The sequence below is a fragment of the Halococcus sp. PRR34 genome (genome assembly GCF_028617175.1).
In the GTDB taxonomy this organism is placed as follows: Archaea; Halobacteriota; Halobacteria; order Halobacteriales; family Halococcaceae; genus Halococcus; species Halococcus salifodinae.
Map to the genome: position 1 here is coordinate 1 of NZ_JAQJDA010000026.1, position 42,264 is coordinate 42,264.

Annotated in this window: 41 protein-coding genes and 1 tRNA gene; 21 read left to right on the top strand and 21 right to left on the bottom strand. The window is 65.6% G+C overall.

Annotated elements, in window-relative coordinates; genetic code table 11:
* Window positions 1-95: 95 nt before the first annotated feature.
* Entirely contained in the window at window positions 96-1,136 is a 1,041-nt protein-coding gene (locus PHA81_RS18655; RefSeq protein ID WP_005044863.1) for an NAD(P)-dependent alcohol dehydrogenase, read from the bottom strand.
* 157 nt (window positions 1,137-1,293) lie between these two features.
* On the opposite strand from PHA81_RS18655, the gene PHA81_RS18660 reads away from it, so the two are divergent.
* Window positions 1,294-2,346 (top strand): amidohydrolase family protein, encoded by a 1,053-nt coding sequence (locus PHA81_RS18660; RefSeq protein ID WP_005044861.1) that lies wholly within the window; start codon window positions 1,294-1,296, stop codon window positions 2,344-2,346.
* The gene (locus tag PHA81_RS18665) at window positions 2,346-3,095 is read left to right on the top strand and encodes an iron-sulfur cluster assembly protein (RefSeq protein ID WP_005044859.1); all 750 of its coding nucleotides are present in this window, start codon (window positions 2,346-2,348) and stop codon (window positions 3,093-3,095) included. Before PHA81_RS18660 ends, PHA81_RS18665 begins: the two co-directional genes overlap by 1 nt.
* A 38-nt stretch (window positions 3,096-3,133) precedes the next feature.
* Here PHA81_RS18665 and PHA81_RS18670 read toward each other — a convergent pair whose 3' ends face one another.
* Window positions 3,134-3,301, bottom strand: coding sequence for a hypothetical protein (locus tag PHA81_RS18670; RefSeq protein WP_005044858.1), 168 nt, complete (start codon window positions 3,299-3,301; stop codon window positions 3,134-3,136).
* A 179-nt stretch (window positions 3,302-3,480) separates the two neighbouring features.
* Between PHA81_RS18670 and PHA81_RS18675 the strand changes: the two genes are divergently transcribed.
* The 4 genes from PHA81_RS18675 (at window position 3,481) to PHA81_RS18690 (ending at window position 6,973) form a co-directional block, all read left to right on the top strand.
* On the top strand, window positions 3,481-4,881 hold the full coding sequence (locus tag PHA81_RS18675) for a deoxyribodipyrimidine photo-lyase (protein ID WP_005044855.1): 1,401 nt from the start codon (window positions 3,481-3,483) through the stop codon (window positions 4,879-4,881).
* A 416-nt stretch (window positions 4,882-5,297) separates the two neighbouring features.
* On the top strand, window positions 5,298-5,909 hold the full coding sequence (gene sod, locus PHA81_RS18680) for a superoxide dismutase (protein WP_005044853.1): 612 nt from the start codon (window positions 5,298-5,300) through the stop codon (window positions 5,907-5,909).
* A gap of 141 nt (window positions 5,910-6,050) precedes the next feature.
* The gene (locus PHA81_RS18685) at window positions 6,051-6,317 is read left to right on the top strand and encodes a DUF5827 family protein (protein ID WP_005044851.1); all 267 of its coding nucleotides are present in this window, start codon (window positions 6,051-6,053) and stop codon (window positions 6,315-6,317) included.
* Between the two features lie 62 nt (window positions 6,318-6,379).
* Window positions 6,380-6,973 (top strand): J domain-containing protein, encoded by a 594-nt coding sequence (locus PHA81_RS18690; protein WP_005044850.1) that lies wholly within the window; start codon window positions 6,380-6,382, stop codon window positions 6,971-6,973.
* A 71-nt stretch (window positions 6,974-7,044) separates the two neighbouring features.
* Here PHA81_RS18690 and PHA81_RS18695 read toward each other — a convergent pair whose 3' ends face one another.
* Window positions 7,045-7,752, bottom strand: coding sequence for a hypothetical protein (locus PHA81_RS18695; protein WP_005044848.1), 708 nt, complete (start codon window positions 7,750-7,752; stop codon window positions 7,045-7,047).
* Between the two features lie 106 nt (window positions 7,753-7,858).
* Between PHA81_RS18695 and PHA81_RS18700 the strand changes: the two genes are divergently transcribed.
* Window positions 7,859-8,548 carry a metallophosphoesterase gene (locus PHA81_RS18700; protein WP_005044846.1) on the top strand — a complete coding sequence of 230 codons (690 nt, stop codon included), beginning with the start codon at window positions 7,859-7,861 and terminating at the stop codon, window positions 8,546-8,548.
* Here the strand turns inward: PHA81_RS18700 and PHA81_RS18705 are convergent.
* Window positions 8,540-9,841 (bottom strand): NAD(P)/FAD-dependent oxidoreductase, encoded by a 1,302-nt coding sequence (locus PHA81_RS18705; protein WP_005044843.1) that lies wholly within the window; start codon window positions 9,839-9,841, stop codon window positions 8,540-8,542. The genes PHA81_RS18700 and PHA81_RS18705 overlap by 9 nt on opposite strands.
* Before the next feature lie 416 nt (window positions 9,842-10,257).
* On the opposite strand from PHA81_RS18705, the gene PHA81_RS18710 reads away from it, so the two are divergent.
* Together PHA81_RS18710 and PHA81_RS18715 are read left to right on the top strand one after the other, a co-directional pair.
* A complete protein-coding gene (locus tag PHA81_RS18710; protein ID WP_005044841.1) occupies window positions 10,258-11,460 on the top strand; it encodes a threonine synthase in 1,203 nt (400 codons plus the stop codon).
* 471 nt (window positions 11,461-11,931) lie between these two features.
* The gene (locus tag PHA81_RS18715) at window positions 11,932-12,630 is read left to right on the top strand and encodes a LysE family transporter (RefSeq protein WP_049910283.1); all 699 of its coding nucleotides are present in this window, start codon (window positions 11,932-11,934) and stop codon (window positions 12,628-12,630) included.
* 21 nt (window positions 12,631-12,651) lie between these two features.
* Here the strand turns inward: PHA81_RS18715 and PHA81_RS18720 are convergent, their stop codons facing one another.
* Complete coding sequence (locus PHA81_RS18720) at window positions 12,652-13,338, bottom strand: HD domain-containing protein (protein WP_049910299.1); 687 nt, start codon at window positions 13,336-13,338, stop codon at window positions 12,652-12,654.
* A 183-nt stretch (window positions 13,339-13,521) separates the two neighbouring features.
* Between PHA81_RS18720 and PHA81_RS18725 the strand changes: the two genes are divergently transcribed.
* Complete coding sequence (locus PHA81_RS18725) at window positions 13,522-14,283, top strand: GNAT family N-acetyltransferase (protein ID WP_049910297.1); 762 nt, start codon at window positions 13,522-13,524, stop codon at window positions 14,281-14,283.
* 101 nt (window positions 14,284-14,384) lie between these two features.
* Here the strand turns inward: PHA81_RS18725 and PHA81_RS18730 are convergent, their stop codons facing one another.
* Window positions 14,385-14,909: an SRPBCC family protein gene (locus PHA81_RS18730; protein WP_049910294.1), complete on the bottom strand. Its 525-nt coding sequence runs from the start codon at window positions 14,907-14,909 to the stop codon at window positions 14,385-14,387.
* A gap of 136 nt (window positions 14,910-15,045) precedes the next feature.
* On the opposite strand from PHA81_RS18730, the gene PHA81_RS18735 reads away from it, so the two are divergent.
* Together PHA81_RS18735 and coaBC are read left to right on the top strand one after the other, a co-directional pair.
* Window positions 15,046-16,524, top strand: coding sequence for a right-handed parallel beta-helix repeat-containing protein (locus tag PHA81_RS18735; protein WP_005044829.1), 1,479 nt, complete (start codon window positions 15,046-15,048; stop codon window positions 16,522-16,524).
* A 107-nt stretch (window positions 16,525-16,631) separates the two neighbouring features.
* Window positions 16,632-17,789 carry a bifunctional phosphopantothenoylcysteine decarboxylase/phosphopantothenate--cysteine ligase CoaBC gene (gene coaBC / locus PHA81_RS18740; protein ID WP_005044826.1) on the top strand — a complete coding sequence of 386 codons (1,158 nt, stop codon included), beginning with the start codon at window positions 16,632-16,634 and terminating at the stop codon, window positions 17,787-17,789.
* Window positions 17,790-17,817: 28 nt separating this feature from the next.
* On the opposite strand, the gene PHA81_RS18745 is transcribed toward coaBC, so the two are convergent.
* From PHA81_RS18745 to mbhE, 8 genes are all read right to left on the bottom strand, one after another.
* Window positions 17,818-19,608 (bottom strand): flippase activity-associated protein Agl23, encoded by a 1,791-nt coding sequence (locus tag PHA81_RS18745; RefSeq protein WP_005044823.1) that lies wholly within the window; start codon window positions 19,606-19,608, stop codon window positions 17,818-17,820.
* 86 nt (window positions 19,609-19,694) lie between these two features.
* Window positions 19,695-20,042 carry a monovalent cation/H(+) antiporter subunit G gene (mnhG, locus tag PHA81_RS18750; RefSeq protein ID WP_005044820.1) on the bottom strand — a complete coding sequence of 116 codons (348 nt, stop codon included), beginning with the start codon at window positions 20,040-20,042 and terminating at the stop codon, window positions 19,695-19,697.
* Window positions 20,039-20,335: a monovalent cation/H+ antiporter complex subunit F gene (locus PHA81_RS18755; protein WP_049910291.1), complete on the bottom strand. Its 297-nt coding sequence runs from the start codon at window positions 20,333-20,335 to the stop codon at window positions 20,039-20,041. The genes mnhG and PHA81_RS18755 overlap by 4 nt, the downstream gene beginning before the upstream one ends.
* Complete coding sequence (locus PHA81_RS18760; protein ID WP_005044816.1) at window positions 20,319-20,876, bottom strand: Na+/H+ antiporter subunit E; 558 nt, start codon at window positions 20,874-20,876, stop codon at window positions 20,319-20,321. The genes PHA81_RS18755 and PHA81_RS18760 overlap by 17 nt, the downstream gene beginning before the upstream one ends.
* Window positions 20,873-22,459: a Na+/H+ antiporter subunit D gene (locus PHA81_RS18765; protein WP_005044815.1), complete on the bottom strand. Its 1,587-nt coding sequence runs from the start codon at window positions 22,457-22,459 to the stop codon at window positions 20,873-20,875. Before PHA81_RS18765 ends, PHA81_RS18760 begins: the two co-directional genes overlap by 4 nt.
* Window positions 22,460-22,813, bottom strand: a complete 354-nt coding sequence (locus tag PHA81_RS18770; protein WP_005044813.1) for an NADH-quinone oxidoreductase subunit K — start codon at window positions 22,811-22,813, stop codon at window positions 22,460-22,462.
* A complete protein-coding gene (locus PHA81_RS18775) occupies window positions 22,810-23,289 on the bottom strand; it encodes an MnhB domain-containing protein (RefSeq protein ID WP_005044811.1) in 480 nt (159 codons plus the stop codon). Before PHA81_RS18775 ends, PHA81_RS18770 begins: the two co-directional genes overlap by 4 nt.
* Window positions 23,286-25,751 (bottom strand): hydrogen gas-evolving membrane-bound hydrogenase subunit E, encoded by a 2,466-nt coding sequence (gene mbhE, locus PHA81_RS18780; RefSeq protein WP_005044809.1) that lies wholly within the window; start codon window positions 25,749-25,751, stop codon window positions 23,286-23,288. The genes PHA81_RS18775 and mbhE overlap by 4 nt, the downstream gene beginning before the upstream one ends.
* Window positions 25,752-26,023: 272 nt before the next feature.
* On the opposite strand from mbhE, the gene PHA81_RS18785 reads away from it, so the two are divergent.
* Window positions 26,024-26,446 carry a type IV pilin N-terminal domain-containing protein gene (locus PHA81_RS18785; RefSeq protein ID WP_241430411.1) on the top strand — a complete coding sequence of 141 codons (423 nt, stop codon included), beginning with the start codon at window positions 26,024-26,026 and terminating at the stop codon, window positions 26,444-26,446.
* Window positions 26,447-26,564: 118 nt separating this feature from the next.
* On the opposite strand, the gene PHA81_RS18790 is transcribed toward PHA81_RS18785, so the two are convergent.
* Window positions 26,565-27,008 carry an SHOCT domain-containing protein gene (locus tag PHA81_RS18790; RefSeq protein WP_005044805.1) on the bottom strand — a complete coding sequence of 148 codons (444 nt, stop codon included), beginning with the start codon at window positions 27,006-27,008 and terminating at the stop codon, window positions 26,565-26,567.
* Window positions 27,009-27,145: 137 nt separating this feature from the next.
* On the opposite strand from PHA81_RS18790, the gene hpt reads away from it, so the two are divergent.
* The gene (hpt, locus tag PHA81_RS18795; protein ID WP_005044803.1) at window positions 27,146-27,715 is read left to right on the top strand and encodes a hypoxanthine/guanine phosphoribosyltransferase; all 570 of its coding nucleotides are present in this window, start codon (window positions 27,146-27,148) and stop codon (window positions 27,713-27,715) included.
* Between the two features lie 106 nt (window positions 27,716-27,821).
* Here the strand turns inward: hpt and PHA81_RS18800 are convergent, their stop codons facing one another.
* The 5 genes from PHA81_RS18800 to PHA81_RS18820 form a co-directional block, all read right to left on the bottom strand.
* The gene (locus tag PHA81_RS18800; protein ID WP_005044801.1) at window positions 27,822-29,168 is read right to left on the bottom strand and encodes an oligopeptide/dipeptide ABC transporter ATP-binding protein; all 1,347 of its coding nucleotides are present in this window, start codon (window positions 29,166-29,168) and stop codon (window positions 27,822-27,824) included.
* On the bottom strand, window positions 29,161-30,207 hold the full coding sequence (locus tag PHA81_RS18805) for an ABC transporter ATP-binding protein (RefSeq protein WP_005044799.1): 1,047 nt from the start codon (window positions 30,205-30,207) through the stop codon (window positions 29,161-29,163). Before PHA81_RS18805 ends, PHA81_RS18800 begins: the two co-directional genes overlap by 8 nt.
* Window positions 30,204-31,394 carry an ABC transporter permease gene (locus PHA81_RS18810; RefSeq protein ID WP_005044798.1) on the bottom strand — a complete coding sequence of 397 codons (1,191 nt, stop codon included), beginning with the start codon at window positions 31,392-31,394 and terminating at the stop codon, window positions 30,204-30,206. The genes PHA81_RS18805 and PHA81_RS18810 overlap by 4 nt, the downstream gene beginning before the upstream one ends.
* A complete protein-coding gene (locus PHA81_RS18815; protein WP_005044797.1) occupies window positions 31,394-32,377 on the bottom strand; it encodes an ABC transporter permease in 984 nt (327 codons plus the stop codon). Before PHA81_RS18815 ends, PHA81_RS18810 begins: the two co-directional genes overlap by 1 nt.
* A 66-nt stretch (window positions 32,378-32,443) precedes the next feature.
* Window positions 32,444-34,402, bottom strand: coding sequence for an ABC transporter substrate-binding protein (locus PHA81_RS18820; protein WP_005044795.1), 1,959 nt, complete (start codon window positions 34,400-34,402; stop codon window positions 32,444-32,446).
* Window positions 34,403-34,563: 161 nt separating this feature from the next.
* Here PHA81_RS18820 and PHA81_RS18825 point away from each other — a divergent pair, with 161 nt between their 5' ends.
* The 4 genes from PHA81_RS18825 to PHA81_RS18840 all read left to right on the top strand — a co-directional run bounded on the left by PHA81_RS18825 (window position 34,564) and on the right by PHA81_RS18840 (window position 37,745).
* The gene (locus PHA81_RS18825; RefSeq protein WP_005044793.1) at window positions 34,564-35,256 is read left to right on the top strand and encodes a type 1 glutamine amidotransferase domain-containing protein; all 693 of its coding nucleotides are present in this window, start codon (window positions 34,564-34,566) and stop codon (window positions 35,254-35,256) included.
* 541 nt (window positions 35,257-35,797) lie between these two features.
* Window positions 35,798-36,316: a transcription factor TFIIE subunit alpha gene (locus PHA81_RS18830; RefSeq protein WP_005044788.1), complete on the top strand. Its 519-nt coding sequence runs from the start codon at window positions 35,798-35,800 to the stop codon at window positions 36,314-36,316.
* Window positions 36,316-36,981, top strand: coding sequence for a DUF2110 family protein (locus PHA81_RS18835; RefSeq protein WP_005044786.1), 666 nt, complete (start codon window positions 36,316-36,318; stop codon window positions 36,979-36,981). Before PHA81_RS18830 ends, PHA81_RS18835 begins: the two co-directional genes overlap by 1 nt.
* Window positions 36,978-37,745, top strand: a complete 768-nt coding sequence (locus PHA81_RS18840; protein WP_005044784.1) for a DUF5803 family protein — start codon at window positions 36,978-36,980, stop codon at window positions 37,743-37,745. Before PHA81_RS18835 ends, PHA81_RS18840 begins: the two co-directional genes overlap by 4 nt.
* Window positions 37,746-38,149: 404 nt before the next feature.
* On the opposite strand, the gene PHA81_RS18845 is transcribed toward PHA81_RS18840, so the two are convergent.
* Window positions 38,150-40,531: a DUF2298 domain-containing protein gene (locus tag PHA81_RS18845; RefSeq protein ID WP_005044782.1), complete on the bottom strand. Its 2,382-nt coding sequence runs from the start codon at window positions 40,529-40,531 to the stop codon at window positions 38,150-38,152.
* Window positions 40,532-40,649: 118 nt separating this feature from the next.
* On the opposite strand from PHA81_RS18845, the gene PHA81_RS18850 reads away from it, so the two are divergent.
* The 3 genes from PHA81_RS18850 to PHA81_RS18860 all read left to right on the top strand — a co-directional run bounded on the left by PHA81_RS18850 (window position 40,650) and on the right by PHA81_RS18860 (window position 42,049).
* On the top strand, window positions 40,650-41,426 hold the full coding sequence (locus PHA81_RS18850) for a glycosyltransferase (RefSeq protein ID WP_005044780.1): 777 nt from the start codon (window positions 40,650-40,652) through the stop codon (window positions 41,424-41,426).
* Entirely contained in the window at window positions 41,423-41,935 is a 513-nt protein-coding gene (locus PHA81_RS18855) for a GtrA family protein (protein ID WP_005044778.1), read from the top strand. Before PHA81_RS18850 ends, PHA81_RS18855 begins: the two co-directional genes overlap by 4 nt.
* 39 nt (window positions 41,936-41,974) lie before the next feature.
* Window positions 41,975-42,049, top strand: a tRNA-Met gene (locus PHA81_RS18860).
* Window positions 42,050-42,264 lie beyond the last annotated feature (215 nt).

Here is a 42,264-nt window from a genome sequence, read left to right on the forward strand (position 1 = left end):
GGTGGACATGAAAAGGGCGAGGAGCCGCCGTCAGGCGTCCGGCCGAGCACAGCGAGGCCGGATGCGCGGGCTTGCCCGCGCAGTTCCGAGGGCTTTCAGGGCGTGATAACGGCCCGCCCCTCGATCTCGCCGTGCTCGAGCTTCGCGGCGACGTCGTTGATCTCATCGAGCCCGTACCGCGAGGTCCGGAGATCGACGTCGCCGCGTTCGACCAGCGCAACGAGCTCCTGGAGTTCGGTGTACTGGCCGACGAGCGTGCCGCGATAGCTGAATTCGCCGTTGACGAGCGCCTGGGCGGGTTCATGGACGTGGCCGCCGTAGCCGACGACGTGGTGGTCGCCACCGGCGGCGACGACATCGGGCGCGAGCGCGGTGGTCGCGTCGCTGCCGACGAAGTCGAGCACTTGCTGCGCGCCGACGTCGTCGGTGATCGATTCGATCTCGCCCGCAACGTCCGTCGAGTCGGGGTTCACGGTGTGATGGGCCCCGAGGTCGGTCGCCAGATCGAGCGCGCTGTCTTTGAGATCGACCGCGGTGATGGTAGTGGCGCTCATCGCGTCGAGACACTGGAGCCCGATGTGGCCGAGCCCCCCGATGCCGACGACGACCGCGTGATCGCCCGGGTTCAGTTCACGGGCGGCCTTTTTCACCGCGTGGTAGGCCGTGATACCCGCGTCGGCGTGGGGCGCGATGTCGGTCGTATCGACGCCATCGGGCAGCGGGATGACGGCGCGTTCGTTGGTGAGGAGGGATTCGGCGAACCCACCGTCGGTCGAGAGCCCTGGAAAGGCGACGTTCTCGCAGTACATGTCCTCGCCGAGTCGGCACGGACGGCAGGTCCCGCAGGTCATCACCGGATGACAGATCACCTGGTCGCCCTCCGCGACGACCGAGACGCCGTCGCCGACCGCGACTACTGTGCCGGCGTTCTCGTGGCCGAGCGTCATCGGGAGGTCCTGGGGCATGTACTGCTCCCACATCCCCTCGATGACGTGGTTGTCCGTCTGGCACCAGCCCGCGCCTTCGATGTCGACGACCACGTGATCGGCCTGGTTCACCTGTGGTGCGTCGACGTCGTCGATCGAGAGTGCGTCGTCCATCTCGTCGGTGTACTCGTGGAGTCTGGCTGCCTTCATGGTAGCACACACCAGTACTCCAGTCGTCGGCAAAAGTGTTCGTGACCGCTGTCTGTGACGTCAGCCGGCCACGCAGTCCGTCCGAACGGAGTTGCGGCCAATTATGCCGAAAAATTGGCAAAGATATATTGTTTCGTGTGACCACTCATCATGCGTCATGTACCGGCACGACGGAGAGGACGTGTTCGTTATCGATTCGCACATCCATCACTGGGATGCAAGCGAGGAGAACATCATCCACGAAGGCGGCGAACAGTTCATTCAGTGTTTCTACGACTACCACTCGGCGTTCACGCCGGAGGAGCGCCTCTGGGACATGGACGAGTACCGCAAGTACAGCGCCGATCGGATGATCGAGGACCTCTTTCGGGACGGCCACGCGGACATGGGCATCTTCCAGCCGACCTACCTCAGCGAGTTCTACGAGGACGGGTTCAACACCATCGAGGACAACGCCCACCTCACGGAGGAGTACCCCGAACGGTTCGTGCTCAACGGACGGTTCGACCCGCGCGAGGGCGAGGCAGGGCTCGAAGAACTCGAACGCCAGAAGGACGAACACGACATCCAAGGCGTGAAACTCTACACCGCCGAGTGGAAGGACGGCTCGAAGGGCTGGCGGCTCGATTCCGAGGAATCGTTCGAGTACCTCGAAAAGTGCGCCGAGTTGGGAATCACGAACATCCACGCACACAAGGGACCGACGATTCGGCCGCTGAATCGTGACGCCTTCGACGTGGCCGACGTGGACGACGCCGCGACGTCGTTCCCGGAACTCAACTTCATCGTCGAGCACGTCGGCTTCCCCCGGTTCGACGACTTCGCCCACATCGGGGCCCAGGAGACCAACGTCTATGGCGGGCTGGCGGTCGTCGCGCCGATGGCGCACGCACGCCCGCGGAAGTTCGGCGAGATCATGGGCGAACTCCTCTTTTGGGTCGGCGAGGACAACCTCCTCTTCGGGAGCGACTACGCGCTCTGGGAACCCGAGTGGGTCGTCGAGGCGGTGATGGAGGCCGAACTCACCCAGGACCAGCGCGACGAGTTCGGCGTCGAACTCACTCACGACGTGAAAAAGAAGATCATCGGCGAGAACGCCGCCGAACTCTACGATATCGATATCGAGGAGCGGAAGGCGAAACTCCGCGACGACGAACTCAGCGACGAGTTCGACATGGCCGACCAGTACGGGGAGGCCGCCGCGGACTGATGGCGACGAGCGCCCGCCCGACCCGCGCGACCGTGACCGAGCGCCTCGATCGGGTTGACGATCCCGAACTCGATGAGTCGATCGTCGAACTCGACTACATCCACGACCTCGCCATCGACGAATCGTCCGTGACTGTGGAACTCGTGCTCCCGACGGCATGGTGTTCACCCGCGTTCGCGTGGATGATGGCGACCGGCGCGCGCGACGAGATCGAGGACCTGTCGGGAGTCGAGGAGTGTACGGTTCGTCTCGAAGACCACATGCACGAAGACGAGATCAATCGTGGCGTGAACGAGGGGCTGGCCTTCGAGGACGCCTTCCCCGACGCCGAGGACGGCATCGCGGACGTGCGGCGAACGCTCGACGAGAAGGCACGGATGGGGCGGCAGTACCGCGCAGTCGAGGCGCTGACCGACGCCGGTATCGACCCCGAGCAGGTCGTCGAACTCCGGCGCGCGGACGTTTCGCTCGACGACGAGCAGGCACTCGTCTCGCTCGCCGACGGCGGTCTCGTCGTTCCCGTGCCGGCCGAGCCGATGGCCGAGTACCTCCGGAAAGCCACCGCTGTGGGTCTGGTGACCGATTCGACCGATCGGCTGTTTGCGACGCCCGACGGCGAGACGATTCCGACCGCGGAGTTCGAACCCGTCCAGCGCCGCGCGCGGCTAGCAAAGACGAACGCGACCGGACAGGGAAGCGTCTGTTCGGCACTCAACGAAGCGCGCAACGGTGTCCAAGGGGCGGACTGAGCCGACCGCATCTCAGCGAGTCGCTTTCCGGCCGCTGTTCAGTCCGATCTTGCGAGGCCGTACCGGCCTTCGTCGGTCCACTCAGCTTTCTCCCACCCGCAGTGCGGACACGAGTCCTTGCGCCAGTCGAACTCCTCACTGCAGCGTTGGCAGAGCACCATCCGTGGTGGACTGTCCTCGGCGAGCTGTCGTTCGTCCTCCGACATATCCACGAAACACGTCTCGGAACGGCAAAACCGTTCGGGGGCTGTGCGGCCCGCGCTGCCGTGAACGCTGCGGGCCCGTTGGGGCCCCGCTGATTCCGGACACCGTCGTTCCCCCCACGATCACACATCCGGCGCACCGCTACCCGGTGGTTTAGGGAGCACCCGTTCCTGTCCCGAGTATGCGACTTCACTGGCACCGGCGCGACCTCCGCGCGGCGGACAACCGTGCGCTCGCCGCGGCCGCCGACGATGGTCCCGTTCTCCCGGTGTTCGTCTTCGACCCCAGCGTACTGGAGCACGCCGCCCCACCACGGATGGCGTTTCTGCGCGACGCGCTCGCCTGGCTCCGTGAGTGGTATCGCGAGCGCGACAGCGATCTCGTGATTGCCCGCGGCGACCCCGCCGAGGAACTCCCGAACCTCGCCGAGGAACACGGGGCCAACGGGGTGGTCTGGAACCACGATTACACGGGCCTCGCCCAGGAACGCGACGGGGCGGTCCGTGCGGCGCTTGACGAGGCGGGCGTCGAGCACGAGACGTTCCACGACGCGGTGCATCACGAGCCAGGCACCATCACCACGAACGACGGCGATCCTTACGCGGTGTTCTCCTACTTCGGCGATAAGTGGCTCGACCGCGAGAAAGACGATCCCGTCCCGGCTCCCGACGCCGACGCGCTCGCCGACGTGGTCGGCGACGAACTCCCCAAACTCGACGACTTGGGGTTCGAGGAACCCGACGCGAACCTTCCCTCGGCGGGCACTGGAGCGGCCCGTGAGCGCCTCGATAGGTTCTGTGAATCGCCGATCTTCGAGTACGACGAGGAGCGCGAGTACCCCGCACGCTCGGGCACATCGCGGCTCTCACAGGATCTCAAGTACGGCACCATCGGGATTCGAGAGGTCGTAGAACGCACCGCAGAAGCGCTGGACGAAGCCGAGAGCGAGGCCGAGCACGAGGCGGTCGAGACCTACCGGGAGGAGCTCGCGTGGCGGGAGTTCTACACCCAAGTCACCTACTACAACCCGAACGTCGTCTCACAGAACTACAAGGATTTCACGAACGAGATCGAGTGGCGCGAGGACAACGAGGATCTCGCGGCGTGGAAGGCGGGCGAGACGGGCTACCCCATCGTCGACGCCGGGATGCGCCAGCTCCGCGCGGAGGCGTACATGCACAACCGCGTCCGGATGATCGTCGCCTCCTTCCTCACGAAAGACCTCCGGCTCGACTGGCGTGCGGGCTACGACCACTTCCGGGAGCGACTCGTCGACCACGACACCGCGAACGACAACGGGGGCTGGCAGTGGGCCGCCTCCACCGGAACGGACGCCCAGCCGTACTTTCGCGTGTTCAATCCGATGACCCAGGGCGAGCGCTACGACCCCGACGCCGAGTACATCACGACGCATGTTCCCGAACTCGACGGCGTCGACCCAGAGGCCATCCACTCGTGGCATGAACTCGACGACGAGGAACGTGAGGATCTCGCGCCCGAGTACCCCGCACCGATCTGCGATCACGGCGAGCGCCGCGAGGAGGCCATCGCGATGTTCGAGCGGGCGCGCGGCGACGACTGACCGACGGAAAGCGAACGGGACCGTCGGAAATCAGTAGCGGATGACGCCGGAACAAGGTAGTTTTGTTGACGAGTAGACCCACCACCACGAGTTCCGACTCGAATGAGAACCGCACCGCGACCGCCACACACCTCCCCAACCGATTCCTCCGCTCCGTTCGCTTCGCTCACTCCGCTCCGTCATCCACCGTCAGAGCTTCGCTTTGCCGAGCCTGCACTCGCTTCGTTCACGGGTCGTGCTCGGCTCGCGCCGCCCACCGCTCGCGCAGACCTCGCGCGAGTCGCGCGCCTGCGGCGCACTCCCGCGCGCCACCGCCGTTGTCTGTTTCGACTGGCGGACAATCATGTGGGGTGGTACCACCCGTTCCTCAACCTTTAACAGCTATCGCGGCGATGTACCGAATGGAGGATTTGATCATGTCCGAACACTCGAACGCGGAGCTTCCACCGCTTCCGTACGACTACGACGCTCTCGAGCCGCACATCTCCGAGCAGGTACTGACGTGGCATCACGACACCCACCATCAGGGCTACGTCAACGGGCTCAACAGCGCCGAGGAGACGCTCGCCGAGAACCGTGAGTCGGGCGATTTCTCCTCGTCCGGTGGTGCACTTGGCAACGTGACTCACAACGGCTGTGGGCACTACCTCCACACCATGTTCTGGGAGAACATGAGCCCCAACGGCGGCGGCGAACCCTCGGGAGAGCTCGCCGACCGCATCGAGGAGGACTTCGGCTCCTACGAGGGCTGGAAGGGCGAGTTCGAGGCCGCCGCGTCGGCCGCCTCGGGCTGGGCGCTGCTCGTCTACGATCCGGTTGCCAACCAGCTGCGGAACGTAGCGGTCGACAACCACGACGAGGGCGCGCTCTGGGGAGCCCATCCCGTGCTCGCGCTCGACGTCTGGGAGCACTCGTACTACTACGACTACGGTCCCGACCGTGGCAGCTTCGTCGACGCCTTCTTCGAGGTCGTCGACTGGGACGCCGCCGCGGACAACTTCGCAAAGACCACGTCGAACCACGAGTAGTTCCCGAACTCACGATTTTTGTGCGCTCAACCGCCCAGCCACAGCTCCGGACACGAGGCCGAACCGACCGTCCAGCCATCAGCACCGTTCCGAGCACGACCACACCGCCGAGGATTTAGGCCAGTTCGGCGTAGCGACCGTATGCCCCGACCGAAGTCGTCGTTCGATCGCGTGCGCCCCTTCGAGTTCCGCGCCCCCGACGAAGTGCTCGATTCCGAGACGATGTACACCGTCTACGAGATCGCACGCCTCCTGCAGGGGCTCGATCCCGACGCCGAACTCGATGTCGAGACCGAGGACGTGCTGCTCGACTGGGCGATCCCGTGGATGGTCACGAACGCCGACGCGCTCTGTTTCGCCGAGCCCGCGAGCGGCGACGAACCGGGTCACTACGGGCTGAGCGCATAGATCATACGATTTCGTCCCACGCCGTCGAGTCGCTTATTAGTTGGCGACGCCTACCGCGGCACGTGTTCGAAGAGGTGACCGCCCCGCTGTCCGAGTGGCTGGTTCTCGGCGGTGCCCTCGCGCTCGCCTCCCTCGTGGTCGTCGCAAGCGTGTTCGTCGTCGGTGCGCGACTGTTCCCGACCACAGTACAGAGTTCGACGCGGCTCACCGGGGAGAGGAAGCGCCGGCGCGAGATTCGCGAGTACCTCCGATCGATCGACGAACCGTTTGCCGAGGAGCATCCGGTCTGTGGCCAGTCGGTCGCGTTCTACCTCCCGAAACGTGACGTCGCGATCACGTTCGACGCACGGGCGTACTACCGGATCCAGCGCGCGGCGACGGACGCCGTTCTCGTCGAGCACGAACTCCCCGGTGTTCATCTCGGCTCGCGACTGCCGTTCGACACCCCCGATCTCGCACTCGACGAGGGAACCGGAGTCGACCCTGCGAGCGCCGCCTTCGGGGTACTCGGCCTCCCGGCAGGCGCGAGCGTCGCGGAGGTCAAGACGGCCTACCGCGAGAAAGTGAAGCAGGTCCATCCGGATCACGGCGGCGATCACGAGGAGTTCCGTCGGGTGCGCGAGGCGTACACGACTGCGAAAGAACACGCCGGGTAGTCACGTCAACCCGATCGAGAGCACCGCCTCCGACTCGACAGATGTCGCTATCGGGCGAACCACACCCCGGATCAGGCTTTCGTCAACGCCAGCCGGTAGTAACCGGCGTCGCTTCTGCACTCGACTACTGCCCAGCCAGTACCGACGGCCGCCTCACGGACCCGATCGGGACTGAACAGGCGGAAGTGCAGTGTTTCGCCGACGTCACCGTCGTACTCGAAGTGCAGCACCCGGTGGGCCAACCCCGGTGTCGGGTCGGCGCGGTAGCCGATCAGGTCCTCGCTCTCGTGGCTCGGATCGTACCCATCGAGCACCGCGCTCGCGTCCGGCGTCGTCACGAACGCGAGGTTACCGAGAAACCGTCTCAATCCCTGCATCGATCCCGCGAGCCCCATCTGGGTCCCGATGGCGAGCGCCGACTGAAATCGGTCGCGTTCGAACGACTCGCGGAGGGTGAACATGTCCCCGACACGGGCGTCCCGAACGCCGCGATCGCGCATCGTCTCGACGAGAGACGCCGATGGTTCGATGGCAACTGTCTCGAAGTGCTCCTGGAAGTAGAGCGTATCACGACCCGCACCCGCGCCCATATCGAGCAACGGACCGTCGAGCCAGGACGTGAGCCACGCCCCACTCTCGCTTTCGGGTTCGAACGCGCCGAAATAGAACTCCTCGATCGGATGCTCGCGAGTTTCCGCTCCGTCGCGGTCGACGAGTGCTTCGTCCTGTTCGCCGCGGTGGTAGTCGCGGATGGCGCGACCGAACGGGTCGTGTTCCATCACAGTACGAGACACACCCACAATTATAATAAAAACACAATGAAGGCTGGTGACGAGTCGCGTCCGTTCGGTGCGGCTATCCGTCTCGCGTCCCCAGACGACAGCGATGGAGGCAGCGTTCGCCGACCGGGCGATCTATCTCCCCGAGAGCGATACGCTCGTGCTCGCGGATCTCCACCTTGGGCGCGGGGCGAGCGCGGACATCGAGCTGCCGCTCTCGGAAGAAGACGTTCCGCCCCGCATCGACGGGCTGTGTGATCGATTTTTGCCCACGACGGTCGTCCTCGCCGGCGACGTGCTCCACGCCTTTTCGCACGTTCCGACCGCGGCGCGCGAGGCGTTTCGGGAGGTCGAAGCCGTCGTCGAGAACGCCGGCGCACGGCTGGTCGTCACTCCAGGCAATCACGATACGATGCTCGATGGGGTGTGGGACGGTCCGACCCCGACCGCGTTCTCGGCGGGAGAGACGACGATCCTTCACGGCCACGAGCCACCCGATCGCGAGGCCGAGCGGTACGTCGTCGGTCACGACCACCCGAAGATCACCATCGAGGGTGACGACTGGCCCTGCTATCTCCTCGGCGAGGGTATCTACCACGGTGCGGACGTGCTCGTGCTCCCGGCGTTCACCCGACTCGCGAGCGGTGTCGCTGTCAACGGCGGTCACGGTCACAAAACGCTCGAACGCTCGCCGCTGGTCACCGACATCGAGCGATTTCGACCGGTGGTTCGTGACGAGGATCGGGACGAGACACTCGAATTTCCGTCGCTTGGCGAGTTTCGAGAGCTACTCTGAGTCGAGCACCGCGCGGGCGGCCGCGCGGCCGCTGTCCATCGCGCCGTGGATCGACGACCACCGGGTGTGATCGCCGGCGAGATAGACAGGGCCGGCTGGAGCGTCGACGGCTGGCGCGTCACGGTAGAAGCCGGGCGGCTGGGCGATCTGGGCGAACGGGATCCGGTCCGTGCGGAGATGGGTGAGGTCGTCGAAGCGTCGCTCGGGGTACCACGCCGCGAGCGTCCGCTTGACCTGTCTGGCGAGTTCATCGTCGCTCTCGTCTGGGTCGCCGAGGAAGGTCGCGCTCAGGAGTTCCCGGCCCTCGGGAGCGTACTCGGGGGCCACCGCCGAGAGCGGCGCGACGTGGTTCGGGCCGTCCTCTTCGGCGTTGAGCAGGAGTTTCCGTCCGGTGTCGAGCGCGTCGTGGGTCGGCAGCGAGAAATACTGAGTCACGCAGCCGCGGGCGTCGGTCGGGATCGACGCGACGCCGGTGAGGTCGCGGGCAGACTGCGGATCGGTGGCGACGACGACCGCGTCGGCCTCGTGGGTCTCGCCACCGGTCTCGACCGTCACTTCGTCGGTCGAGGCGGTCGTCGCGTCGATCGCTCCAGCCCCACTTTCGGGCGTTTCGATCGCCTCGGCGGGTGTGTCGAGCGTGATTTCGGCTCCGGCGTCGCGGGCGGCGTCGGCGAGCTGTGCGGGGATCGCACCCATTCCGTCGGCGGGGATCGCGATCGACCCCTCGGCGAGCATCCGGAAGGTGTAGCCGAACACCGCGGCCGAGGTCGAGAGGTCCCGGTCGAGCGTGATCCCGCCGTAGAAGGGGGCGAAAAAGCGCTCGACGAACGGCTCCGAGAACCCACGATCGGCGAGGAGTGCGCGGATCGATCGGTCGTCGCCGGCGAAGAGGTCGGCCTCGTCCCGGTCAGCGAATTCCTGGCGGAGTGAGAGGATTCGGAGCTTGTCGAAGAGCGTGGGATCGCGGTTGAACAGCGTGTTGGTGAGCGAGCCAGGATCGCGGAGTGGGTCGGCGAGTGTGGTTCGATGGCCCGGTCGCGCAAGCGTCGCGCCGGGTGTGAACTCGTGGAGATCGAGGGAAGCGAGGTCGAGTTCGCGCTTCGCCGCCGGGTAGGCCGTGAACAGCACCTGGAACCCCCGATCGAGCACGAACCCGTCCTCGTGACGGCTCCGAACGCGGCCGCCGACCGAACTCCGGCGCTCGAACACCTGGACGTCGATCCCCGCGCGGGCGAGGTGACGGGCCGCGGTCAGCCCTGCGAGCCCGCCGCCGACGACGATGACCCGAGTCATGGATCGGCTCCGATCGCCGGGGACAAAACGCCTCCCATCGGGCTTGACGGCGTGTCACGAACTGGAGAGGCAACCGTGCGGTTGGCGCACGGCTGCGCCGAGCGGGACGGCAGTACCGTCCCGCTGGCCGTGCGAACGGCGCGAAGCGCCGTGAGCAGACGCCGCTCGTCGGCGCGCAACTCGCGTGCGAGGGATGACTGAACGAGCGGTGTGAACGAAGTGAGCGGAGCGAATGAGGGAGTCGGTCGGGGAGGCGTGTGGCTTGCGGTTTTCACTGGCGTCGGCATCAGTGTGGTCTCGGAAGCCGTATCGAGACTGTCGGTCTCGAAGACGATTTCACTGACAACAGTCCAGAATGGCCTCGGTGATTCTAGTCGGACGGGAACCCATTTGTCGCTCCCGACCCGTCTCGATGTATGGAGACGACCGCGGCGTTCGACGGGCTCGAATGTACCGACTGCGGCGAGCAGTTCGACGCCGAGTCGGTGACTCACGAGTGTCCCGAGTGTGGCGGGATCTGCGATCCGACGTACGACTACGCGGAAATCGATCTCACGCGCGCGGAGCTCGAAGATCGGCCGTTCGACGGCCAGTGGCGCTACGAGGAGCTGCTCCCGATCCCGCGTGCGGCGGCGGTGACGATGGACGAGGGCACCACACCGCTGATCGAGTGTCCTGATCTCGCCGACGAGCTCGGCGTCGGGCGCGTCGTGATCAAGGACGAGGGCCGCAATCCGACGGGCTCGTTCAAGGATCGCGGCCACGCGCTCGCGGTGTCGGCCGCGAGCGAGCACGGCGCGAGCGACATCGTACTCACCTCGGCGGGCAACGCCGGCCAGTCGGCCGCGGCGTACGCCGCCCGCGCGGGGCTCGATTCACACGTGTTCGTCCCCTCGCGGGCGAACTTCGTGAACAAGGCGATGATCAACGTCCACGGTGGCGACATGACCGTGGTCGGGGGTCGGTTCGAGGACGCCGCCGCGGCCTGTGCCGACGCGATGGACGATCGGCCTGAGGGCGAGGAGTGGTACTCCACGAGCTCGTTCACCACGCCGTATCGCCACGAGGGCAAGAAGACGATGTACTACGAGATCACAGAACAGCTCGACAGGGAGGTCCCGGACAGAATCGTCTACCCCACCGGCGGCGGTGTCGGCCTCGTCGGGATGCACAAAGGTGCGAAGGAGTTCCGCGACCTCGGGTTCACTGACGACCTCCCCGCGATGTACGCCGCCCAGTCGAGCGGCTGTGCGCCGATCGTCGACGCGTGGAACGAGGGAGACGACCGACACGAGACGTGGGACACGCCCGATACGATCTGTGGCGGGATCGAGATTCCCGATCCCGGTGCGAGCCCGCTGATCCTCGACGCACTCGACGAGTCGGAGGGCGGTGCGGTCGCGACCCCCGACGAGGACATCCTCGACAGCGCGATCACGGTGGCCCAGCACGAGGGGATCGAGATGGGCGCGACCTGTGCGGCGGCCGCCAGCGGCGCGTGGGACCTCGCCGAACAAGGGGAGTTCGAGAGCGACGACACGGTGGTCCTCATGAACACCGCCACCGGAAACAAAGAAGACGACATTCTCCGGAGTCATCTGATGGGCAAGGGTGTCTAGCGACTTTTTTACTTCGTCGGGTGCGCTTGCTCGTTTCACTCGCTCGCCCACCACTCCTCGCAAAAACCTCGACTAAAAACATCCGCTCACTCGCTTCGCTCGTTCGCGGCGAACCCCGCTCGCTTGGCGGCCCTCGCTACGCTCGCGCCGCCCATCGCTCGCGCGGATATTACGCTTTCCGCGACCGCAACCGCCCCGCACAGCACCGCCGAAGCCCTCACCGCGCGCTCCCTGCGGTCGCTACTCACTCGGCCTACGGCCTCGTTCGCGCGCCTCGCCCTTCATCCACCGAGGACCGTACCGCATCCGCCACCGCGCCGCGGCCGCCACGGCCGCCGCGCTAAGCTGCGTTGACACATATCAACACGATGAACAGACTTATTCGCGCCGGTCGCCGCCTGTGAGACGATGACGATGAAGACAGGTCCGTTCGCTGTGTTTACAACTGACACTGGCCGGCGGAAGTGATCGATGGCCGTTCTGGAAGCCGTGACGACGGTTCTCGCCGGCGCGGTGTTCGGCCTCGCGATCGCCGCGCCGCCGGGCCCGATGAACGCGATCATCGCCGAGGAGAGCGTGCTCCGCGGCTGGACAGCGGGCTTCTGGGCGGGGCTTGGCGCGTTGACTGCGGACGCCTGCTTTTTCGTGCTCGCGGTGGTCGGCGCGGTCGCGGTGGTCGAGCGGTTCCCGATCGTGCGCGGTCTCGCGTTCGCGATCGGTGGTGCGTTGATGCTTTATTTCGCCTACACCGCAGCCCGTGACGCCACCGCTTCGGCCGACGAGGCCACTCCAGAGGACTCGCGAGGGTTCCGGAAGGCGTTCGTGCTCGCGCTCACCAACCCCTACCAGATCGTCTTCTGGCTCACTGTCGGCGTCGGACTGCTCGAACCCGGCCGGATCGACGTGCTCGCGGCGCTGCCCTCCGTCGGCGAGACGCTCTCCGGTGTGCTCGTCGTCTCGACCGGGAGCCCGACGCTGCTCGTCGGCTTCTTTGCGGGAATCGTGGTCTGGATCGTGGGGTTCCCGGCGACGCTGGTCGCGGCCGAACGCCGGGCGACCGGTGTCGGACCGACGATCGCCTACGCGAGCGCGCTCGTGCTCGCGGTCTTCGGGCTGCTCTTCCTCGGCGAGGCGACATCGGTGCTTGGTGGGTCGATCCCGCTCGTCTGAGGCTCGGCTGAGCCGATCGGCTCACTCCTCGGGATCGAGATCCACGCCGGCGATCTCGTCGTCGAGCCACTCGCGCAGCCACTTCACGCGCTTCAGCCGCTGGTGGACGAGGCTCACCGCCCGATCGCTCTCGACGCGCGCAGCCACGTCCTCGCCGCGGTCGGCCACCCGCCCGACCATCTCGGCGGCGTCCATGTGGGTGCGTGACTCGTAGCCCATCCGGAGGACCAACAGCACCGCCCCGTTCGCCCCCACCTTGTCGAGCAGGTCGGCCTCGATGAGACACCGCGTTTCGAGCGAGAGCTCCGCGAGCGGGCCCTGGTAGGAGTGGTCGGCGACCGCCGTACACACCTCCTCGACGAACGATTCGGGGTACTCGCCGTGGGAGTGGAGATACTCGCGGGCGACGCGTGCGCCCGCCTCGGCGTGGTGGTCCTGTTCGGCTTCGAGCTTCGAGACGTCGTGGAAGAGCGCGGCGACCCGGACGACATCGACGTTCGCGCCCTCGGCCTCGGCGATCTTCGTCGCGATCGCGACCACGTTTTTGATGTGGTTGAACCGGTACGCCGCGGAGTGCCACGGATACCACCGCATCCGACCGCCGTCGACCTCGTTGTTGACGCTGGCCGCGAGATAATCGCCGACGAAGGTCTCCATTGCCTCGAACGACGCGGCCGAAACCGGCGATTCCCTCACCTCGACGCCCAACGTGATCCCCTCCAAAACACTCGTACGATGGTCATGTTAGTCCACTAGACGAATGTTCGACTCTTTAGCGTTACGACAACGTGTTCGATGGCACCGAACGGTCCGTCGGTCTGGTCCCGAACGGGTAATCGCCAGAGCTCGATCGGCACCGGGGTTTATGCGTTCGAACGTCGAAATAGTGGTATGAAACTGAGAGAAGCCACCCGCGACGACGGCGAAGCGATCAGACGGATCGCGCGGGACTCGATGGAGGCGTCGTACTCGCTCAGTCCCCGAGCGATCGAGAGTGCGATCACCGAATGGTACGACACGGACGGTATCGCAACCAAGATCGACGAGCCCGACGCGCTGCTTCTCGTCGCCGAGGACGAGGGTGAGATCCGCGGGTTCTCCGAGAGCGATCTCGTGACCGACGGGGGCAACGGCGACCTGCTCTGGCTCCACGTCGATCCGGCCTACCGTGGTGAGGGGATCGGGACCGAACTGTTCGAGGCGACCCGGGAAGCGCTGTTCGACATGGGAGCTTCCCAGCTCCGTGCGAAAGTCATTGAAGACAACGCGGAGGGCAACGACTTCTACGAGGACTTCGATTTCGAGATGGTCGACACCGACGAAGTCGAAATCGACGACGAGACCTACGTCGAGAACATCTACATGAAGGCCGGCACTGCGGCGGCCGATTCCGAACCCGACATCGCCGAGGGACCCGTAACGACCCCCGACGGTCAGGAGATGTACGTCAACGAAGAGGAGGTCGAGCGCGGGTCGAAGGGGCCCTTTTTCACGAGCTACACCCAGCCCGACTTCGGCGAGGAGCACAAGTACGGCTACTTCTGTGCGAACTGTGAGACGCTCGACAACGCGATGGACACGATGGGCCGGGTGAAGTGTAACGACTGCGGCAACCTCCGGAAAGCGACCCGCTGGGACGCCACCTACGGGTAGTTCGCGACGTGGCTCGGCGGTCGAACTGCGAGGAAATCAAAGAAAAAGACGAGACTGGACAGTGGCAACCGTGGTGGTCGAGGTCGACGAAGCGAGCGCAATCAGGTGCTGTCGGGCGTCGTGTGAACCGTCAGATCCACCGGCCGCGATTCGCCCTCGATGTCGGCGACGATCCGTTCGACCACGCGCTCGGCCTCGCGTTCGATGAGCGGTTTCACTTTGTCGACCACCCACGACAGCGAGACGAGCCGTGGGAGATCGAACCCGCTCGGATCGACCGAATCGGCGTCGAACTCGATCCGGAGCCGGACCTCGGAAGCGTGTTCGCGGCCTGTCGGCGAGTCGACGGCCGTGACCGTCCAGCGGCCGCGAGCGTCGATATCCTTCGTGACCTGCCAGTCGATCCGGTTCGGGGGGTCGACCGCGGTGACGCGCGAGCGCGCCGTGTAGGTGAGTTTCCACCACGCGAAGCGGAGATCGTACTCCGTGCCGGGCGAGCCGTCGCCGTGGCTCTCGACACCAGTGAGATACTCGGAGTAGTTCGCGTAGCCCGGGAAATCCAGCAGGAACTCGTAGGTCTCCTCGGGGGGCAAGTAGACCACGGTGCTGACTTCGACGCTCTCCACGGCAACGTCTCGTGTCCGTGGCGTGTAAGCGTTGTCTTCTCGACATAGATCGCCCCGATATCCTTCCGAGCGATGGTTTCGCCCGGTCGATACCGGGAGATACATACGCACCGCTTTTGTACGAATTCGACGACTAATGCGAAGACGTCCCGGTTTCGATAGCAATGGAACGGAGAATTGGCGGACGCTGCTCGTCGGCGTCGTGGTGGTGGCGCTGCTCGCGGGCGCAACCGGGTCGCTGGTGGGCCTCGCCGGCGCACAGAGCGCGGGGAACGCGACTGGGGTCGACTCGTGTCGGACGATCAACGCGTCCGGGACGTACGTGCTGACGGAGAACGTCACGGGCGGTGACGGCAACTGTCTCACGATCACGGCGAGCAACGTGACCCTCGACGGCGCGGGCCACAGCCTCCAGGGGAGTGGGTCGGGCCACGCGATCCACGCCAACGGCTCGTCGCGCGCAGTCGAGAACGTGACCATCAGACGCGTCCAGACGAACAACTGGACGGTCGGCGTGTTCTACCTCGGTGTCGATGGCAGCACGATCCGCGGAACGGTCGTGGACAACAACACCCAGGGAATCACGCTCGCGAACGCGAACGACAACCGGATGGTCGACAACACGGCGTACGGCAACGGACTCGGAATCGCGGTCGGCGGCGAGAGTCAGAACAACACCCTTCGGAACAACGTCGCGGTCGAGAACAAGTGGGGAATCCACTTCGAGCGCGAGAGCGAGAACAACACCGTGACCGACAACACCGCACGGAACAACACGCGGTGGGACTACTACTCGCTCCGGAACGACGGCACGAACACCGTCACCGATCTCCGACTGTCCACTACGACCGTCTCGCTGACCGAGCGCAACGTCGGGCTGCGATCGTCGACATCGCCACCTGAAATCCCGCAGGGAACCCAGAGCCTCGGGACGTTCGTCGAGGTGACAGGCACCGGCGGCGGGGGCTCGGAGCTCTCGATGACGACGAGCTACGAGGGGTCGAACGCCTCGTCGGTCACGGTGTTCCGCCACGACGGCGAGTACTGGACCGAGGTCAACGGGGCCGAAACCGACACCGCAGCGAACACGGCGACCGCCACCAATCTCACGCAGTTCGGGACGTTCGCCCCACTCGCCGACGCTGCCGGCGCGGCCGGCGGATCGGTGAACGTGTCGGCCGACGCGTCTCCCCCTATCCAGCAGACGCTGACGCCGGTCGCGTCGCCACCGACGGTGGCGAACGGCACGGCGACGGCAGCGAACAACACGACCGCGAGCAACGTCACAGCGGCCAACGCGACGGCGGCCAACGCAACGGCAGGGAACGCAACGAACGCCACAACAGGCAACGCAACGACGAACGGCACGATCCCGAGCAACGCCACGGCGAACGCATCGGCGAACGGGACAGGGGCCACGACCACCGACGCGCCGTCAACGATCACGCCCGCGGAGAACGTCTCCGCAAACGGCTCGACGACTGTCGCCCCTGCGACGGGTGAGAGCGAGGCCACGAGCGGGTTCGGGATCGGGATCGTCCAGATCGTCTTCGTGCTCCTCGGGGCCGTCGCGCTCGCCACACTCGGCGTGGTTGCGGTGCGACAGTCACGCTGAGAGGGTCACGCCAGCCAGACCCCGCGGAATCGTGACGGCGTCCACTATTTTTCGACACCGAGTGCTTGACGGCGGATTTAAACCGCGAGACAACCCATGCTCAGAGGATGTTGCGCGGAGTGAACGTCGCGCTCGGGATCACGGGATCGATCGCGGCGGTCAAGACCGTCGAGCTCGCTCACGAACTCCGTCGCCAGGGAGCCGCAGTCCGTGGCGTGATGACCGAGAGTGCCCAGGGGATCGTCCATCCCTGGGCCGTGGAGTTCGCCACCGACCAGCCCGTCGTGACCGAGATCACGGGATCGGTGGAGCACGTCGCGCTCTGCGGCCGCGAGGGCTGGGCCGATGTCCTCTTGCTCGCGCCCGCGACCGCGAACACCGTCGGGAAGATCGCGGCAGCGATCGACGACACGCCCGTCACGACGTGTGCGACGACCGCACTCGGGGCGGACGTCCCGGTGGTCGTCGCACCCGCGATGCACGAGCCGATGTACGACCATCCCGGCGTTCTCGACGCGATCGAGCGGGTCGAGTCGTGGGGCGTCGAATTCGTCTCGCCCCGGATCGAGGAGGGAAAGGCGAAGATCGCGACCGAGGAGGCGATCGTCCTCGGAGCCGCGCGCGCCACCGGCGAGACGCCGCTCGCCGGCCGGCACGTGGTGGTCACGAGTGGGCCCACATCCGAGGCGATCGATCCGGTGCGGGTGTTGACCAACCGCTCGTCGGGGAAGACCGGCCGGGCGGTCGCGCGGGCGTGCTACACTCGCGGTGCGGACGTCACGCTCGTCCACGACGGCGGTGACGTTCCCTACGCGACGGTCAAGCGCGTCGAGAGCGCCGCGGAGATGGTGGCGGCAGTCGAGGAGTCCGTCGCGGGGGCTGACGCGCTCGTTTCGGTGGCGGCGATCGGTGATTACACCGTCGAGGGAAGCGACGAGAAAATTCGATCCGGTCAGGACGGGCTGACGCTCAAACTCGAACCGACCCCGAAACTGATCGACACGGTTCGGGACGCCCACCCCGACCTCCCGATCGTCGGATTCAAAACCGAGACGAGCGGCGACGACGAGGCGATGATCGCTGCCGCACGCGAGATCCAGTCACGTGCGGGGCTCGCGTTCGTCGTCGCCAACGACGCGAGCGTGATGGGCGAGACCGACACCCGCGCGCTCGTGGTCCGCGAGGACGAGACGAGCGAGTACGCTAGCAACAAATCCGGGCTCGGTGCGCGCGTCACCGAAGAACTGGCTGACGAACTCGACTGAAAGCCGCTCCGAGAGGCTAATCACGGAGTTACGCCGTCGAGTTTCGGTCTTCGTCGACGTAGACCGCGACGCTGCTGATGGTACAGCCACTGTCGTAGAGGAATCGATCGACTTCGTGGCGTTCGTACCCTTCGAGGAATCGATCGATGTCGGTGGCGTCGTCGTACTCCTTTTCACAGGACGGCACCCGATCGAACGCGATCACGACCGGGGGTCGGTCGCCGCTCGCCACCGCTCGCTGGACCGCCGCTGCGTCGGCCGTACTGTTCGTTTCCGCGCCGTAAGCTTCGAGATACCACGCGAAGGGCAGGCGCTCGAACCACCCGTTCCCAGCGATCGGCGTGTCGTGGGAGGCGGGGTTCGGCGCGTAGAGTTCGTCGCCGTCGAAGTCGGGATCGTCGCCGTAGTAGAGCACGTCGGTACCGTCGTTTTCCGTAACGGTTTCGCGAATCTCGCCGAGCAGCGGCTTCATCTCGCTCGCGGGCTGGGCGTACTGGACGAGTTCGTTGTCCGGACTCTGTGGTTCGGCGAACGAGGTGTCGTAGGCGGTCACGCCGACCTGACCGACGAGCGCGATCACGACGACCGCTGCGGCGACCGCGGCGAGGGTGTCGCCCTCGTCGACGCTTTCGAGGCCAACGCGGCCGATCAGGGCGAACCCGACCGCCGCCGGGATTGCAAGCGGCACGACGACGTGGATCACCTCCCACGGGAACGGGTTGTCGACGGCGATCGGATAGCCGATCGCGCTGGCGACGCCCCAGTACGCCGCGAACGCCACGACGTCACGGGGCTGCTCGCCGGTGTAGCGATCCACGAGGAATCCCACGACCGCGAGCGCAAGCAGGACCAGCGCACCCGCAAGGAGCACCGACCACAACTGGCCCGCAGTCGAGAGATACGATTCCTGGTTGCCGCTGCCCCACTGGCCGAGAAAGGCGTTCCACGACCCGAGGACCGACTCGCCGACCAGCGCAGGCAGCAGCGTCGGATCGGCGAGCGTCGCGCCGAGCGTCGGGTCCGCGCCGGCCGCCTCGCCACGCGGCGCGTAGAAGAACACGAAGATGGCGAAGAACTCCACGACCGCGAGCGCGAAATGGAGTCCCCAGTACCGGAGCGCGCCCCCGACCTGTCGTGCCCGCCCGACGACCGATCGTCGGAGTCCCCAACTGTCCATCCGGCCGACGAGCACCCGACGATCGAAGAGTAACGCGGTCGCACCGAGCCACGTGACCGGGTAGAGCAGAGCGTTCTCTTTGGTGGTGAACGCGAGCGCGAACGCGGCAGTTCCGAGATAGAGGAACGCCGGCCGGCGGTGGTCGTACGCGCGGACGAAAAACCCGAACGCGACGAGCATGAACCCCGCAAGCAGCAGATCGTTCCGATAGAACCGCGAGTAGTAGAGCAGAATGGGGTTCGCGGCGAGCACGAGGCCCAGCGCGATCGTTTCGCCATTCCGAAGTCGATGGCGAAAGAGTAGCGCCGCAAGCGGGAGCAGACCGCCAACGACGGCGACAACCAACCGCATCGTGAAGTCAGAAGCCCCGAAAATGGAGAACACGTAGCTGTCGACGATCGTCAGAAACGGGCCGTGGACGATCGGGCGATACCAGTAGACGCCCGACTCCATGTAGCGGTACGCCCAGAACGCCACCCGGGCCTCGTCCTGATGGGCGGCCCGCGCGCCGAGCGCGAACAGCCGGACAGCGAGCGCGAGGACGGTGATCGCGGCGACGACCAGTCCCGGACGGGCCGCGACAGTGGCGAGGCGATCGCGGAAACCGACGGCGAGCGTCGATCGGGAGGACTCGGTGGACATGAGTGATTACAGGGAGCGGGGGTCGGGCCGACGGATCGCCGGCCGGTATCCGAACGCGTCACCGCTCTCGCACAATACGGTTGCGATCACTGCTCGCGGTCCGGCGGGTCGTCCGGCCACGACGCGTCGCCGTGAAACGCGACGCCCATGCGTTCTGCGGCCTGGGAGATGACGTGTGCGCCGGTCGGCACAGTAAGGAAGAGGAAGACGATCCCCACCAGCGAGGTCAGTCCGGCACCGCCGACTTCCTGTGGCCCGAAGTAGACCGCCCCCGCCAGAAACAGCGAGGCCGCGCCGAGCGTGGTGGCCTTGCTGGTGGCGTGCATCCGGTTGTAGACGTCGGGAAATCGGAGCAGTCCGATCGTGCCGACGAGCAAGAATCCGCTGCCGATAGCGATGAGTACCGTGACGATGAGTGCGTGGATCGTGTTCATTCGATGATGTCTCCGTCGGTGACGTAGCGGGCGACCGCAACCGTGCTGATGAACCCGATGATGGCGAGCACGAGGCCCACGTCGATGAAGAAGCCACGGCCGGTCTGGAGCGCGAACAGGACCGCGACCGCGACGACGTTGGTCCCGATGGCGTCGAGCCCCACTACCCGATCGGGCGTGGTCGGCCCGCGGATCACCCGGTAGCCCGCCAGCAGGGTGACGCCGCTCGCGATCACGAGCCCGATCGTGATCGCGAGATCGAGGAACACAGGGATATCAGTCGCCACCGAGATCACCCCGTGGAGCGGGCGGCGTGTCGTCGGGACTCGCGTCCTCGTCGAAGATCACGAGCGCGTAATCCTCCCACGTTCGGATCGGGGCGAGGACGCCCTTCCGATTCCGACCAGTGATACCGTGAACGTAGAGTGTGTTGGTTGCGTCGTCGTAATCCATCGTGAGCGTTCCGGGTGTCAGGGTGATCGAATTGGCGATCGTGGTGATCGCGACGTCGGATTCGACTCGGAGGGGGACCGCGACCACGTCGGGCTCGATCGGCATCGACGGCGAGAGCACCCGGTAGACGACGTCGACGTTCGCCACGATCAGCTCTTTCGCGAACACCGCGAGGTAGAGCCCGACGTACGGAACGATCCGGAGCGTCCCCGCGAGCGCGAACTCGGTCGCGTAGAACCGCCGGAAGACGAACGCGATCGGGAGGCCGATGGCGAGCCCGATCAGGAACTCCTCGGCGATCAGCACGGGAGTGAGCTCGATCCCACGGACGAACAGCCAAAGCACCGCGAGCACGACACCGAGTGCCGGCCACCGTCTCATGGCGACACCTCCGGGAGCACGCTATCGACGTACGTGCCTCGATCCACCGCCGCCGACGCGGCGGCGTTGGCCGCACGCAGTACGGGATCGAAGCCGATACCGACGATCACGAGCGCCGCTGCGAGTGCGATCACGACCGCCACGAGAGTCGGCGAGTACGTCGCCGTCCGAACGGCCTCGGACTGGGTGCCCCAGAATCCCTCGTTCCATGCACGAGAGAAGTACGCGACTGTGAGGATCGCGCCACCCAATGCGAGAGCGAGCGCGATCGTCGCTCCCTGCCCACCCACGGCCCCGGCGTCGGCGGCAGTCTGGAAGACGAGCAGTTTGCCGAAAAAGCCCGACAGCGGCGGGATCCCGACCAGTGCGAGCGCGCCGACGAAGAAGCCGATCGAGAGGATCGGTGTGCGGCGCGCGAGTCCACCGAGATACTCGAATCGGACCGAGCCGACGGCCTCTCGTACTGTGCCGCTCGCGAGGAACAGCATCGATTTGGCGAGGCCGTGATTGAGCGCGTAGATCAGCGCCGCCGCGATCCCGAGCTCGCGCACCTCCGGTACTGTCGCGGCGATCGCGAGCGGGAGCACGACGAACCCGATCTGACCGATGCTGGAGTACGCGAGCACGCCGTCCAGGTCCACTCGACTCACTGCCCCCACACCGCCGAGGACGATACTCGCCGCGGCCATCACGAACATGATCGGGCCGAAGAAGGCGAGGAAGGAGTCGCCGCCGAACCCGGGCAGCGAGAGGCCGGCCGGGAGGCTCGCGGCCGCGAAGACGGTGAAGTAGAGCCGGATGATCGCGTAGATGCCGACTTTCTTGGTGACACCAGCGAGCATCGCCGACACCGGAGCGGGCGCGGCGCGGTAGGCAGCGGGTACCCAGAACTGGAAGGGGACGATCCCGGCCTTGAGCGCGAACACCGCGAACAGAATGGCGGCGATCCCCAGGACGGGAACCGGGTCGATGCCGAACTCCGCGGGGTTGGCGAGCCGGCGGGCCATGTCGGCCATGTTGAGCGTGCCGGTCGTCGAGTAGAGCCCGCCGATCGCGAGCAGCATCACCGCGCTTCCGATCAGATTCAGTACGGTGTACTGGAGCGCCGCACGGGTGTGTTCCGGCCCCGAGTAGAAGACGACGAGCACGTAACTCGACAGCAGCATGACCTCGAACCAGACGAACAGGTTGAAAATATCACCTGTGAGGAACGAGCCGGTGACACCGACCACCAGCAGGTGGTACAGCGCGTGATAGGAGAGCTGCTGGCCGTACTCGCTCATGTATCCGGCGGAGAAGACGGCCGCGGCGAGCGAGACGACCGCCGTGAGCCCGAGCATGAACACCGAGAGCGCGTCGGCCACGAGGGTGATGCCGAACGGTGCGCGCCATCCCGAGAGCTGGTAGACGAGGATCGACTGGTCGGCGACGGCCGCGACGAGCAGCGCCACGCTCGCCGCGTAGCCGAGCGCACCTGCGAGGCTCACCGCACGCTGGGCGCGCGAGAACCGACGGAGCAGGAGGGTCAGGACGGCAGTCACGAGCGCGACCAGCAGCGGCGCGATAACGACCTGGGCGGCCATTCAGACCTCGCCTCCCGTCTCGCCGAGCTCGTCGAGGTCGATCGTGCCGTGTTCCTCGTACACCCGGTAGGTGAGCACGAGCGCGAACGCAGTAGTGCCAAAGCCGATGACGATAGCGGTCAGCACGAGTGCCTGCACCAGCGGGTCGGTGACGCTGCCGGGGTTCGCTGGCGGTCCGTGACCGACGATCGGCACGGTACCAGAAAGCCCACCCATCGTGACCAGGTAGACGTTCGCGGATTGGGCGATGATGGTCACGCCCCAGACGACCCTGACGATGTCTCGTCGGAGGACGAGAAAGGTCCCGACCGTGAACAGGAGACCGAGCACGCCCGCGAGCACGAACTGCGTCATTCCGCACCCACCACCGCGAGGATCGTGAGGAGTGCGCCGACGACCACGAGATACACCCCGAGATCGAAGACGAACGCGCTCGCGACCTCCAGCTCCTTGTAGAGCGGAAGATCGTGGAGGAAGACTACGGCCTGGGTGAGGAACGGCTGGCCGAGCGCGATGGCGGCGAGACCGCCCGTAATCGCGAGTCCGAGCCCGGCCGCAAAGGCGAGCCGGTAGTCGGAGACGATCGTGGGTCCAGCGGCGGTCGTGGGTGTGCCACCGCGATCGAGGAGTTCGGTCTCCACGAAGTCCAGCCCGTAGATCACGTACAGCAGCGCGAACGCCGCCGCCGTGAGCACGCCCGCGATGAACCCACCTCCCGGAAGGTTGTGGCCCCGGAACAGGAGCGCGATCGCGGTCAGCAGGATGAGCGGGAACACCACTCTGGTGACGGTCTTGGCGATCACCGTGGTGTCGGCGTCGGGGGCGCTCACGACGACTCCCCCCGGCCGCGCATGGCGATCAGCGTGAGTACCGACAGCGCCGCCATCGCCACGACCGCAATCTCGCCCATCGTGTCGAACGCTCGGAAGTCCACCAGAATGACGTTGACGATGTTCCCGCCGCCGCCGAACTCCGTGATGAGAGGACCGTGTTCTTTCGGCACCGGCGCGCGCTCGATCAAGAACTCCGCGATCACGTCGTTCGGACTCGCGGCGGTCGCCACCAGCACCGTCGTGAACACCGTCGCGCCGACCCCGGTCGCGAGGACGCCGTCACGGATCGCCCGTGACCGGTTCAGGTCGCCGTAGAACGCGGGGAGTTTGTCGAGCACGAGGAGGAAGAGCACCAGCACGAGGGTCTCGACGGCCAGCTGGGTGAGTGCGAGATCGGGTGCGTTCGAGAGCACGTAAAACAGCGCGATCATGAATCCGAGCACCGAGAGCGTGAGCACGCCCGCGACGTGGGAGGGAGCGACGCCGACCGCGGCCGCGCCGATGACCGCCACCGCGAGCACGATCACGACCGGGAGCGCGATGGAGAGCCCAGTAAAGGGGGGCAGCGAGACGCCCGCCGCAAGATAGCCACCGAGCGCGAGCAGGCTGGTCGCGGCGAGCGTCCAGATCGCGTACGTCCGGAAGTAGCCGGTCTGGACTCGCGGGAGCGAAAGCGCGCTCGCGTGTTCGAGACCGTCGACCGCGCCGTCGTAGTACCAGTTCGCCGAGAGCGGGCCGCGACTCAGCCACCGGACGCCATCGCGGATGCGGTCGTAAAACGGCGACGCCGCGATACCGACGGCGATCGTGATCGCGCTCATCACGACTGCGGGTTTGAGTTCGGTCGGGAGGTGGACGCTCATCGTGTGGGCCTCACCGGCGACCGTGCCCTCGAACGCCGACTGGACGATCGTATCGACGGCGAGCTGGGGATCGATCCCGACGACCGCGGCGAGCGCCGCGAGCACGGCCGGCGGCGCGACCAGCAGAGCGGGCGGGGAGTGGACCTCGCCGAGCCCGGCGGGTTTTTCTCCCATGAACAGCCAGAGGAACCGAATGGAGTAGAGGAAGGTGAAGACGCTTCCTACTACTGCGACGATCGGGTACAGCCACATGAGTCCGCCGTCCGTGTGGGCGACCTCGTAGGCCGCCTCGAACAGGAGTTCCTTGGAGTAAAAGCCGTTGAACGGCGGGAGGCCGGCCATTCCGAGCGCCGCGATCGCCGTGATGACGGCGGTGATCGGGAGGTCGTGGCGGAGGCCGCCGAGTTCGTCGATCGCTCTGGTGCCAGCCTCGTGGGCGACGATCCCTGCGACGAGAAAGAGGGTCGCCTTGAACAGCGCGTGATTCAGGATGTGGAATACACCTGTTTCCGCGCCGAGCTGGTTGGCGAAGCCGAAGCCCGCGGTGATGAGTCCGAGGTGGGAGGCCGTCGAGTACGCGAGGAGTTCCTTGATGTCGCTCGCGCCGACGGCGAGCAGCGCCGTGACGGTCATCGTGACGAGACCCAGAGTGCCAAAGAGCAGCATCCACTCCTCGCCGACGAGCAGCGGTCTGACCCGGCCGATGAGGTAGACGCCGGCCTTGACCATCGTGGCGGAGTGGAGGAACGCCGAGACGGGCGTCGGGGCCTCCATCGCGTTCGGGAGCCAGAGGTGGAATGGAACCTGTGCGGATTTGGCGGCCGCGCCGATCGCGATCAGTCCGAGCACGGGCACGAACAGTCCTGTCTCGCGGAGCGCGGCGCGGATCGCATCGGCGTTCGCGATCAGCGAGTCGGGCGTGCCGACGAGGGTGAACGTCGCGTTCGTGAGCGCCTCGCCGGAGACGTAGTTGAGGAGGAGGAAGCCGACGAGCATGAACAGTCCACCCGAGACGGTGATCAGCATCGACTTCCGGGCGGCGTACAGCGAACTCGCGTCATCGCGGTAGTGGCCGATCAGGCCGAACGAGGTGATGCTGGTGAGCTCCCAGAAGACGAACAGCGAGATGAGATCGGACGCGAGCGCGACTCCGAGCATCGAGCCCATGAACGCGAGCAGGGTGGCGTAGTAGCGCGCCTGCCCGGGTTCGTCGTGCATGTAGCTCCCGGAGTAGGTGAAGATCAGCACCCCGATCCCGCTGGCGAGCAGCGCGATCAGCAGCGAGAGCCCGTCGAGATACAGCGTGAGCGAGACGTCGAAGGTGGGTATCCACGGAACTGAAACCGTCCCCTCCGCACCGTACTGACTCGCAACGAGGCCGAACGAGGCGAGCGCGACCGCGGCCGCGACGTACGCGACGCGTTCGCCGAGCACGCGATACAGCGGGAGGACGACCAGCGCGCCGAGAAAGGGCAGTCCGAGTGCGGCGAACAGCACCGCAGCCACCGGCTCGGAGCCAGCTTGGGCGACGCTGCCGATTCCGAGTTGGCCGACCGTCGGGGCCACGGGGAGCGCGGCGAGCGTCGCGAGAGACACACCTCGAATCAGCCAACGGCGAGACTTAATCGTTCTCAAATCCGTCCTCACCGGATCGTTCGTGACATACGCCTCATCGAGATGGATCACTCGGATCGAGCGAGTGTGTCGACGAGCGACGTAGCCCGACAATGATATCTCCAACCACCGGGCGAAATATTATATAGGATATTGCGCAACTCGTGGCCCACACCAGCGCGAAACGAACTCCGGCGGCGGCAGCAGCCGAACGGTTGGAACGCGTCGAGAGCCGCCGAGTCCGTGGCTGGTGGGTGAGCGAAACCAAAATGAGAGAACGAATCAACGAACTTCGATCGGATTCACGTGCAGTCAGCCCAGTCATCGGTGTCGTCCTGATGATCGCTGTGGTCGTCATCCTCGCCGCCGTGGTGGGCGCGTTCGCCACTGGCGTTTTCGGGAATCAGCAGGATGCACCACAAGCCACCTTCACCTATGATAGTGGTACGATAACGATGGGCGGAGGAGACACGCTAAACGGCGCAAATATCTACACTGTCGTGGACGGCACTCGACAGGACGCTGTGGGCGGCGATGAAATCACGGCTGGTGCTCAGATTGCGACTGGTCTGAGTCCCAGCGAATCTGTGAGCGTTGTTTACGATGACGATGAGGGTAACTCGGCGACGCTCTTCAGCACCGATGTGAGTGGCGGCGGCAACAACCAAAACTCCTAACTAAGCCGTTCTCGCTTCCCTCATCTGGAGTGAGCTGAACGACGCGGTGCAATTCCCATTTTTCGGCGGCGATAACGGACAGCTGGCGAACCAAGGAGGGCCGAACCGATCGTCTGCACTACTCCCGCAATCGCTCGCGTTCGCGATACTGATCCTCGACGGTTTCGATGGACTCGGTATCGAGGAGTCGCTCGACTTTTCGCTCGAACTGTTCGTCGGTGAGCTCGCCGCGGGCGTAGCGGTTTCTGAGCGTTTCGAGGGCGTCTTGGTTGTCGGTCTCCGGTGGGTCACTGGACGATTCGTCGGCCGTCCAGCCACCACCGGTCCAGCTGTCCTCCCAGTACTCCTCGTCCGTCCAGTCCTCGTCGGCGTGTTCCTCCCAGTCCTCGTCGTCGCCGAACAGCATCGAGACGACCGGGACGACGACGATGTAACCGAACAGCAGCGCCGCGAGCCACCAGCCCTGACCGGTGAGCATGGCCGCGAGCCAGACCCCCGTCACCACCGTCGAGGCGATCCCCGTGGCGTTCTGTCGGAACCGCTCGCGTGGCGTCGTGGCCATATGATCGAGGGTTGACGAGCGGGCGGTAAAAACCCATCTCTCGATGGGGCCAGGCGTCGATACTACCGATGGGTTAGCGAGCGTGGCGCACGACCGACGACCGTCAAGTTTTACCGACGAGTCGGTGTATCGGCAGCATGAATCAGCTTCGGGACTCGCTGCTCGACGCGCCGATCATCGAGAAGGAAGGGTATCACTACTTCGTCCATCCGATCAGTGACGGCGTCCCGATGCTCGAACCCGAACTCCTGCGCGAGATCGTCATCAAGATCATCCGGAAGGCCGCGCTCGAAGACGTCGACAAGATCGTGACACCCGCCGCGATGGGCATCCACATCTCCACGGCGACCTCGCTGATGACCGACATCCCGCTCGTGGTGGTCCGCAAGCGCCAGTACGGGCTGGATGGTGAGGTCGCGCTCTCGCAGGTCACGGGCTACTCCGAAAACGAAATGTACGTCAACGACGTCGACGCGGGCGATCGGGTCCTCCTGCTCGACGACGTGCTTTCTACTGGGGGGACGCTCCGCGGGATCACCGGCGCGCTGGAGGAGATCGGCGCGGAGATCGTCGACGTCGTCGCAGTCATCAAGAAAGAAGGCGGCGGCAACGAACTCGACGACAGTCCGTACGACGTGAAGACCCTGATCAACGTCGACGTCGAGGATCAGGAAGTCGTCATCACCGATCCCCACGGCGACGGCTGAGGCCCCGATCGTACGGGATCGATCGATGCCGGTCTCTCGTTTTCGAGCAGCGACGGCGGACCCCTCGTTCGGTCGAAGGAGTTCGACGAACCGCCGGCGGTGATCGTCAGTCGGCCCGGAGGTCCGCGACGTCCTGCAACGGTGCCTCGTTCTCGGTGAGGAAACACGAGGCCTGGTGGTTCGTCCCGCGGTCGGTCAGTTCGGGTTTCGATTCCTCACAGGGCGTGGTGAACGTCGAGAGCAGCTCGCCCGCCCGATCGCGGTCGCCCGCGACGAGCCGATCGAGCGCCTCGGCGAGCGTGTCCTCGGCCGACCGATCCGAGAGCGTCTCGGGGAGGTCGAACTCCGTCCGGAGTTCGCGTTCGAGCTTCGCGTCGGAGACCGTATCCTCGCCGTCGCTGTCGGTGTCGAGCGCGCGTCGCGTCTTCGCGACGTCGACGCTACCCTCGACGACGCGATCCCGGAACGTCAACAGCGCCCGCCAGTGTGACTGTTCGAGATCGTACTCGTCGGGCTGTATCACCCGGTGACACCGCGTGTGGAACCGACAGCCGTCGGGCGGATCGGTCGGACTCGGTACCTTCCCTTTCAGTTCGATGTCCTCGCGGGTGTTCCGGGGGTCCGGGGTCGGGATCGCCGAGAGCAACGCCTCGGTGTAGGGGTGTTGGGGGTCCGCGAAGATCTCCTCGGTCGACGCGATCTCGACGATCTCGCCGAGATACATCACCGCAACCCGGTCACAGACGTCCCGAATGACCGAGAGATCGTGACTGATGAACAGCACCGAGAGACCGTACTTCTCCTGGAGGTCGTTGACCAGCGAGAGGATCTCCGCCCGAATGGAGACGTCGAGCGCGCTCACCGGCTCGTCGGCGATCATGAGATCGGGGTTGAGCACCAGCGCCCGCGCGAGCGCGATGCGCTGTTTCTGACCGCCCGAGAACTCGTGGGGGTAGCGATCGTAGTCGTCCGCCGAGAGGCCGACGTCTTCGAGCAGATTTCCGACGATCGCCCGGCGGCGCTGTTTGTCGGTCATCCCGTGGACTTCGAGGAGTTCGGCGATCGACGCCCCGATGGTCTGTCGCGGATCGAAACTCGACGACGGGTCCTGGAAGATCATCTGGGCGTCCCGGCGAAACGCCTTGAGCTGCCTGTCGTCGAACTCCGTGACGTCGTTCGTCGCAGGCTCGTCCCCGGAAGTCCGGCTGTCGTCGTATCCCTCGCCGTTGAACAGCACCTCACCGCTGGTCGGCTCCTCCAGCCGGATGATCGACGACGCGGCGGTCGACTTCCCACAGCCGGACTCGCCGACCAGCCCGAGCGTCTCGCCCTGTCCGATGTCGAAACTGATCCCGTCGACGGCGCGGGCGGCCCCGACCTGCTGCGAGAGGACGCCTTCCTTGATCGGGTAGTGTTTCTTCAGGTTGCGGACCGAGAGCAGCGGGTCAGTCATCCGCCAACCCTCCTGGCGAGTTCGACCAGCCGCCATCGTCGTCCTCGCCCGTGATCACCGACGCGTCGCGCCCGCCGTAGTAGTACACACACGAGACGCTGTGACTCGCCGAAAGCTCCGCCTCCTCTGGCTGATCACCCTGTGTACACTCGTCGACGGCGTACTCACACCGGGGTGCGAACCGGCAGCCGTCGGGCGGATCGGTCGGGTTCGGTAGCGTGCCCTCGATCCCGCCCGCGGCGCGGTCCCCGCCGGGGAGACAGTCCATCAAGGCGCGGGTGTACGGATGCGAGGGCGACTCGAAGATCTCGTAGACGTCGCCGCGCTCCATCACTTTCCCCGCGTACATCACGACGACTCGGTCCGCGATCTCGGCCACGACCCCGAGGTCGTGGGTGACAAAGAGGACGCTCATCCCGAACTCTTCTTGGAGATCGTCGAGCAGCCGGAGGATCTGGGCCTGCACGGTCACGTCGAGCGCCGTCGTTGGCTCGTCGGCGATGAGCAGGTCGGGGTTCGTGACTAGCGCCATCGCGATCATGACGCGCTGTTTCTGGCCGCCCGAGAACTCGTGGGGGTAGTCGTCGAGCCGGGCGGCCGCGTTGGCGACGCCGACCCGGTTGAGCAGATCGACCGCGCGCTCGCGGGCCGCCTCGCTGGAGACGTTCTCGTGGACCTGCACCGCCTCGGTGATCTGCCACCCCACGGTGTAGCAGTGATTCAGCGCATCCTGTGGGTTCTGGAAGATGTGGGCGATGTTCTGCCCCCGGATCTCCCGGAGTTCGGACTCGCTCATCGACGCGATGTCGCGGCCCTCGAACCGGACCGTGCCGTCGACCGTACCGGGCGGCGACGGGATCAGGCGCGTGATCGATTCGCTCGCGACGGTCTTTCCAGACCCACTCTCGCCGACGATACAGACCGTCTCGCCGCGGTTGACGTCGAAACTGATCCCGTCGACGGCGGTGAGGAGTCCGGCGTCGGTCTCGAAGGTCGTGGTGAGGTTCTCGATCGAGAGGAGTGGTGTGTCCGTTGTCATCTTTCAGCCTCCGCCTGGGTTTCTGGGTCGATCGCGTCGAGCACGGCGTCGCCAAGGAAGTTGAAGGCGAGAATGGTGAAGAACAGCACGAAGCCGGGCATCAGGGTGATCCACGGCGCAAAAGAGAGATCACCGCGTCCGGCGGCGATCAGCTGGCCCCACGAGGGGACCGTCGAATCGCCGAGGCCGAGGAAGGCGAGCTGGGCCTCAAACAACAAGAATCCCGGAATCAGTAGCGTGAGGTCCGTGATCCAGCTGCTCGCGGTGTTCGGGATAATGTGGCGGCGGATGACCTGATAGGTGCTCGCGCCGCTGAGCTGGACCGCCTTGATGTACTCCTCCTGGCTCTTCGCGAGCGCGTTGCTCCGCACGTACCGCGCAGTTCCTTCCCACGCGAACAGCCCGAACAGGAGGATGAAGAGAGTCAGACTCCCGCCGAAGATGTAGAGGATGAGCAAGTAGAGGATGAACGTCGGGAACGACTGCTGGATGTCGACGTATCGCATCAACACCTCGTCGACGAGGCCGCCCATGTACGCGGCGGTGGTCCCGACCGCGGTGCCGATGGTCAAGACCATCAGCGTGGCGATGAACGCGATCTTCATCGTGATCTGCATCCCGTAGACGATCATCTTGAAGATGTCACGGCCGTTCTGGGTAGTGCCTAGCGGGTACTGCCACGTCCCCTGACACGCACCGTCGACGATCGGGCCGGCGCAGTTGATGACGTACTGACGGCTGATCTCGAAGCCGACCGGTGGCTGATACTTCGTGAACAGTTGGACCTCCGGTGCCGAGATGAACAGCGGTCCGAGAAGCCCGCCGACGAAGACAGCAGCGAGGAAGACGAGGCTGAGAACCGCGGGACGATTTTTCCGGAACTGTTGCCAGTAGTACCGCGTCATCCGGGCGTTCTGGTACAGCGGCAACACGCCGTAGAACCCGAACAGGACGATCGAGATCGCGAACAGCCAGTCGAGGCCGGTGACGTCGTAGTTCCAGCCGATCGCCGCGAACGTCGGGGTGTCGCCCGGCACGACGAACAGGTCGTACAGGATCAGCGCGAAGATCGCGCCGAGGACGGCAGCGACGCCCTTGAAGTTCGCCGAGAACGCGCGGCTGCTCCCGCCGGCGACGTCGTTCCAGTCCACCGAGTCGAATCGTTGTGAAGGTTCGTCAGTAGCCATTATCGATCATCGAAGTCGATCCGTGGGTCGAGCACGGTGTATGTGAGGTCTTGAACGAGGTTCGCGATCGTGGCAACGAACGTGAAGAACAACACGAACCCCAGCACGACGCTCGTGTCCTGTGCGATGAGTGCACGGTAGCTCAGCCGACCGATCCCGGGGATCCCGAAGACGATCTCGACGAGCAACGACGACCCGGTGAACAGCGCCAACAGCTGGCTGACCATCGTCGTCGACAGCGGCACCATCGTCGGCCGGAGGACGTGTCGCGCGTAGATCCTGAGCTTCGAAACGCCCTTCGCGTTCGCAGTCTTCACGAAGTCCGCGTTCATGAACGCGGCCGACTCGTTGCGCGAGATGCGCATGATCCCGCCGATGGAGCCGGTCACCAGCACGAACACGGGTATCGCGAGCTGTCTGGCGTTCTCGAGGCTGAACACCGGCACGCCGGTGTTGTATATCACCGGGATCCACCCGAGTTCGACGCCGAAGATCAGCAGGAGGATGATCCCGAAGAAGAAGTTCGGAATCGCGTACCCGAAGAAGGCAAAGCCCGTCGCCAGGTGATCCTTCCAGCTGTACTGGTTGGCCGAGGAGTACAGCCCCACGATCGGGCCGATGACGATCACCAGCAGCGTCCACGGGATCGAGTACTGTGCCGTGTAGTACAGCGCCCCGAGGATCGCCTGGATCACCGGCTGACTCCGGGTTTCCGACCAGCCCCAATCGAGGGTGTAGACGCTGGTGACGTAGTCGATGTAGCGCTGGTAGAGTGGGGCATCGAGTCCGCGGAGCTGGCGTGCTCGCTCCGCAGCCTCCTGTGCTGCCGCCGGATCGCCGCCCTGAAGCGCGACCTGAGTCGCTGCCTGAGCGATCTCGGGGTTGGGTGCGGCGGCCAACAGCGCCCACGTTATCGAGACGATGATGAACGTGACGATGAAAGACCAGCCGACCCGGCGTGTGATATACCATCCTAGTCCCATAGTGAGGGTGTCTCGTACATTGATTGAAAGATCGTCGAGTGGGAGTCTGCGATCGGGGTCGCTACGTCAGCCGTTGCGGTGCCACGTCGAGAAGTCCCAGCCGCTGAAGAAGTTCTCCTGTGGGCCGTCGATTCCCGTCGCGTAGCCGGTCGTGGCCGCGGGGAACGCGAGCATCCCCATCGGCTGGTCCTCGGAGATCTTCGCGAAGATCTCGTTGAAGATAGGCTGGAGTTCCTCCTCGCTCGTCGCGCTGCTGGCCTGTTCGAACAGTTCGCTGGCGTTCCAAGAGGGGTAGTAGCCGTACGGGTTGTACGCCGAGTCCTTCTGGAAGAACACGTTCGCGGTGGTGGGGTTGAGCGGATAGGTGTTGAGACCGAAGACCACCGACATGTCCCACGGGTTGGCGCTCGTGACTTCGCGCGGCCCCGCGTTGTTCGCCCCCGCACTCCACTCGTACTGGTCGGGGTTGTCCGGGATCTGCTGTTGCCAGTACTCCCGCGAGAACTGGGCACCCTGGATCGCCGAAACGCTGACGTTGATGCCGGCGTTCTGCTTGAACTCCTGGGCGATGAAGTCGGCCATCGACCGCTCGGTGGGCTGGCCGGCGCTGTGATAGAGGGTGAGGTTCACCGTCTCGCCGCTCGGGTTCTTCAACATTCCGCCGCTGTAGCCGTAGTCCGTGTCCGAGATGGCTTCCTTGATGCGACTCTGGGTTGCCTCCGGGCCGTACAGATCGCCCGTCCCGAACTCCATGATGTTGCTCGTGTCGTCGGGGTACCACTTCGACCACTGGGGCTGCCACGTGTACTCGACATCGGCGAACCCACGGAAAACGCCCTTGACGAGGCGCTGTTTGTTGACGGCACAGCCGAGACCCTGCCGGAACTTCTTCTTCCGGAAGAGGTTGCCCGGCCCCGCGTTCCAGCCGTTGTCGCGCATGTTGTACACGCAGACCTCGTTGTACGGCTGCGGGATGACGTAGACGTCGGTCCGTTCGAGGTTGCGGAACTTCGAGACCCGGTTCGGCGGCACTGCCGCCGAGTCGGTCTCACCGGCTTCGAGCGCGGCGAGTCGGGACTGCTCTTCTTGGACGATCTGAACTTCGAGCGTGTCGAAGTACGGTGCCTTGCTGAACTGCTCGGGCACGCCTTCGGCATCCCGGAGATAGTAGTTCTCGTTTCGTTTGAAGGTGAGGCTGCTCGAACGGTTCCGGCTGTCAAGGGTGTACGCCCCCATGTTCCCGGCGAACCCTAGCCCGAGAAGCTCCTGCTCTTTCCGGAGTCCGTCGGCGTTCTGCTCCTCGACGTAGGGCTGCATCAACTCCTTCGGGATGGGGTACAGCAGCGGGTCGTACGTCTCGGGATACAGCGCGTTCGGGTTCGGGAGTTCGATCTGGAACTCGTAGTCGCCCGTCGCCTCGACGTTGACCTCGCTCGGCCACGACGAGGCGTCCGCGGTCGCGGCCCACTCGCTCTGGTGGAGCTGAGTGACCTGATAGACGAAGTCCTCCGCGGTGACCTCGCCGTAGTCGCCACCGAACTCGAGGTTCTCACGGAGTTTCGCGACCCACACGTTCCCCTTGTCCGTCGTCATGTCGTACAGCTGTTGGAAGTACTCCGTGCCCGGTTTGAAGCCGTACGGATAATCGAGCGCGTAGCCGATCAGGTCGCCAGCACCGTCTTCCGTGTTGTACAGTGGGTTCAGCGTCTCCGGCGAGGAGGACACGACCGTGCTGTACGTCCCGCCAACCTCGGGGACACCACCGCTGGAGGTTCCGCCGCTCTGGTTGCCGGACTCGTTCCCGCCGCCGAGCGCCGAGCCGTTCGTCGCGTTGGAGGGCTGACTGCCGTTCGATCCGTTGCCACCACCGGATTGGTCGGTGCCGTTGCCACCGCCGCTACCGTTACTACCGCCACTACAGCCGGCCAGTCCGGCAGCACCAGCGACACCGATCGCCTTGAGCCAACTGCGTCGATCGATTCGTTTGTGTTTCTCGTCACCACGTCGTGCGGGGCCCTGTGACATACGTACCTTTAACAGATATTGACCCTTATTGTTCTTGTGGATGCGGATGATGGGGTTATTTGTCGTGGGAATATTCTCTCGGTGACCAATGAGTCACACGAATGGCTGGCGTTTTTCCGGTATCCGGGAGTCTTTTTGATTACGTGGCCGTATCTAGGCTGATGGCAACTGCACTGTTCGTCGTCAGCGAGGAGGGCTACTGGGGCGAGGAATGTATCGAGCCGCTCACCAGCCTCTCGGATGCAGGCGTCGACGTCACCGTGGCCACGCCGAGCGGCGCTCCACCGGAAATCGACGAGCGATCGGTCGACCCCGACGAGGTCGGCGAGGAGACCGCCGAACACGTCATGGACGTCCACGAGAACGACGATCGACTCAACGATCCGATCCCGGTCGCCACCGCCGACGCCGACGACTACGATACGGTGGTGTTCCCCGGCGGTCACGGCACCGAGTGGGATATCAACCAGGACCGCCACGCCCGCACGCTGCTAGCCGAGACGGTCGCCGGCGACGATGGCACGGCGCTCGTGGTCTGTCACGCCATCGGCATCCTCGCGTTCACGTGGGACGAGGGTGGCGAGCGGATCGTCGACGGTCGAAACGTCACCGGCTTCCCGAACGAATGGGAGGAGGGTATCGTCGACGAGCACGACAGAATGCCCGACGGGCGGAAGCTCCCCTACTGGGTCGAGGACGAAGTCCGCGCGGCGGGCGCAAACTGGGACGCCGAACTCGACGCCGACACGAGCGTCACCGTCGACGGCGATCTCGTCACCGCCCGCGGTCCCGGCTCGTCGGCCGCGGCCGCCGAGACGCTCCTCGACGAACTGGCTATCGACGGATCTGCCTGAGCGGTCGAACGCTCCTTAGCCTTCAGAATCGAACTACTGCTGGCGGTGCTGCTGGCTGGTTTGCGGTCGAGTGGACTGCTGGGGAGTCGACTGTCGGTCGCCTCGCTGTTTGACAATCGCTTGCTGGTCGCCCCGCCGTTGGGTTTGCCCGACGTAGGCGAAACTCCCCAACGGGAAAAGCCGGTTTCGTCCCCGTTCTCGGTTTTCGTGATGAGGCCGTGCTCACGGAGTTCGAACTCGGTACACTGCCGAATGACGCTGTCGTTGGCGTCGGCGACGGTCAGTTCCACCATGTCCCCACACAGCGCCAGCACCGATACACGGTTGTCGTCAGTCGAGAACACCGGACGATCTGGACGTGTATCACGAACGCCCGCTCTGGCCCCGTCCGCACCGGTTCTGTCCGTGCCGGTCCTGCCCGCACCGATTCCGTCTGCGCTGGTTCCGCGCTCGTCGCCGCCGATCGTGTCGCCGGTTGGGGACAGCGCAGCCGCACCCGACGAACGATGGGTTTACACGCCGGCATGCCCGAAGACGGGTAATGGCGTTCGAGGAACTCCTCGAGGATCCGGTGGTACAGACGTACCTCCACGAGCTCGTCGGCCCGCGCGGGATGCCCGTCGCCGCTGCGCCGCCCGACGGCGAAGTGACCGACGAAGAGCTCGCCGAGGACCTCGGACTCGAACTCAACGACGTCCGGCGAGCGCTCTTTATTCTCTACGAGAACGATCTCGCGAGCTATCGTCGGCTCCGTGACGAGGACTCGGGCTGGCTCACGTACCTCTGGACGTTCGAGTACGAGTCGATCCCCGGTAATCTCCAGGACGAGATGGGGCGGCTGCTCGAAGCCCTAGAGGTGCGTCGGGAGTACGAACGCGACAACGAGTTCTACCTGTGTGAGGTCGACTCGCTCCGGTTCGAGTTCGGCGAGGCGATGGAGTTCGGGTTCGAGTGTCCCCAGTGTGGCTCCGAACTCGAATCGATGGAGAACGATCGGCTGATCGACGCGATGGACGAACGCATCGACGATCTCCGCGACACACTCACCATCCCTGCCTAATGGTCGTTCTTGCCACGAAATGTTACGTCGGAGGTGACGCCCGCGAGCGTGCGCTCACCGGACTGGGCTCGCTCGTCGACAACGCGATCGGCGAACTCGACGTCGCGTACGAGGTCGGCGTCCGCCACGACGACTTCCCGTCGGTGACCGTCGAGGGCGAGGACAAGGTTGCCGCACGGAACGTCCTCCGCGAGGAGTGGGGGGCGATCACGCCCGAGTTCGAGCCCGGCGAAACCTACACTGGGACCCTCGAATCGTGGGACGAGTCGGGATTCGTGCTTGATGCCGGTGAGGACATCCACGTGCCGGCCGACGAGATCGGGCTGGGTCAGGGGAGTCCCGAGCAGATCAGAACGCGGTACGGCCTCGTCCAGCATCTCCCGCTTCAGTTCGTCTACGGCGAGCCATCGCGGCTGGCCGACGACGAGCGCGATCGGCTGTACGACTGGACGCGCGGGGCCGGTCGGGTGAACGTCAACAGCGCGACCCGTGGAGAGGCGCGCGCGACCGTCAACCGCGCGGGCCACGCGAACGACATCGTAACCGTCGAGCGGATCGGGCTCCTCGAACAGAGCGTGATCTGTCGCGAGAACACCGATCCGCCGGGGCTGCTCGCGAGCATCGGTGGGTATCTGCCCGCCGAGCTCCTCTGTGTCGTGCCATGACGCGCCGGCGGCTGCTCGCGTTCGGGCTAGTGGTCGCGTTCGTCGCGCTGGCGGGCTGTTCGTCGGTCTTCGGTTCGGGTGGCGGGGACGCGGCCGCCAACGCGAGCTACGACTGGGAAACCAACGGGACGAACGCCACGATCAACGTCACCGGTGGACGCTACACAGCCGTCTATAACGTCTCGAACGAGTCGACGTTCCCGGTCTTCCAGCGCAACGAGCTCGGGCAGAACCAACCACTGCCGGTCTCCGCGCTCCAGTTCCAGTATCCGAACGGGACCGTCGTCACCCCGTCCGAATCGTCGGGGCTGAACGTCACGAGCGAGCGCGAGCGAGCGGTCATCAACCTCCCCGCGAAGAACGGGAAAGTCGCGTTCACCGCGTCGGCCCAGGGCAAGCGCTTGGGGACTCGGACGTTCGTCGAGGGAACGTACGAGGTCACGATCCCGAAGGGGATGCGGGTCGATTACGAGCCGCTCGCCCGCGTCTCGCCCGGCGGCTACACCGCCGATCGCACCGCCGATGATCGGGTTCGACTCACGTGGGAGAACGTCGATAGCAGCTCGGTCGTGGTGCGGTACTACCTCCAGCGCGATCTCTATCTCTTCATCGCTGGGGCGGCCGTACTGGTGCTCGTCGCGGCCGGCGGCGCACTCTACTACCTCCGGCAGATCAAGGAACTGGAGCGCCAGCGAAAGGACGTGGGACCGGACATCGACACCGGCAGCGTGGACGACGATGACGGTCCACCTGGATTCGGGTAGATCGCGCTCGTCACCGTTCATTCAGGGAGCGGTGGCGCGCGGGAACGCGTCGGGAGACGCGTGACTCGCGCGAGGTCTGCGCGAGCGGTGTGAGGCGTGAACGAAGTGAGCGTGGTTCGAGACGCCTTCGGCGTCTCGTCATTTCGGAAGACCGTCGGTCTTCCGACGAGTCGTCGAAGTGCTTTCGACACTTCGAGATCCCGAGAGAGCTTCGCTCTCTCGAACGACTTCGCTCTGACGGTGGATGACTGAGGGAGCGTAGCGAGCGAAGGAATCGGCTGGGAGGGAGTGGCCTGCGGCACTCGTTTGTCTCGGAACTCGCCCACGGCGCTCCGGCCATCGTTGGAACCCCTTCGACAGTACACCGTAGAATTTCGACGGCTGGCAGCGCGATCCGATGCCACTCAGGTCGGTAGCTCTTCGTGATCGACGCGGTAGATCGTCACGTCCTCGAACTCCCGAGCGACGCTGACGCCCTGGAGATCCGCGACCGAGATCGATCCGTACGCCGCGCGCTCGTTCGGCCCGATGTAGACGTACTGGACGTCGTACTCCGCGAGGAGTTCGGTCTGGACCGTGGGAGCGCCCTCGTAGATGGCCGCGACGTCCGCGACGCGCTCGTGGTAGGGGTCGGTCCCGCGATAGCCGACTTCGTGGTCCCAGCCGACGACCGTCGGCAGTCCCGTCAGACTGGAGGGTGCGTTCACCCAGCGGTAGGGCCGGAGAGTCCGCTCCTCGTTGCAGCCACACCCCGGGACCGAAACGATGTGGGGTTGGCCGGACCGGTTGTCGAGCCACGCGATGGCGGCCGCCTCGTCGGGGTGGGTCGCCGGGACGAACGCACGCGCGTCAAGCGTGGGGTCGTCGGCGCTCGTCATCGGGCTCTCACTGGTGAACTGATCGGTGAGCGCGAGGCCGCCGTAGATCGACGTCGAGAGGACGACCAGCGCGAGCAGCGCGCGACCGGCGACCCGCCATCGCCCCGCCATCGCGTCGGCAATCGTCCCTACGGGACGGGCGTCGACCAGCCACGCGGCCATCGCGCCCGCGGCAGTCGCGAAGAGCACCCAGACCTGCGCGTGCGTTTTGAACACCGTGTTGAACCGTCCCGGTCCCGCGTTCTCCTGGATGTAGACGAACTCGACCAGTAGGACGAGCCCTGCTCCGGCGACCAGCAGCACCGTCTCGTAGCCGACGGTTGGAACGAGTGAGTCGCCGGTAGCGACCCCGCCATCGGATTCGGCTGGGTGCTGTCGGCCGCTGTCGACGACCGTCGATCGAGCACCGCTCGATCCGGCGTTCCGTCGGGTGACGAGAACGAGCCAGCCGACGACCAGCAGCGGACCGAACACGCCGACAGCAGCCGCATCCGCGAGCAACGCGACCGCGATCAGGCCACCCGTCGCTGCGAGGGCTGCCAACTGGCTTCGTCGTGGGAGTTCCGAACGGGTGCGTGCGGCGAGGTACGGCACGAACACCAGGAGGAACGCACCGTAGACGAGCAGCAGCGGGCCGAGCGGGCTTCGGGCCGGAAGGAACGCCACCGCGCGGCCGCTCGCCGAACCGAGCCAGAACGGGACCGACCACACGAACCCGAGCACGAGGACGACCGCCGCGGCCGCGAGCGCGCTCACCGTCCTGCGAAGTTCCCGGCTGAGGCCGGTGTCGGTGGGCGAGCGCAAGCGACCCGCGATCCGCTTGGGAAACAGCGACACCGGATCGGCATCGGCGAACGTCAGCGCGAGCCACCCGATCCCGGCGACGGTCGGAAAGCTCCACGTGTTGACGACCGCGAGAAGACCTGCGAGCGGCGGCACAGCGCCAAACACGAAGAGTCGCCGTCGCCACACCGCGTCGGCAGGTGTCCGGTAGTACGCGAACCAGAGTCCCGCCGCGAGCAGGAGGAACGGCGTGCTCATCATGTGAGCGTGGAGATCGCCGTTGAGCCACGCGAAGAGTGGGAACTCGTTGACGGTGCCGGGAATGACGCGGCTCGCGTCCCAGTAGGTGAACGCCGTCGGTGACGCGGCGAGACCCCGAATTTCGACGCCGAGCCAGCCGGCGACCGATTCCGTCGCACCGTCGGGTAGCGCCCACAACACTGCCCGGCCAGCGGTTTCGAGGTTGCTCGCGAACCCGACGAGGAAGGCCGCGATCACACCCGCGGTGCGGGGTGATCGGTCGCGCTCGGCCGCGATCGCGCCCGCGAGCCCGTAGGCCGCGGTCACGACCATCGCGTAGAAGCCCGCGAGCGCGAGGTTGTACGCGTATCGGGGTTCGGTGAGCGTGAGCTTCGAGAGCAGCGTCGTGAGGAGATGGCCGCCGTAGTAGTAGCTGGCCGATTCGCCGGCGAACCAGACGTCCTCCGGTGGAAGGCGTGTCGTGCGCGAGAGCGACTTGAGGAGACCGAAATCAAGGAACTTCTCGCCACCGCCAGGGTGTACTGCTGGATCGACTGCCCGAGCTGCGATCATGAACAGAAAGGCGAGCCCGAACACCGCTATCGGGGCGAGCGCTCGCCGGCTGTAGATCTCGTCGCGATCGAGTCGTCGGAGCGCGATCGCCGACAGGCCCACGAGGACGGCGAGTCCGGCGACGAGGCCGAGGGTGAGCGAGAGATGACCAACCCAGTACGCCACGATGCCAACGATCGCAAGCGAGAGCGGCAACGCGAGGGCGGCCCCACGGTCGGGGAATCGGCGGAAACAGAGCGCGGCCAGCGGTGTGCCCGCCATGCCGAGGACGAGGAAGACGGCGAGCCACCGGACGACGAGACCGTACTCCATAGCCAAAGCCGGGAACCGGCGCATATTGCTCTTGTGGGATCGGCGAGCGACCAGATCGGAGACGAATCCGAGTCAGTGGTTCCGAACCCCTTTTGTCCGCGCCCGCGGAGGTGGCTCCATGCACCGGTCCGTCGGGGTCGTCGTGCCGGCCTACCGGCCCGACGTCGAGCGTCTCGCGACCTACGTCGCCGCGATCGACGAGCGCTGCGCCTCGACGACCATTCGGATCGAACTCGACGCGCCCCAGTCCGGGGTGGCCGAACGGCTCGCGGACCTCCCGGCGACCGTCGCTACGTCCCCCGATCGCCGGGGGAAGGGACGCGCGATCACCGCCGGATTCGAGGCACTCGACACCGACGTGCTCGTCTTCGCCGACGCCGACGGGAGCACGCCCGCCGACTCGCTCGCCGACGTGATCGCGCCAGTCGCGGCGGACGAAGCGGCGCTCGCGGTCGGCTCGCGTCGCCATCCCGATGCGACGATCGCACGCCACCGGACGTTCGCGCGCCGTCGGCTCGGCGATACGTTCGCATGGCTCGCCCGTCGTCTCGTCGATCCGCCGCTGTACGACTATCAGTGTGGCGCGAAGGCGATCTCGCGCGAGGCATGGACGACGATCCGCGAACACCTCTACGAGCCGGGGTTCGCGTGGGACATCGAGCTGGTGGCGATGGCCAACGCGTTCGGCTGTTCGATCCGAGAGGTCCCGATCACGTGGCACGACGAGCCCGACTCCACTGTGTCGCCCGTCGAAACGTCGCTCGCGCTCGCGAACGGCCTGCTCGCCGCCCGCCATCGTGCGGCGCTGGTCGCGGAGAGCTCACTTCACGACGCGATCGCCGCACGGCGCGAGGAGCCGACCGCGCTGGTCGACGCGGGCCGCCCCGATCGATGAGCGTGCGCTCGTTGCTGGCCGATCTCCAGGCATGGCTCGCGAACGGTCGAGTGACGAGACGATTTCTCGAACTGGTGTCGGCGGTGCGGTTCGGCAAGTTCGCCTCGGTCGGGGTCGTCGGCGCGCTGTTCGACGTGACGACCGCGACGGCGCTGCGCGAACTCGGCGTCTATCCCGAGGTCGCCGTCTTCGTCGGGATCGAGGTCTCGGTCGTCGTGATGTTCTTCCTCAACGATAACTGGACGTTCTCGGAGGAAGGGACGGGCGGCATTCGGCCGACGCTTCGACGGCTGGCCCGATCGAACCTCGTGCGTACCGGCGGTATTCTCGTCCAACTCGGCATGTTTCGACTGCTCTACCGGGCGATCGGGATCGACTTCGCCATCGCGGGCCTCGACGCCTGGTTCGTCGTTTCGAAGCTCGGCGGGATCGGCGCGGGCTTGCTTGTCAACTTCGTCGCCGAGAGCCTGTTCACGTGGCAGGTCCACACGGGGCCTGGCGAGGGATGAATCACAACCCTTAACCAACGGACAGCGATACGAAGAGGTAGCGGGATAGGATAGCCAGGAGATTCCGGCGGGCTCATAACCCGCAGACCGGTAGTTCAAATCTACCTCCCGCTATCCCACCTTTTGCTACGGTCGCTCTCTGCTCGCGGGCGCACGAGGCGGCGGAGCCGCCTCGAATCGCGGCGCGAAGCGCCGGCTGTAAGAGGTTCCTTCGGAACCTCTCTACTCGCAAAATCTGGACCAAAAGCCTTTGTCACCCCCTCCGGAAGAGCGAAGCTCTTCCGTGCTCTCGTTCGCTTCGCTCACGAGAACTTCGGGGGTTCCTCGGC

Coding starts and splice junctions, on each gene's coding strand:
- PHA81_RS18700 (WP_005044846.1), top strand. CDS start 7,859: ATGGAGGCAGCGTTCGCCGACCGGGCGATCTATCTCCCCGAGAGCGAT.
- coaBC (WP_005044826.1), top strand. CDS start 16,632: ATGTTGCGCGGAGTGAACGTCGCGCTCGGGATCACGGGATCGATCGCG.
- PHA81_RS18725 (WP_049910297.1), top strand. CDS start 13,522: ATGAAACTGAGAGAAGCCACCCGCGACGACGGCGAAGCGATCAGACGG.
- PHA81_RS18670 (WP_005044858.1), bottom strand. CDS start 3,301: ATGTCGGAGGACGAACGACAGCTCGCCGAGGACAGTCCACCACGGATG.
- PHA81_RS18800 (WP_005044801.1), bottom strand. CDS start 29,168: ATGACTGACCCGCTGCTCTCGGTCCGCAACCTGAAGAAACACTACCCG.
- PHA81_RS18675 (WP_005044855.1), top strand. CDS start 3,481: ATGCGACTTCACTGGCACCGGCGCGACCTCCGCGCGGCGGACAACCGT.
- PHA81_RS18845 (WP_005044782.1), bottom strand. CDS start 40,531: ATGGAGTACGGTCTCGTCGTCCGGTGGCTCGCCGTCTTCCTCGTCCTC.
- PHA81_RS18760 (WP_005044816.1), bottom strand. CDS start 20,876: ATGAGACGGTGGCCGGCACTCGGTGTCGTGCTCGCGGTGCTTTGGCTG.
- PHA81_RS18855 (WP_005044778.1), top strand. CDS start 41,423: ATGAGCGTGCGCTCGTTGCTGGCCGATCTCCAGGCATGGCTCGCGAAC.
- PHA81_RS18830 (WP_005044788.1), top strand. CDS start 35,798: ATGGCGTTCGAGGAACTCCTCGAGGATCCGGTGGTACAGACGTACCTC.
- hpt (WP_005044803.1), top strand. CDS start 27,146: ATGAATCAGCTTCGGGACTCGCTGCTCGACGCGCCGATCATCGAGAAG.
- PHA81_RS18715 (WP_049910283.1), top strand. CDS start 11,932: ATGGCCGTTCTGGAAGCCGTGACGACGGTTCTCGCCGGCGCGGTGTTC.
- PHA81_RS18665 (WP_005044859.1), top strand. CDS start 2,346: ATGGCGACGAGCGCCCGCCCGACCCGCGCGACCGTGACCGAGCGCCTC.
- PHA81_RS18840 (WP_005044784.1), top strand. CDS start 36,978: ATGACGCGCCGGCGGCTGCTCGCGTTCGGGCTAGTGGTCGCGTTCGTC.
- PHA81_RS18805 (WP_005044799.1), bottom strand. CDS start 30,207: ATGACAACGGACACACCACTCCTCTCGATCGAGAACCTCACCACGACC.
- PHA81_RS18745 (WP_005044823.1), bottom strand. CDS start 19,608: ATGTCCACCGAGTCCTCCCGATCGACGCTCGCCGTCGGTTTCCGCGAT.
- PHA81_RS18770 (WP_005044813.1), bottom strand. CDS start 22,813: ATGACGCAGTTCGTGCTCGCGGGCGTGCTCGGTCTCCTGTTCACGGTC.
- sod (WP_005044853.1), top strand. CDS start 5,298: ATGTCCGAACACTCGAACGCGGAGCTTCCACCGCTTCCGTACGACTAC.
- PHA81_RS18810 (WP_005044798.1), bottom strand. CDS start 31,394: ATGGCTACTGACGAACCTTCACAACGATTCGACTCGGTGGACTGGAAC.
- PHA81_RS18835 (WP_005044786.1), top strand. CDS start 36,316: ATGGTCGTTCTTGCCACGAAATGTTACGTCGGAGGTGACGCCCGCGAG.
- PHA81_RS18820 (WP_005044795.1), bottom strand. CDS start 34,402: ATGTCACAGGGCCCCGCACGACGTGGTGACGAGAAACACAAACGAATC.
- PHA81_RS18660 (WP_005044861.1), top strand. CDS start 1,294: ATGTACCGGCACGACGGAGAGGACGTGTTCGTTATCGATTCGCACATC.
- PHA81_RS18705 (WP_005044843.1), bottom strand. CDS start 9,841: ATGACTCGGGTCATCGTCGTCGGCGGCGGGCTCGCAGGGCTGACCGCG.
- PHA81_RS18790 (WP_005044805.1), bottom strand. CDS start 27,008: ATGGCCACGACGCCACGCGAGCGGTTCCGACAGAACGCCACGGGGATC.
- PHA81_RS18710 (WP_005044841.1), top strand. CDS start 10,258: ATGGAGACGACCGCGGCGTTCGACGGGCTCGAATGTACCGACTGCGGC.
- PHA81_RS18850 (WP_005044780.1), top strand. CDS start 40,650: ATGCACCGGTCCGTCGGGGTCGTCGTGCCGGCCTACCGGCCCGACGTC.
- PHA81_RS18815 (WP_005044797.1), bottom strand. CDS start 32,377: ATGGGACTAGGATGGTATATCACACGCCGGGTCGGCTGGTCTTTCATC.
- mnhG (WP_005044820.1), bottom strand. CDS start 20,042: ATGAACACGATCCACGCACTCATCGTCACGGTACTCATCGCTATCGGC.
- PHA81_RS18765 (WP_005044815.1), bottom strand. CDS start 22,459: ATGGCCGCCCAGGTCGTTATCGCGCCGCTGCTGGTCGCGCTCGTGACT.
- PHA81_RS18695 (WP_005044848.1), bottom strand. CDS start 7,752: ATGGAACACGACCCGTTCGGTCGCGCCATCCGCGACTACCACCGCGGC.
- PHA81_RS18655 (WP_005044863.1), bottom strand. CDS start 1,136: ATGAAGGCAGCCAGACTCCACGAGTACACCGACGAGATGGACGACGCA.
- PHA81_RS18825 (WP_005044793.1), top strand. CDS start 34,564: ATGGCAACTGCACTGTTCGTCGTCAGCGAGGAGGGCTACTGGGGCGAG.
- PHA81_RS18735 (WP_005044829.1), top strand. CDS start 15,046: ATGCGAAGACGTCCCGGTTTCGATAGCAATGGAACGGAGAATTGGCGG.
- PHA81_RS18685 (WP_005044851.1), top strand. CDS start 6,051: ATGCCCCGACCGAAGTCGTCGTTCGATCGCGTGCGCCCCTTCGAGTTC.